Annotated in this window: 39 protein-coding genes (1 of these 39 running past the window's edge); 26 read left to right on the top strand and 13 right to left on the bottom strand. The window is 67.1% G+C overall.

The features are described from left to right. The 15 genes from VIM54_RS06820 to VIM54_RS06750 form a co-directional block, all read left to right on the top strand. The coding region (locus tag VIM54_RS06820) for a S1 RNA-binding domain-containing protein (protein ID WP_331900012.1) at positions 1-639 on the top strand (639 nt) is incomplete at its 5' end. Between the two features lie 87 nt (positions 640-726). Continuing rightward, positions 727-1341: a dephospho-CoA kinase gene (coaE, locus tag VIM54_RS06815; RefSeq protein WP_331900011.1), complete on the top strand. Its 615-nt coding sequence runs from the start codon at positions 727-729 to the stop codon at positions 1339-1341. A 270-nt stretch (positions 1342-1611) separates the two neighbouring features. Continuing rightward, on the top strand, positions 1612-3678 hold the full coding sequence (gene uvrB / locus VIM54_RS06810) for an excinuclease ABC subunit UvrB (RefSeq protein ID WP_331900010.1): 2067 nt from the start codon (positions 1612-1614) through the stop codon (positions 3676-3678). Between the two features lie 193 nt (positions 3679-3871). Then, a complete protein-coding gene (locus VIM54_RS06805; protein WP_331900009.1) occupies positions 3872-4117 on the top strand; it encodes a hypothetical protein in 246 nt (81 codons plus the stop codon). A 110-nt stretch (positions 4118-4227) separates the two neighbouring features. Beyond that, complete coding sequence (locus VIM54_RS06800) at positions 4228-5922, top strand: hypothetical protein (protein ID WP_331900008.1); 1695 nt, start codon at positions 4228-4230, stop codon at positions 5920-5922. 72 nt (positions 5923-5994) lie between these two features. Continuing rightward, on the top strand, positions 5995-8907 hold the full coding sequence (gene uvrA, locus VIM54_RS06795) for an excinuclease ABC subunit UvrA (RefSeq protein ID WP_331900007.1): 2913 nt from the start codon (positions 5995-5997) through the stop codon (positions 8905-8907). A gap of 6 nt (positions 8908-8913) precedes the next feature. Continuing rightward, positions 8914-10809 carry an excinuclease ABC subunit UvrC gene (uvrC, locus tag VIM54_RS06790; RefSeq protein WP_331900006.1) on the top strand — a complete coding sequence of 632 codons (1896 nt, stop codon included), beginning with the start codon at positions 8914-8916 and terminating at the stop codon, positions 10807-10809. A gap of 58 nt (positions 10810-10867) precedes the next feature. Then, a complete protein-coding gene (gene rapZ / locus VIM54_RS06785) occupies positions 10868-11743 on the top strand; it encodes an RNase adapter RapZ (RefSeq protein WP_331900005.1) in 876 nt (291 codons plus the stop codon). Between the two features lie 88 nt (positions 11744-11831). Continuing rightward, positions 11832-12812 carry a DNA-binding protein WhiA gene (whiA, locus tag VIM54_RS06780; protein WP_147782279.1) on the top strand — a complete coding sequence of 327 codons (981 nt, stop codon included), beginning with the start codon at positions 11832-11834 and terminating at the stop codon, positions 12810-12812. A 120-nt stretch (positions 12813-12932) separates the two neighbouring features. After that, positions 12933-13559 carry a superoxide dismutase gene (locus VIM54_RS06775; protein ID WP_331900004.1) on the top strand — a complete coding sequence of 209 codons (627 nt, stop codon included), beginning with the start codon at positions 12933-12935 and terminating at the stop codon, positions 13557-13559. 116 nt (positions 13560-13675) lie between these two features. Beyond that, on the top strand, positions 13676-14683 hold the full coding sequence (gene gap / locus VIM54_RS06770) for a type I glyceraldehyde-3-phosphate dehydrogenase (protein ID WP_331900003.1): 1008 nt from the start codon (positions 13676-13678) through the stop codon (positions 14681-14683). Between the two features lie 27 nt (positions 14684-14710). Next, a complete protein-coding gene (locus VIM54_RS06765) occupies positions 14711-15928 on the top strand; it encodes a phosphoglycerate kinase (protein ID WP_331900002.1) in 1218 nt (405 codons plus the stop codon). Continuing rightward, complete coding sequence (tpiA, locus tag VIM54_RS06760) at positions 15925-16716, top strand: triose-phosphate isomerase (protein ID WP_331900001.1); 792 nt, start codon at positions 15925-15927, stop codon at positions 16714-16716. Before VIM54_RS06765 ends, tpiA begins: the two co-directional genes overlap by 4 nt. Before the next feature lie 103 nt (positions 16717-16819). Then, positions 16820-17068, top strand: a complete 249-nt coding sequence (gene secG / locus VIM54_RS06755; RefSeq protein ID WP_147782274.1) for a preprotein translocase subunit SecG — start codon at positions 16820-16822, stop codon at positions 17066-17068. 8 nt (positions 17069-17076) lie between these two features. Next, positions 17077-17442, top strand: a complete 366-nt coding sequence (locus tag VIM54_RS06750; protein WP_331900000.1) for an RNA polymerase-binding protein RbpA — start codon at positions 17077-17079, stop codon at positions 17440-17442. Between the two features lie 311 nt (positions 17443-17753). On the opposite strand, the gene pgl is transcribed toward VIM54_RS06750, so the two are convergent. The 6 genes from pgl to tkt all read right to left on the bottom strand — a co-directional run bounded on the left by pgl (position 17754) and on the right by tkt (position 25948). After that, on the bottom strand, positions 17754-18524 hold the full coding sequence (gene pgl / locus VIM54_RS06745; protein WP_331899999.1) for a 6-phosphogluconolactonase: 771 nt from the start codon (positions 18522-18524) through the stop codon (positions 17754-17756). Continuing rightward, the gene (locus tag VIM54_RS06740; protein WP_331899998.1) at positions 18521-19516 is read right to left on the bottom strand and encodes a glucose-6-phosphate dehydrogenase assembly protein OpcA; all 996 of its coding nucleotides are present in this window, start codon (positions 19514-19516) and stop codon (positions 18521-18523) included. The genes pgl and VIM54_RS06740 overlap by 4 nt, the downstream gene beginning before the upstream one ends. After that, on the bottom strand, positions 19513-21054 hold the full coding sequence (zwf, locus tag VIM54_RS06735; protein ID WP_331899997.1) for a glucose-6-phosphate dehydrogenase: 1542 nt from the start codon (positions 21052-21054) through the stop codon (positions 19513-19515). Before zwf ends, VIM54_RS06740 begins: the two co-directional genes overlap by 4 nt. A gap of 16 nt (positions 21055-21070) precedes the next feature. Next, complete coding sequence (locus VIM54_RS06730) at positions 21071-22669, bottom strand: glucose-6-phosphate isomerase (RefSeq protein ID WP_331899996.1); 1599 nt, start codon at positions 22667-22669, stop codon at positions 21071-21073. Further along, positions 22666-23793: a transaldolase gene (gene tal, locus VIM54_RS06725; protein WP_331899995.1), complete on the bottom strand. Its 1128-nt coding sequence runs from the start codon at positions 23791-23793 to the stop codon at positions 22666-22668. Before tal ends, VIM54_RS06730 begins: the two co-directional genes overlap by 4 nt. 61 nt (positions 23794-23854) lie before the next feature. Beyond that, positions 23855-25948, bottom strand: a complete 2094-nt coding sequence (gene tkt / locus VIM54_RS06720) for a transketolase (RefSeq protein WP_331899994.1) — start codon at positions 25946-25948, stop codon at positions 23855-23857. 274 nt (positions 25949-26222) lie between these two features. Between tkt and VIM54_RS06715 the strand changes: the two genes are divergently transcribed. Next, positions 26223-27143 (top strand): heme o synthase, encoded by a 921-nt coding sequence (locus tag VIM54_RS06715; RefSeq protein ID WP_331899993.1) that lies wholly within the window; start codon positions 26223-26225, stop codon positions 27141-27143. Positions 27144-27298: 155 nt separating this feature from the next. On the opposite strand, the gene VIM54_RS06710 is transcribed toward VIM54_RS06715, so the two are convergent. Then, positions 27299-28300, bottom strand: a complete 1002-nt coding sequence (locus VIM54_RS06710) for a COX15/CtaA family protein (protein ID WP_331899992.1) — start codon at positions 28298-28300, stop codon at positions 27299-27301. A 309-nt stretch (positions 28301-28609) separates the two neighbouring features. On the opposite strand from VIM54_RS06710, the gene sufB reads away from it, so the two are divergent. Genes sufB through VIM54_RS06685 form a run of 5 tightly spaced genes read left to right on the top strand, consistent with a single transcriptional unit; the run spans position 28610 to position 32766 of the window. After that, the gene (sufB, locus tag VIM54_RS06705; protein ID WP_147782264.1) at positions 28610-30028 is read left to right on the top strand and encodes a Fe-S cluster assembly protein SufB; all 1419 of its coding nucleotides are present in this window, start codon (positions 28610-28612) and stop codon (positions 30026-30028) included. A gap of 35 nt (positions 30029-30063) precedes the next feature. Continuing rightward, the gene (gene sufD / locus VIM54_RS06700) at positions 30064-31275 is read left to right on the top strand and encodes a Fe-S cluster assembly protein SufD (protein WP_331899991.1); all 1212 of its coding nucleotides are present in this window, start codon (positions 30064-30066) and stop codon (positions 31273-31275) included. Next, positions 31275-31598, top strand: coding sequence for a non-heme iron oxygenase ferredoxin subunit (locus VIM54_RS06695; protein WP_331899990.1), 324 nt, complete (start codon positions 31275-31277; stop codon positions 31596-31598). The genes sufD and VIM54_RS06695 overlap by 1 nt, the downstream gene beginning before the upstream one ends. Before the next feature lie 39 nt (positions 31599-31637). Further along, on the top strand, positions 31638-32432 hold the full coding sequence (sufC, locus tag VIM54_RS06690) for a Fe-S cluster assembly ATPase SufC (protein ID WP_331899989.1): 795 nt from the start codon (positions 31638-31640) through the stop codon (positions 32430-32432). Positions 32433-32436: 4 nt separating this feature from the next. After that, positions 32437-32766 (top strand): metal-sulfur cluster assembly factor, encoded by a 330-nt coding sequence (locus tag VIM54_RS06685; protein WP_331899988.1) that lies wholly within the window; start codon positions 32437-32439, stop codon positions 32764-32766. Positions 32767-32829: 63 nt separating this feature from the next. Here the strand turns inward: VIM54_RS06685 and VIM54_RS06680 are convergent, their stop codons facing one another. Next, complete coding sequence (locus VIM54_RS06680; RefSeq protein WP_331899987.1) at positions 32830-33480, bottom strand: biotin transporter BioY; 651 nt, start codon at positions 33478-33480, stop codon at positions 32830-32832. A gap of 124 nt (positions 33481-33604) precedes the next feature. Here VIM54_RS06680 and VIM54_RS06675 point away from each other — a divergent pair, with 124 nt between their 5' ends. Continuing rightward, the gene (locus tag VIM54_RS06675; RefSeq protein ID WP_331899986.1) at positions 33605-35203 is read left to right on the top strand and encodes an ABC-F family ATP-binding cassette domain-containing protein; all 1599 of its coding nucleotides are present in this window, start codon (positions 33605-33607) and stop codon (positions 35201-35203) included. Between the two features lie 25 nt (positions 35204-35228). Here VIM54_RS06675 and VIM54_RS06670 read toward each other — a convergent pair whose 3' ends face one another. Genes VIM54_RS06670 through VIM54_RS06660 form a run of 3 tightly spaced genes read right to left on the bottom strand, consistent with a single transcriptional unit; the run spans position 35229 to position 36591 of the window. Continuing rightward, a complete protein-coding gene (locus VIM54_RS06670; RefSeq protein WP_331899985.1) occupies positions 35229-36074 on the bottom strand; it encodes an SURF1 family protein in 846 nt (281 codons plus the stop codon). Continuing rightward, positions 36071-36322, bottom strand: coding sequence for a hypothetical protein (locus VIM54_RS06665; RefSeq protein ID WP_331899984.1), 252 nt, complete (start codon positions 36320-36322; stop codon positions 36071-36073). Before VIM54_RS06665 ends, VIM54_RS06670 begins: the two co-directional genes overlap by 4 nt. Next, positions 36322-36591, bottom strand: a complete 270-nt coding sequence (locus tag VIM54_RS06660; protein ID WP_331899983.1) for a DUF3099 domain-containing protein — start codon at positions 36589-36591, stop codon at positions 36322-36324. The genes VIM54_RS06665 and VIM54_RS06660 overlap by 1 nt, the downstream gene beginning before the upstream one ends. A gap of 105 nt (positions 36592-36696) precedes the next feature. Between VIM54_RS06660 and fabG the strand changes: the two genes are divergently transcribed. After that, positions 36697-37407 carry a 3-oxoacyl-ACP reductase FabG gene (fabG, locus tag VIM54_RS06655; protein WP_331899982.1) on the top strand — a complete coding sequence of 237 codons (711 nt, stop codon included), beginning with the start codon at positions 36697-36699 and terminating at the stop codon, positions 37405-37407. A gap of 38 nt (positions 37408-37445) precedes the next feature. Here fabG and serB read toward each other — a convergent pair whose 3' ends face one another. After that, complete coding sequence (gene serB / locus VIM54_RS06650) at positions 37446-38084, bottom strand: phosphoserine phosphatase SerB (RefSeq protein ID WP_331899981.1); 639 nt, start codon at positions 38082-38084, stop codon at positions 37446-37448. 71 nt (positions 38085-38155) lie between these two features. Then, positions 38156-39394 carry a glucose-1-phosphate adenylyltransferase gene (locus VIM54_RS06645; protein ID WP_331899980.1) on the bottom strand — a complete coding sequence of 413 codons (1239 nt, stop codon included), beginning with the start codon at positions 39392-39394 and terminating at the stop codon, positions 38156-38158. Between the two features lie 46 nt (positions 39395-39440). On the opposite strand from VIM54_RS06645, the gene glgA reads away from it, so the two are divergent. The 3 genes from glgA to VIM54_RS06630 form a co-directional block, all read left to right on the top strand. Further along, the gene (gene glgA, locus VIM54_RS06640) at positions 39441-40625 is read left to right on the top strand and encodes a glycogen synthase (RefSeq protein WP_331899979.1); all 1185 of its coding nucleotides are present in this window, start codon (positions 39441-39443) and stop codon (positions 40623-40625) included. Positions 40626-40675: 50 nt separating this feature from the next. Further along, a complete protein-coding gene (locus VIM54_RS06635) occupies positions 40676-41458 on the top strand; it encodes an ABC transporter ATP-binding protein (protein WP_331899978.1) in 783 nt (260 codons plus the stop codon). A gap of 127 nt (positions 41459-41585) precedes the next feature. Further along, positions 41586-41713 carry the 5' portion of a type B 50S ribosomal protein L31 gene (locus tag VIM54_RS06630; protein ID WP_331899977.1) on the top strand. Its footprint extends 124 nt past the window's final position, so only the first 128 of its 252 coding nucleotides appear in the window; its start codon is at positions 41586-41588; its stop codon lies beyond the right edge, outside the window.

The raw sequence follows: 41713 nt of genomic DNA, 5'->3' as shown, positions 1-41713 counted from the left end.
CGCGAGCGTGTCTCCCTGTCGCTCAAGGCGACGCAGGAAGACCCGTGGCAGGTCTTCGCCCGCACCCACGCCATCGGCCAGGTTGCACCGGGCAAGGTCACGAAGCTCGTCCCCTTCGGCGCGTTCGTTCGCGTCGCGGAGGGCATCGAGGGCCTCGTTCACATCTCCGAGCTGTCCGGCAAGCACGTCGAGCTCGCCGAGCAGGTCGTGTCGGTCGGTGACGAGGTGTTCGTCAAGGTCATCGACATCGACCTCGAGCGCCGCCGCATCTCGCTTTCGCTGAAGCAGGCGAACGAGGGCGTCGACCCCGACGGCACCGAGTTCGACCCGGCGCTCTACGGGATGCTCACCGAGTACGACGAGCAGGGCAACTACAAGTACCCTGACGGCTTCGACCCGGAGACCAACGAGTGGAAAGAGGGCTTCGAGTCCCAGCGCGAGAAGTGGGAGCAGGACTACGCTGCGGCCCAGGCTCGCTGGGAGGCCCACAAGAAGCAGGTTTCGACCGCCGACGAGAACATCTCCGACGCGCCGGCCTCTGCTGGTTCCTCGTTCTCGAGCGACTCCGAGTCTGCGGGAACCCTCGCCGACGACGAGGCTCTCGCCGCGCTTCGCGAGAAGCTCTCCTCGAACTCCTAATTCGAGCAACGGAACGGCCGGGCCCTCACGGGTCCGGCCGTTCCGGCGTTAAGCGGCCGTTCTGCCCTCGCGCACTAGCATTGCTCCGTGTATCTCATCGGCCTCACAGGCGGCATCGCATCCGGAAAGACCGTGGTCGCCCGGCGGCTGGCCGAACACGGGGCGGTGCACATCGACGCGGATGTGCTCGCCCGTCAGGTGGTTGAGCCCGGCACGCCCGGCCTCGCCGCGATAGCCGAGAGGTTCGGTCCATCGGTGATCGCGCCGGACAGGTCGCTCGACCGTGCGGCGCTCGGCGCCATCATCTTCGCCGACCCGGAGGCGAGGGTCGCGCTCAACGGCATCACGCATCCGGCCATCAAGGAACTCTCCCAGCGCCTGTTCGCGGAGGCCGGGAGCCGCGATCCGAACGCCATCGTGGTGTACGACGTGCCGCTGCTCGTCGAGGCGTCGCGCGACAAGGACTACCACTCATTCGACCTCATCGTTGTGGTGAACGCGAGCACGGAGACCCGCATCCGCCGGCTCATCGAGCTGCGCGGGTTCAGCCGCGAGGAGGCGGCCCATCGGCTCAACTCGCAGTCGACGGACACCGAGCGTCTCGCGATCGCGGATGTCGTGATCGACAGCAACGGAACGCTCGAGGAGACGCTGCGGCAGGCCGACGCCCTCTGGGAGTCGCTGCCGCGTCCCGCGCGCTGATCCCGGGCGTTCGGCCAACGGCCGGGGTCAGCCGCAACACCGTCGGCACCGCCACGGGGGCGAACCCGCCCGCGATCGCCACGAGCCGCGCCGGCCATGAGATTGCCGGCCAGCCGTCGATGAGGCGCGCGATGCGTCGAGCGCACGAGTCGCGATCGGGAGACCGCCGCCATCCCGACGACGAACCGCGTCGACCTTGCCCACCGCGTCCCCGTTCTGCCCACGGCGCAATCCGGTCTCGTTGTCAGTGGTGCTGCCTAAGCTGGAAGCATGCAACCGACACGTTCTGTGCGCCCATTCGAGGTGATCAGCGACTACACGCCGAGCGGCGACCAGCCCGCGGCGATCGCCGAACTCACGGGCCGAATCAACGCCGGCGAGACGGATGTCGTGCTGCTCGGCGCCACGGGAACCGGCAAGTCGGCGACCACGGCCTGGCTCATCGAGGCCGTGCAACGGCCGACCCTCGTGCTCGCACACAACAAGACCCTCGCCGCCCAGCTCGCCAACGAGTTCCGCGAACTGATGCCCAACAACGCCGTCGAGTACTTCGTCTCGTACTACGACTACTACCAGCCGGAGGCCTACGTTCCGCAGACCGACACCTTCATCGAGAAGGACTCGTCGATCAACGCGGAGGTCGAGCGGCTGCGTCACTCCACCACCAACTCGCTGCTGAGCCGGCGCGACGTGATCGTCGTGTCCACCGTGTCCTGCATCTACGGCCTCGGCAGCTCCGAGGAGTACCTCGAGGCGATGATGGCGCTGCAGGTGGGTATGAAGATCAATCGCGAGGCGCTCATCCGCAAGTTCGTGTCGATGCAGTACCAGCGCAACGACGTCGACTTCTCCCGCGGCAACTTCCGGGTGCGCGGAGACACGATCGAGATCATCCCGATGTACGAGGAACTCGCCATCCGCATCGAGATGTTCGGCGAAGAGATCGAGGGCCTGTACAGCCTGCATCCGCTCACCGGCGACGTGGTGAAGAAGATGGACTCGGTGTCCGTGTTCCCCGGCTCGCACTACGTGGCCGGCCAGGAGAGCATGCACGCGGCGATCAAGACCATCAAGGTGGAGCTCGCGGAGCGCCTCGAGCAACTCGAGCGCGAGGGAAAGCTGCTGGAGGCCCAGCGCCTGCGGATGCGCACCACCTTCGACCTGGAGATGATGGAGCAGATCGGGTTCTGCAGTGGCATCGAGAACTACTCGCGGCACATCGACCAGCGCCAGCCCGGCGAGGCGCCGCACTGCCTCATCGACTACTTCCCTGACGACTTCCTCGTCGTGATCGACGAGTCGCACGTGACCGTGCCGCAGATCGGCGCGATGTACGAGGGCGACGCCTCCCGCAAGCGCACGCTCGTCGAGCACGGCTTCCGTCTGCCGAGCGCCCTCGACAACCGGCCGCTCAAGTGGAACGAGTTCCTCGAGCGCGTCGGCCAGAAGGTCTACCTGTCGGCGACTCCCGGCAAGTACGAGATGGGCATCACCGACAGCGTGGTTGAGCAGATCATCCGTCCGACCGGGCTCATCGACCCGGAGATCGTGGTGAAGCCCAGCAAGGGCCAGATCGACGACCTGCTCGAGGAGATCCGCAAGCGCGTGGCCGTGAACGAGCGCGTGCTCGTCACCACCCTCACCAAGAAGATGGCGGAGGAGCTCACCGAGTTCCTGGGCGAGGCCGGCGTTCGGGTGCGGTACCTGCATTCGGATGTGGACACCCTGCGCCGCGTGGAGCTACTGACCGAGCTGCGGCAGGGCGTGTACGACGTGCTCGTCGGCATCAACCTGCTACGGGAGGGCCTCGACCTGCCCGAGGTGTCGCTCGTGGCGATTCTGGATGCAGACAAGGAGGGCTTCCTGCGCTCCTCGACGTCGCTTATCCAGACCATCGGGCGGGCGGCGCGAAACGTGTCCGGTGCGGTGCACATGTATGCGGACGTGATGACCGATTCGATGAAGCTCGCCATCAGCGAGACGACCCGCCGCCGGGCGCTGCAGGTGGCGTACAACGTCGAGCGCGGGGTGGACCCGCAGCCGCTGCGCAAGAAGATCGCGGACATCACCGACTCCCTCAACCGGGAGGGCGCGGACACCGCCGCCCTGCTGGCTGGGCGCGACGGCCGCAAGCGGTCGCCCACGCCCAACCTCAAGCGGGCCGGTCTCGCCGCCAGCGGCGCGAACGACCTCGAGACGATCATCCGCGACCTCAACGAGCAGATGCTGTCCGCCGCCGGCGAGCTCAAGTTCGAGCTGGCCGGGCGGTTGCGCGACGAGGTCGCCGATCTGAAGAAGGAACTGCGCCAGATGGAAGCGGCCGGGCACCTGTCGTAGCGGCGGGTTGGGTGACACAGGACATAGTGGAATCCCGTCGGGGACATCGGTACGTCTTTAGCCGAAGAAACTCCTCGCTCGGGCAAGAGTGCACCGGTCCGGTCCGGTGCGCAAGCCTCCAACATCGTGTTGACGAGTCGCGCCATAGCGGTGCACCGATTGCGTCCATCTGCCGGTAGAGCGAAGATGAGCCATGGCCAAGAGTTTTCGTTCCCGCGCGCGGAGACGAGTCTGGACTCAGGGGATCAAGGTTGTCATCCTGGGCGGGGCTGGCGTGCTTCTGGTGATTCACGGCGCGATCAAGGTGGGCGGCAGCGATTTCGGTGGCGGGCTCGTGTTTCTCCTCATCGGGCTCTTCATCATCGCCCTCGAAGTGGGTCTCATGGCTTACGCGATCTGGCTGAACCGTCGCGCCTCGCGCCTTGACATCCAGGATTAGCCGCGGCCAGCGAACGCGTGTCGACTCGCGCAACGGTGTATCACCGCCGCCCCACCCCGCTCCTCACTCAGGAGCACGGGAAATCCGAATCCCGTCGGGAGCGGAGCACCATGTCGCGTCGAGCACTGTTCTGGATCCGCCGCTCCCTGCCCAGCGAGTTGGCCGGCACGGCCACGGCTTTTCTCGCCGCGTGGGGCGCGTTCACCGCCACCGGTTCCCTGCTGGTGGCCGCGATCGCCGGCACCATCGGCGAGAACATCGGGTTCTACGGCGTGGCCACGGCCCGCAACTTCCTCGAGCAGTGGCGCGAGACGTCGAGGGGGAGGCGCGCACGCCGGTCTCGCGTGCGCACCGCCGGGCTCACCGCGGTGGAGTTCGGCCCGGCCGAGCTGCTTGACACCCTGATCATCCGCCCCGGCCTGCTCTACCTCGCGCCGCTGGTGATCGGCGTCCCCGCGGTCGGCTGGATCGTGGGGAAGGTGCTCGCCGACGTGCTATTCCACCTGCTCGCGGCCCTCGGATTCCTCGTCGGCCGCCGGATTCTGAGACGGCGCACAACCGACGACACCGTCCTCGAGGCCGAGGCGCGGGCGGCGCGCATCCGCCAGCTGGGCCGCACCCTCGATCGGGCGGACCTCGATGCGCTGATCACGCAGCACGGCACCCCGCTCATCCTGCTGGAGCCGCAGCGGATCGCCGAGCAGTACTCCCGCCTTAGCGCGGCCCTGCCCTTCGTGCGCCTGCACTACGCGGTCAAGGCCCTGCCGCACCCGGCGGTGCTCGACACGATTGCGGCGCTGGGCGGATGTTTCGATGTGGCGAGCGACGCGGAGATCGACCTCCTGGCCGCCCGCGGTATCCGCACGAACCGGATGATCCACACCCATCCTGTGAAGAGCCCGGCAGAGAGCACGCGCGCCTACGTGCTCGGCATCCGCACCTTCGTGATCGACAGCGCGGGGGAGCTCGCCAAGTTCCGCAGCGTGCCGGGTGACGTGTCCCTGCTGGTGCGGCTCGGCTACCGCAACCCCGCGGCGAAGAGCGACGTCTCCAGCAAGTTCGGGGTGACCCACGCGGAGGCGGACGCGCTCATGGCGCAAGCCGCGGCGCAGGGCAGCCACATCGCCGGATTCAGTTTCCATGTCGGCAGCCAGCTCGACAGCGTCGAGGCGTTCCGCACCGCCGTCGGCGAGACTCTCGACCTGATGGGCCGGCTCGAGGCCCGCTGGGGCGTGCGGTTCGGCATCCTCGACATCGGCGGCGGCTTCCCGGCCTCCTGCCGCCGGGATGTGGCGACCATCGAGCAGATCGGCGCGGCGATCGGGCCAATGCTCGAGCCGTTCATCCCGCGCCTGACGGTGCTCGCCGAGCCTGGGCGCATCCTGGTGGCGGATGCCGTGACCGTGGTCACCCGCGTCGTCGGCACGCGGGTGCGCGAGGCTGAGCGCTGGTGCTTCGTGGACGACGGCGTGTACGGAAGCTTCTCCAACGTGGGCGCCGAGGCCGTGTATCCGGCGCTGGTGGCTCGGTCCGAGCTCGCCGGCGAGACGCCGGCGCTGCTCCTGACGACGGTGGCCGGTCCCACCTGCGACAGCGCGGATGTCATGGCCCGTTCATACCCACTGCCCGCGCTACGCGAGGGGGACACCCTGCTGAGCCCCACGATGGGGGCGTACACCGCCGTCACCGTCACCGCCACCGAGTTCAACGGCCGGCGCCGGGCGCCAATCGTGGTCATCGACCGTGCCGCGCAGGAGCCCGTTCTGCCGGCGCCGGAGCGCGTGCTGGCGACGGTCGCGCCCTGACCGGGCCGGAGGGACTCTGCCGAGAGCGAACCCGGCGCAAGCAATGTCGGTGGTCTCCGTAGAATATGTAGAGTGTCTATTTCTCGTGTCGAATCCGCAGCCAGGCTCTCCGTACACGGCGCTCGAGTTCACAATCTCAAGGGTGTAGACCTCGAGATTCCGCGGGATTCGCTCGTCGTTTTCACCGGGCTGTCCGGCTCGGGCAAGTCGTCTCTCGCGTTCGACACGATCTTCGCCGAGGGCCAGCGTCGCTACGTCGAATCGCTCTCCGCATACGCCCGCCAGTTTCTCGGCCAGGTCGACCGGCCAGACGTGGACTTCATCGACGGACTGAGCCCCGCCGTGTCGATCGACCAGAAGTCCACGAACCGCAACCCGCGGTCCACGGTGGGCACGATCACGGAGATCTACGACTACATGCGGCTGCTCTGGGCCCGCATCGGCATCCCGCACTGCGCGGTGTGCGGTGAGAAGATCGAACGCCAGACCGTGCAGCAGATCGCCGACCAGCTCATGACCCTCGAGACCGGCACGCGGTACCAGATCGTGAGCCCGGTCATCTCGCAGAAGAAGGGCGAGTTCGTCGACCTGTTCAAGGAGCTCGCGGCCAGCGGATACTCGCGCGCGATCGTGGACGGCGAGCAGATCCAGCTGAGCGAACCGCCGATCCTCAAGAAGCAGATCAAGCACGACATCTCCGTGGTGGTGGACCGCCTCGTGGCGGCGGACGACATCCTCACCCGCCTCACCGACTCGCTGGAGACGGCCCTTCGCCTCACCGACGGTCTCGTCAGCGTCAACTACGTAGACGAGACGGGGCCGGCGGCCTGGCGCAACTTCTCCGAGAAGCTCTCCTGCCCCAACGGTCATCCAGTGCAACTCACCGAGATCGAGCCGCGCACCTTCTCGTTTAACGCCCCGTTCGGCGCCTGCCCGGAGTGCTCCGGCCTCGGCACCAAGATGTCCGTCGACTCCGAGCTGTTGCTCGGCGACCCGGCCCTGAGCCTCGCCGACGGCGTGATCCTGCCGTGGACCCAGTCCGGCAAGGGACTCTTCAACTACTTCCAGCGGCTGCTCGAGGGACTCGCCGCCGACCTCGACTTCTCGCTCAAGACCCCGTGGCGCGACCTCGGTGCAGACGTGCAGCAGGCAATCCTCAAGGGCAACGACTTCCAGGTGACGGTCAAGTGGAAGAACCGCTTCGGCCGCGAGATGAAGTACTCCACCGGCTTCGAGGGCGTGATGCCCTACATCGAGCGCAAGTTCATCGAGGCGGAGACCGACTCGGCCCGGCAGCGCTACTCGGCGTACCTCCGCGAGATCAACTGCCCGGTCTGCGATGGCAAGAGGCTCAAGCCCGAGGTGCTCGCGGTCACCGTGCACGACCACAACATCGCGGATGTCGCGGAGCTCAGCCTCATCGACGCGTTCGAGTTCATGGACCTGCTCGAGCTCTCGGAGCGCGAGGCGAAGATCGCCGCGCAGGTGCTGCGCGAGATCCGGCTGAGGCTCGAGTTCCTCATCGAGGTCGGCCTCAACTACCTCAACCTCGCGCGCTCGGCCGGCTCGCTGTCCGGCGGGGAGGCGCAGCGCATCCGCCTGGCCACCCAGATCGGCTCGGGGCTCACCGGGGTGCTCTACGTGCTCGACGAACCGAGCATCGGCCTGCACCAGCGCGACAACCGCAGGCTCATCGAGACCCTCGTCAAGCTCAAGAACCTGGGCAACACGCTCATCGTCGTCGAGCACGACGAGGACACCATCCGCACCGCCGACTGGATCGTGGACATCGGCCCGGGCGCGGGGGAGCACGGCGGCGAGGTCGTGCACTCCGGGTCGTATGAGAAGCTGCTCGAGAACCGCCGGTCGATCACCGGGGACTACCTCTCCGGCCGCCGCTCCATCGAGACGCCGAAGAAGCGGCGCAAGATCGACAAGAAGCGCATGCTCACGGTGGAGGGCGCCCGCGCCAACAACCTGCGCAACGTCACTGTCGACTTCCCGCTCGGCACGTTCACCGCCGTCACCGGGGTGAGCGGATCTGGCAAGTCGAGCCTCATCAACGACATCCTCTACAAGGTGCTCGCCAACGAGCTCAACGGGGCGAGGCAGATCCCCGGCAAGCACACCAGGGTCACCGGCCTCGACAATCTCGACAAGGTCGTGCACGTTGACCAGGCGCCGATCGGGCGCACCCCGCGCTCCAACCCGGCCACCTACACGGGTGTCTTCGACAAGATCCGCAACCTGTTCGCCGAGACCGTGGATGCGAAGGCGCGCGGCTACCTGCCCGGCCGCTTCAGCTTCAACGTGAAGGGCGGTCGCTGCGACAACTGCTCGGGCGACGGCACGATCAAGATCGAGATGAACTTCCTGCCCGACGTGTACGTGGTCTGTGAGGTCTGCAACGGCGCGCGCTACAACCGAGAGACTCTCGCCGTGCACTACAAGGGCAAGAGCATTTCCGAGGTGCTCGACATGCCGATCAGCGAGGCCGCCGAGTTCTTCGAGGCGATCTCGTCGATCAGCCGCTTCCTCAACACCCTCGTGGATGTCGGGCTCGGCTATGTTCGCCTGGGCCAGAGCGCGACCACCCTCTCGGGCGGCGAGGCGCAGCGGGTGAAGCTCGCGACCGAGCTGCAGAAGCGTTCAATGGGCCGCAGCATCTACGTGCTCGACGAGCCGACCACCGGGTTGCACTTCGAGGACGTGCGCAAGCTGCTGCTCGTGCTCAATGGGCTCGTCGACAAGGGCAACACCGTGATCGTGATCGAGCACAACCTCGACGTGATCAAGTCGGCCGACTGGCTCATCGACCTCGGGCCGGAGGGCGGTGCCGGGGGCGGCGAGGTGCTCGCCGTCGGCACGCCGGAGTATCTCGCCACGGTGGAGGAGAGCCACACCGGCACCTTCCTCGCCGAGGTGCTGGGGGTCGAGCGACCGGGAGTGCGGGCGCTGGCCGACGCGGTGCCGGCGGCCGGATAGCCGGCGATGGTCGACACCGTCAGCTATCGCCCGAAGGCGGGTGAGATCCCGACCCAGCCGGGCGTGTACCGGTTCAAGGACGATAAGGGCCGCGTGCTCTATGTCGGCAAGGCCAAGAACCTCCGCGCCAGGCTGAGCAACTACTTTGCTCCGCTCGCGAGCCTGCACGAGCGCACCAGGCGCATGGTGCTGAGCGCGTCGGCGGTGGAATGGACGGTAGTCGGCACCGAGTTTGAGGCCCTCCAGCTGGAGTTCACCTGGATCAAGGAGTTCAACCCGCCGTTCAACGTGCAGTTCCGCGACGACAAGTCGTACCCGTACCTGGCGATCAGCCTCGGCGAGACGGTTCCTCGTGTGCTCGTCACCCGCAACCGCTCGATCAAGGGCGCCCGGTATTTCGGCCCGTACACCAAGGTGTGGGCCATCCGCGAGACCGTCGACCTCATGCTCAAGGCGTTCCCGATGCGCAGCTGCTCTGACTCGACATACAAGCGGGCGGAGCAGACCGGCCGGCCGTGCCTCCTGGGCGACATCGGCAAGTGCGCCGCCCCCTGCGTGGGTCGCATCACCAAGGAGGAGCACAAGTCGATCGCACTCGACTTCGCCTCGTTCATGGCCGGAAACGACTCGAAGTACATCGGGGATGTCGCGCGCAAGATGAAGGCGGCGGCCGCGGAGCAGGACTACGAGTCGGCAGCGCGGTACCGTGACCAGCTCGCGGCGCTCGAGACCGCGCTCTCGAAGAGCACGATCGTGCTCGGCGACGACGTGGACGCCGACGTCTTCGGCATCGCGCACGACGAACTCGCGGCGGCCGTTCAGCAGTTCCGCGTGCGCGGAGGCCGCATCCGGGGCGTGCGCAGCTGGGTGGTGGACAAGGAACTCGACCTCGACCTCGCCGAGCTCGTGGAGACCGTCGTGCAGAACGCCTACGACGACGAGGTGCCGCCGCCCCGACTCGTGGTCGTGCCCGAGCTGCCCGAGGATGCGCCGGAGCTCGAGCTGTGGCTGGGCTCGGTGCGCGCCGACCGCGGCTCGACCGGCAAGGTCGTGTTGCGCGTCGCCCAACGGGGCGATCTCGCGGCCCTCGCCCAGACCGTCGGCACCAACGCGAAGAACGCCCTCATCCTCTACAAGACCCGGCGAAGCGGTGACTTCGTGGCCCGGTCGCAGGCCCTCGCGGACATCCAGGAGGCCCTCGGCATGCCGGATGCGCCCCTGCGCATGGAGTGCTACGACGTGTCGCACCTGAGCGGCACCAACATCGTCGCGTCGATGGTCGTGTTCGAAGACGGCCTGCCGCGCAAGGACCAGTACCGCCGGTTCAGCATCCCCAACTCCACCGACGACACCGAGTCGATCTACCAGACGCTCAGCCGGCGCCTCGCCTACCTGGGCGACGATGCCGCGATCGAGCCGGCGCCCGACCCCACGACCGAGCCGGTGACCGGCACCGACCTGAAGAAGTTCAGCTACCGCCCCAACCTGCTCATCGTGGATGGGGGACAGCCGCAGGTGGCCGCGGCGGCGCGCGCCCTCGCTGACGCCGGGGTGACCGGCATCACCCTGTGCGGCATCGCCAAGCGCCTCGAGGAGATCTGGCTCCCGGACTCCGACTACCCGGTGATCCTGCCAAGGAACAGCGACGCCCTGTTCCTGATCCAGCGGATCCGGGACGAGGCGCACCGCTTCGCCATCACCTACCAGCGGCAGCGGCGCAGCAAGGACGTCAACTCCCAGCTCGTGGAGATCCCGGGACTCGGGCCCGCCCGGGCGCGAGAGCTGCTCAGGCACTTCGGTTCGGTCACGCAGCTGCGTGCGGCCGATGTGTCGAGCATTGCCGAGGTCAAGGGCATCGGGCCGACCCTCGCCCAGTCCATCTTCGAGTCGTTGCGTGCCTAAAGCCCGGTTAAGCTTGATACCAGGCAACCTCCACACCAACTGAAGGCGTGACGCAGCAATGACCGAGGACACCTCGAGCCACGAAGTACTGATCATCACCGGCATGTCGGGCGCGGGCCGGTCCACGGTCGGAAACGCGCTCGAGGACCTGGGCTGGTACGTGGTCGACAACCTGCCGCCGCAGATGCTGAGGCCGCTCGTGGAGCTCGCCGGCCGGGCGGGCAGCACCCTGCCCAAGATCGCCGCGGTCGTCGACGTGCGGGGCGGCAAGCTCTTCTCCGACCTCGAGCAGGCGGTGGTGACCCTGCGCGAGAGCGCGAGCGTGCGGGTACTGTTCCTCGAGGCCACGGACGCGGCCCTCGTGCGGCGCTTCGAGCAGGTGCGCCGGCCGCATCCGTTGCAGGTTAATGGCACGCTGCTCGACGGCATCGGTGCCGAGCGGCAGCGGATGCTGTCGATGCGCGAGTCGAGCGACATGATCATCGACACGTCGGACCTCAACATCCACCAGCTCGCGACGACGATCTCCGAGACCTTCGCGACCGCGCAGACCCCCGGGCTGCACCTCACAATGCTCAGTTTCGGATTCAAGTACGGACTGCCGGCCGATGCTGACCTGGTGGCGGACATGCGGTTCCTGCCCAACCCGTTCTGGGTGCCTGAGCTGCGCGGGCTGACCGGCCTCGACACCGAGGTGAGCAACTATGTTCTCTCCCAGGAGGGCGCGGACGAATTCGTTGACAGCTACGCGCACGCCCTCGAGCCCGTCTTCGCCGGGTATCAACGCGAGAACAAGAGACACGCTACGATCGCCATTGGATGTACGGGCGGAAAGCACCGATCGGTTGCGGTCGTCGAGAAGCTGGCCGGCATCCTTCGTCGCCAGCCGGGCGTCGCGGTAAGCATCAAACACCGCGATCTCGGTCGGGAGTAGTGTCTCGAGTCAGAACCACGCTCGTGCTCTGACTCGTTCTCCGTTGGCACACCACACTGCACGATTCACAGGAAAGTAAGGACACGGATTGGCTCTCACCGCCGACGTCAAGGACGAACTCGCTCGCATCGACGTGAGCAAGACGACAGTGCGAGCGGCGGAGCTTGCGACCATCCTCCGCTTCTCCGGCGGGCTTCACCTCATCTCCGGCCGCATCGCGGTCGAGTCCGAGCTCGACACCGCGCAACTCGCCCGCCGGGTGCGCAAAGACCTCGCGGAGCTCTACGGCGTGAAGAGCGAGATCTCCGTGATCTCCGCCTCCGGCCTGCGCCGCACCAGCCACTACCTCGTGCGGGTGCTCGACGGCGGCGAGACCCTCGCCCGCCAGACCGGACTCCTGGATGCGCGGCGCCGGCCCATCCGCGGCCTGCCCAACAAGCTCACCACCGGCAGCCGCGAGGAGCTCGCCGCCGTCTGGCGCGGCGCCTTCCTCGCCCACGGTTCGCTCACCGATCCCGGCCGTTCGGCCGCGCTCGAGATCACCTGCCCCGGCAACGAGTCGGCAATGGCCCTCGTCGGGGCGGCCGGGCGGCTGAAGATCTCAGCGAAGGCCCGCGAGGTGCGCGGCGTGCACCGCGTCGTGATCCGCGACGGCGAGGCGATCAGCGCGATGCTCGTGCACATGGGAGCCCACTCCACCGTTCTCAACTGGGAAGAGCTGCGCCAGCGCCGCGAGGTGCGCGCCACCGCCAACCGGCTCGTCAACTTCGACGACGCGAACCTGCGCCGCTCGGCACAGGCGGCCGTTGCGGCCTGCGCCCGGGTGGAGCGCGCTCTCGAGATCCTCGACGGCCACGTTCCGGAGCACCTGCGCTACGCGGGGGAGTTGCGCCTGCGTTTCCGCGACTCGAGTCTCGACGAACTCGGCCACCACGCCGACCCGCCGATGACCAAGGATGCGGTGGCCGGGCGCATCCGTCGCCTGCTCGCGATGGCGGACAAGCGGGCCGTGGATCTCGGAATACCGGGCACCGACGCGAATCTGCCGCCGGACTACGAGGATGCCTGAGCCGATCGCGCGACGCTGGGAAGCATCTGGGAACCAGCCGAGTTGACGCTAGTAGACTGAAAATGTCACCCGGTTGCCGCGCCATCTGGTGCCCCGGGTTGGAGACAAGGAGATCGGAAAATGGCTGATTACACGCTGCCCGAACTGGGTTACGACTATGGCGCCCTCGCGCCGAGCATCAGTGGAGCCATCATGGAGCTTCACCACTCAAAGCATCACCAGGCCTACGTCACCGGGGCCAACACCGCCCTCGCCCAGCTCGCCGAGGCACGCGACAAGGACGACCTCACCTACGTGAACAAGCTCCAGAAGGACCTCGCGTTCAACCTCGGCGGTCACGTCAACCACTCCATCTTCTGGACGAACCTCTCCCCGGACGGCGGCGACAAGCCCACCGGCGAACTCGCATCCGCCCTCGACGACAACTTCGGTTCGTTCGACAAGTTCACGGCCCACTTCACCGCCGCCGCGCTCGGCGTGCAGGGCTCCGGATGGGCCGCCCTCGTCTGGGACTCGATCGGGCAGAAGCTCATCGTGCAGCAGTTCTTCGACCAGCAGTCGAACTTCGCCGCCGGCACCGTGCCGGTGCTGCTCCTCGACGTCTGGGAGCACGCGTACTACCTCGACTACAAGAACGTGCGCGCCGACTACGTCAAGGCCTTCTGGAACATCGCCAACTGGGCGAACGTGCAGCAGCGCTTCGAAGTTGCCCGCGAAAAGACGAACGGCCTGCTGGTACTGTCATAGCGCCAGCGTAAAAGCATCGGTTGTGGCCGGGGCGACGCCCCGGCCACACCCCTGCACCAGCTTCACCACCCCCCGAAAAAGTCGCGCCGATGGGCGCCTCAGCAACAGGAGTTCTCTTGACCGTGAAGATCGGTATCAATGGCTTCGGCCGCATTGGTCGCAACTACCTCCGCGCGGCTATCGCGCAGGGCGCCGACCTCGAGGTCGTCGCCGTCAACGACCTCACCGACCCCAAGTCGCTCGCGCACCTGCTCAAGTACGACTCCGTTGCCGGCCGTCTGGCCGAAGACGTCTCCGTCGACGGCGACTACATCGTCGTGGGTGGCAAGCGCATCAAGGTGCTCGCCGAGCGCGACCCCGCCAACCTCGGCTGGGGCGACTTGGGCGTTGACATCGTGATCGAGTCGACCGGACGCTTCACCCACGCCACGGATGCCATCAAGCACATCGAGGCCGGCGCCAAGAAGGTCATCATCTCCGCCCCGGCGACGGAAGACGACGGAACCTTCGTCATGGGCGTCAACGAGCACCTCTACGACCCGGCCACGCAGCACATCCTCTCCAACGCGTCCTGCACCACGAACTGCCTCGCGCCGCTGGCCAAGGTGTTCCTGGAGGCGTTCGGCATCGAGCGCGGCCTCATGACCACGGTTCACGCCTACACGGCCGACCAGAACCTGCAGGACGGACCGCACAGCGACCTGCGTCGCGCGCGCGCCGCTGCGATCAACATCATTCCCACCTCGACGGGCGCCGCCAAGGCTCTCGGCCTCGTGGTTCCGGAGCTCGTCGGCAAGCTCGACGGTTACGCGCTCCGCGTGCCAGTGCCCACCGGTTCGATCACCGATCTCACGGTCGAGGCCGGCCGTCCGGTCACCGTCGCCGAGGTCAACGCGGCCTACAAGGCAGCGGCGGAGAGCGGCGCGCTCAAGGGCTTCCTCAGCTACACCGAGGACCCGATCGTCTCGAGCGACATCCAGGGCGACCCGCACTCCTGCATCTTCGACGCCGGACTCACCAAGGTGATCGGCAGCCAGGTGAAGATCGCCGGGTGGTACGACAACGAGTGGGGCTACTCCAACCGCCTCGTCGACTTCACCGAGTACGTGGCCGAGCGCCTCTAAACGGCGCCGCAACCGGGTTCAGAAACAATGCCGCTTCGCACAATCGAGAGTCTCGGTTCGCTCGCGGGCAAGAAGGTCATCGTTCGCTGCGATCTGAACGTCCCCCTCGGGGACGGTCAGATCACAGATGACGGTCGCATTCGCGCCTCGCTGCCCACCATCAATGCGCTGGTCAACGGCGGCGCTCGCGTCGTCGTGATCTCCCACCTCGGCCGCCCGGACGGCGCACCGGAAGCGAAGTACAGCCTCGCTCCCGTGGCGCAACGCCTGTGCGAGCTGCTGGGCAAGGAGGTCACCTTCGCGACCGACACCGTGGGGGATGCCGCCCGCGAGGCGGTCGACGGACTCGCCGACGGCGGAGTGGTTCTGCTCGAGAACCTGCGTTTCAACCCGGGGGAGACCGCGAAGAACGAGGCGGAGCGTACGGCGTTCGCCGCGCAGCTCGCCGCGTTCGGAGACGCGTTCGTCTCCGACGGCTTCGGCGTCGTGCACCGCAAGCAGGCGAGTGTCTACGAGCTGGCGAAGCTCCTGCCGAGTGCGGCCGGCGGCCTCATCGCGACCGAGCTCGACATGCTCGACCGGCTCACGGAGTCGCCGAAGAAGCCGTACACAGTGATTCTCGGCGGGTCGAAGGTGTCGGACAAGCTCGGCGTGATCGCGCACCTGCTTCCGCGGGTGGATTCCCTGCTCATCGGCGGCGGGATGCTCTTCACCTTCCTCGCGGCCCAGGGCCACAAGGTCGGTTCGAGCCTGCTCGAGGCCGACCAGCTCGACACGGTGCGCGGCTACCTCGACAAGGCGAAGGAGCTCGGTGTCGACATCGTGCTGCCCACCGATGTCGTCGTCGCCTCGAAGTTCTCGGCCGACGCCGAACACGAGGTGCGTCCGGCGGACTCGATCGAGGACAGCCCGTGGGGTGCATCCGGTCTCGGACTCGACATCGGGCCGGACACGGCCGCACGATTCGCCGAGGTGATCCGGGCATCCGAGACGGTGTTCTGGAACGGGCCGATGGGCGTCTTCGAGCTTGCGCCGTTCGCGGCCGGCACGAAGACGGTCGCCGCGGCCCTCACCGAGGTCGCCGGACTCTCGGTTGTCGGGGGCGGAGACTCCGCAGCCGCGGTTCGCGCCCTCGGATTCCGCGACGAGCAATTTGGGCACATTTCGACCGGCGGGGGTGCCAGCCTCGAATTCCTCGAGGGCAAGAGCCTGCCGGGCCTCGAGGTTTTGGGATGGCAAGCATGACCGGCACGACTCGTACCCCGCTGATTGCGGGCAACTGGAAGATGAACCTCGATCACCTGCAGGCGATCGCGTTCGTGCAGAAGCTCGCCTGGAGCCTCAAGGATGCCCGGCACGACTTCGACGCCGTCGAGGTTGCCGTGTTCCCGCCGTTCACGGATCTGCGGTCGGTGCAGACGCTCATCTCGGCAGACAAGCTTCCGCTGAAGTTCGGCGGCCAGGACCTGTCGGCCTACGATTCGGGCGCATACACCGGCGAGATCTCCGGCGCGTTCCTCGCCGCGCTCGACTGCCAGTACGTGATCGTCGGCCACTCGGAGCGGCGAACGCTGCACAACGAGGGCGACGACGAGGTGGCCGCCAAGGTCGCAGCCGCGATCAAGCACGGCCTCGTGCCTGTGCTGTGCGTCGGCGAGACGGCGGAGGATCTCGAGAAGCACGGCCCGAGCGCGGTGCCCGTCGCCCAGCTCAAGGCGGCGCTGGCCGGAATCAAGGACGGCGCGGACATCGTGGTCGCCTACGAGCCGGTCTGGGCGATCGGCTCCGGCCAGGCGGCGACCCCCGAGCAGGCCGAACAGGTGGCCGCGCAGCTTCGGGCGGTTCTCGTGGAGCTCATCGGGCAGGAGTCCGCCGCGGCGACGCGGATCCTCTACGGCGGTTCGGTGAAGGCGGCGAACATCGCCGGGTTCATGCGTCAGGCCAACGTGGACGGCGCACTGGTCGGCGGCGCGAGCCTCGACCTCACGGAGTTCTCGAGCATCGCGCAATTCCAGAAGCACGTCGGCACCTAGTCGCTCGGCGTCCCATTCGGGGCCCACCCCTTTGCGCCAAGGCAAGTTATACTAAACAGCGGCCAGATGCACCCGACACTGGCGCGCCCCAGAAAGGCTCTTCGTGGATATTCTTCAGGTCATCCTGCAGGTAGTGCTCGGTATCACCAGTCTCCTGCTGACTCTGCTCATCCTCCTTCACCGGGGGCGTGGCGGCGGTCTCTCCGACATGTTCGGCGGGGGTGTGACGAGCAATCTCGGAGCGTCAGGTGTTGCGGAGCGTAACCTCAACCGCATCACCGTGATTCTTGGGCTGGTGTGGGTCTCATCCATCATCGTGCTCGGGCTCATCACGAAATTCGAAGGGGCTTAGGACTCGACATGGCTTCAGGTGGTAGCGCTATCCGTGGTTCCCGCGTCGGTGCGGGACCCATGGGAGAACAGGATCGCGGTTTTCACGCCGAGCGTCTCCAGGTGTTCTACTGGTGCGTCAACGGCCACGAGCAGCGCCCGTACTTTCTTGCCTCGATCGAGCCGGAAGAGATTCCGGTCACCCTCGACTGCCCCAACTGCGGGCTGCCGTCCGGGCGCGACAAGGACAATCCCCCCTCGGTGACGAAGCTCGAGCCGTACAAGACGCACCTCGCATACGTGAAGGAGCGACGCACGGAAGAAGAGGCGGCCAACCTCCTCGACGAGGCGCTCAAGCAGCTTCGTACGCGTCGCTCGCGGCTCACGCCGCAGTAGCGCGTCTCTTCCCGCTCGCGGCGGGGGTAACGACTTCCGCCCGTTCCGGTTCGGTCCCGGTCCGAAAACGCAGGAGATCTGTTCCGAACGCGCCCGCAAGGAGCTGATTGGGGGCGGTCGGCTTCGAATCTCCTGCGTTTTCGGCGAGAGAGGGGCACTGCTGCGGCCCAGTGGCCGCGCGAACGTCCTCTGCGCTGGCCTCGGCAATGTCCGCGCCGCCAGCCACCACGCCCGGATCCATGGCTGCACGCCCCGGCATCGGCGGCAGGTCACTCATCGACCGCGCACACGACGGGCGTCGAAAGGGCGCGCTAGTACTCGACGGCGATGAGGTCCGTCGGCACCTCGGCGGCGGCATCCCGGTCCACGAAGAACACGGTCCTCAGGCGCCCCTCGACGCCCGCTGCCGGCACCTCGAGTGTGCTCGCGCCCGCGAGGGCGAGCCCCAGAGCCGATGCCTTGTCCGACCCGGCCAGGGCCAGCCAGACCCGATCGGAGCTGTTGATCACCGGCAGGGTGAAGCTCAAGCGCTCCGGCGGCGGCTTCGGCGAATTGCGCACCGCGACGACGGTCGCGTCGGTGACCGCAACGGCGGAGCGTTCCGGGAAGAGCGAGGCCACGTGGCCATCTGGCCCGACTCCCAGGAACGTCACATCGAACCGGGGGAGCTCGGAGCCCTCCGGCGCCGCAGCGGCCAGTTCAGCCGCGTAGAGCGCAGCGGCCGCGTCGAGGCCTATGCCGTCATCCGATGCTGGGAGCCAGTGGATGTTCTCTGGCCGCAGGTTCACGTGGTCGAGCAGCGCGGCGCGCGACTGGGTGTCGTTGCGTTCGGCGTCTCCGCGGGGGAGCCAGCGTTCGTCGCCCCACCAGATGACGACACGGGACCAGTCGATGCTGTCCCTGGCCGGCGATGCGTTGATCGCCGACAGCACGGCGGCGCCGACGGTGCCGCCAGTGAGCACGATGTGCACCTCGTCCTGCTGGTCGAGCAGGTCCACGATCTTGGTGATGAACCGGGCGGCGAGGGAGCCCGCGAGCGCGTCCCTATCCTGATGAATGAGAACCCTGCGGGCGTTAGTCAATTCGAGGTGTCCCTTGCTGTCGTCGGTATCGACATCGCTGGTGCCTTGCGAGATGGTTCGTGCAGTTGGCCGAGACCGCTCTGGATGACCTCGCCGAACAGGTCGTCGGGGTCGAGCCTACGCAATTCCTCGGCCAGGCAGTCACGCAGGCTTCGGCGCGGCAGGGAGATGTCGTGCGGGGGCTGCTTGGGCTGCAGCAGTCGCGCGATTCCGCCGCCCGTGCGCTCGAGTTCGATCACGCCGGACTCGCGGTGAAGTCGCACGCCCTGGATTCCGCTCGAACCGTGCGCCGGGGTCACGAGTTCGTGCTTGGCCGGCACGTCGAGCTGCAGCTGGAGCCAGGCCGCGAGAAGCGACGTGGACGGCGAGTCGGCTGAGCCGTGTACCTCGACGCCGGTGATCGGCTCGTACGGCGGCTGGTCGAGCACGGCGGCGAGCTGGGCGCGCCACAGGGTAAGCCTCGTCCAGGCGAAGTCGGTGTCCCCGGGCGTGTAGCAGGTGGACAGGTGAGCCAGGAAGCCTCGAGGATCCGCCTGGGCTGCGGCATCCGTGATCCTGCGCTGGGCGATGCGTCCGATCGGGGACTGGGAGACGACGTCTGGTGCGTCGCCAGGCCACCAGGCGACGACGGGCGCGTCCGGAAGAAGCAGACCGGTGACGAGGCCCTCCTCGTCCCTGGCCGTGTCCCCGTAGGCCCTGAGCACGATGACCTCGCTCGCGCCGGCGTCGCCGCCCACGCGAATCTGCGCATCGAGACGGGAGGTGTCGTCCGTGTCCGGCTTGTCAGAGCCGGACGAGATCACGATGACGCGCATCGGATGCTCGCGAGAGGCATCATTCGCCGCCTCGATCGCCTCTTCCTCGTGACCGAGACGGGTGGAGATCACCAGGGTGAGAACCCGCCCGAGGGCCACGGCGCCACCCTCCTCGCGGATCTTGACGAGGGTCTTCGAGATCTTGCTGGTGGTGGTGTCTGGCAGATCGACAATCATGGGCGTCTCCACACTCTGCCGTCGCGGGCAAGTAGTTCATCGGCTGAGCTCGGACCCCAGGTGCCCGGCTTGTACTGCTCGGGCTGGCCCTGGCCGGCCCAGTACTCTTCGATCGGGTCGAGGATCTTCCAGCTCAGCTCCACCTCTTCGTGCCGGGGAAAGAGCGGCGGGTCGCCGAGGAGCACGTCGAGGATGAGGCGCTCGTACGCCTCGGGGCTCGCCTCGGTGAAGGCGTGCCCGTATCCGAAGTCCATGGTCACGTCGCGCACCTGCATGCCGGCGCCGGGAACCTTCGAGCCGAAGCGGATGGTGACACCCTCGTCGGGCTGCACGCGGATCACCAGGGCGTTCTGGCCGAGAGCCGAGGTCTGGCTGTCGGCGAAGAGGTACTGCGGTGCGCGCTTGAACACGACCGCGATCTCGGTGACCCGTCGCCCCAGCCGCTTGCCGGCCCGGAGATAGAACGGCACGCCGGCCCACCGACGCGTGCCGATGTCGAGGCGGATTGCCGCGAACGTCTCGGTGAGCGACTCGGGGTTCATGCCGTCCTCGTCGAGGAAGCCGACGACCTTCTCGCCGCCCTGCCATCCGCTCGCGTACTGGCCCCGTGCGGTGGAGTGCGAGAGGTCCTTCGGCAGCTTGATCGCCGAGAGCACCTTCTCCTTCTCGGCGCGGAGGTCTTTCGCGTCGAACGACACCGGCTCCTCCATCGCCGTGAGGGCGAGAAGCTGAAGGAGGTGGTTCTGGATCACGTCGCGTGCCGCACCGATGCCGTCGTAGTACCCGGCTCGCCCGCCGACGCCGATGTCCTCGGCCATCGTGATCTGCACGTGGTCGACGTAGTTCGCGTTCCAGATTGGCTCGTAGAGGTTGTTCGCGAACCGGAGGGCCAGGATGTTCTGAACCGTCTCCTTGCCGAGATAGTGATCGATGCGGAAGACGCTGTCGGGCGGGAAGACCGATTCGACGACGTTGTTCAGCTCGCGTGCCGTCTTCAGGTCGCTGCCGAACGGCTTCTCGATGACCACCCGGCGCCAGGCGCCATCCACCTCGTCCGCCAGCCCGGAGCGGCGCAGCTGCTCGGTGACCTGCGGGAACGACTTCGGCGGAATCGACAGGTAGAACGCATGGTTGCCCATGGTGCCGCGCGAGCGGTCGAGTTCGGCGAGGGTCGACTTGAGTTCGGCGAACGCATTGTCGTCATCGAATTCACCCTGCACGAAGCGGATACCCTCGGCGAGCTGCTTCCAGACATCCTCATCGAACGGCGTGCGCGCGTACTGCGCGACCGCGTCGTGCACGACCTGCGCGAAGTCCTGGTCGACCCAGTCGCGACGGGCGAACCCGACGAGGCCGAAGCCGGGCGGCAGGAGGCCGCGGTTGGCGAGGTCGTAGACCGCGGGCATGAGCTTCTTGCGCGCGAGGTCGCCGGTCACACCGAAGATGATGAGGGCGCTCGGCCCGGCGATTCGGTTGAGTCGTCGGTCGGAGGGCAACCGCAGCGGGTTGAACTCCGGGGTTATTTCCACCGGGGACATTCGGCTCCTTGGCTTTCTAGCGGGCCGCGCTGAAGAGCGTGGCCTGGTTGTGAGCCGGGTCGGTCAGGTTGAGGGTGATGACGGGTCGACCGTGTTCGGCGAGCACGCTCGCGTCACCGGCAGCCTGGGCCTTGATGAGGTATCCGAACGAGAAGGGACTCTCCGGGATGTCCAGGTCGGCAGGCGCATCCGCCGTGATCTGAAGGAACACACCGACGGCCGGTCCACCCTTGTGGAACTGGCCGGTGGAGTGGAGGAAGCGCGGACCCCAGCCGAAGGTTACCGGGCGCCCGCTCTTCGCCGCGAGCAGGTCGCGGAGCTTGGCGAGCTCGTAGTTCGCGTGACGGTCGACATAGGCCTGCACGGCGATGTAGCCGTCCGGGCCGACCTGGGCGAGGAGGGCGTCGACCGCTCCTTCGATGGTGGAAACGCCGGCGAGCACGGACTCCGGCCCGCTCACCTCGATGCCGTCAGCCACGAACACCGGCGGAACCGGCTCCGGGCGGGCGTCGAGAAGGGCGCGCGTGGCGATCTTCGCCGATTCGACGTCCGGCTGGTCGAACGGGTCGATCCCGAGCAGGCGACCGGCCACGACCGTGGCGTATTCCCAGACGAGCATCTGCGCGCCGAGGGTGCCGCTGATCTCGATCTCGCCCTCGATCACGTCTTCGGTGGCCTGGGCGCTCTCCACGAGGCGCACGATCTGCACGTCGTCGAGGTTCTCGGTGAGCTCGGGGGACTTCAGGTCGAGCACGACGGGCAGGATGCCCTTGCCGAGCTTGCCGGTCGACTCGGCGATCAGCTGTTCGACCCAGTCGCCGAATCCGACGATGTATGTACCGTCCGAGACTATGCCGAGCTTGTTCTTGAGCGGGCGGGTTCCGGCGATCGCCGCGCCAAGGATCAGGCCCGGGTTGTCCGTGCGGTCGACCATGAGCTGGCCGGTCACTGCGGAGGCCTCGTCGAGGAGGGCGCGGATGTCGACCCCGGCGAGGCCGGACGGAACGAGTCCGAAGGCGGTGAGCGCCGAATAGCGGCCGCCCACGTTGGGGTCGGCGTTGAAGACGCGGTAGCCGGCGGCTCGAGCGTCCACGTCGAGCGGGGACCCCGGGTCGGTCACGACCACGATTCGCTCGAGCGGGTCGACGCCGATGTTGTGGAACGCCTGCTCGTACGCCTTGCGCTGGCTCGCCGTTTCGAGGGTCGAGCCCGACTTGGAGGAGATGACGACGACGGTGGTGTCCAGGCGGTCGTTCAGGGCAGCGAGCACCTGGCCGGGATCGGTCGAGTCGAGAACGGTGAGCTCGACGCCGGCCGTGCGGGTGATGACCTCCGGAGCGAGCGAGGAGCCGCCCATGCCGCCGAGGACGACGTGGTTGACTCCCTCGGCGTGCAGGCGGTCGCGCAGGGCGATGATGTCGTCGATGAGGGGTTCGGAAATAACAACGGCCTCGGTCCAGCCGAGACGCTTCGCGGCCTCCTCTTCGGCATCCGGTCCCCACAGCGACGGGTCCTGGCCGGCGATCCGTGACGCGACGAGGTCGCTCACGAGCTGCGGCACGATGCGGTCGACCGCCTCGGCTGCCGCTCCGCTCACCGTGATGTCGAAGCTCATTCCGTGGCTCCGGTCTTCGCGGACTCGAGTGCGGCGGCGACGGTGTCGAGAAGCTCGTTCCAGGACACGATGAACTTCTCCACGCCCTCCTTCTCGAGCAGCTCGGTCACCTCGACGTAGGAGACGCCCTGGGCGTCGAGCGCGTCGAGAACGGCGTTCGCATCGTCATAGTGGTTGGTGACCTGGTCGCCGGCGATCACGCCGTGGTCGAAGGTGGCCTCGAGCGTCTTCTCCGGCATGGTGTTGACGACATCGTTCACCGTGAGCTCTGTCACGTAGAGGGTGTCGGGGAGCGTGGGGTCCTTGACACCCGTCGACGCCCACAGCGGCCTCTGACGGTTGGCGCCGGCCTCGAGAAGCACGGCCGCGCGCTCGCTCTCGAAGGCCTGCTCGAACACCTGGTAGGCGAGGCGCGCGTTGGCGATGCCGGCCTTGCTCTTGAGCGCGAGCGCCTCGGGGGTGCCGATCGCTTCGAGGCGCTTGTCGATCTCGGTGTCGACGCGGGAGACGAAGAACGAGGCGACCGAGCGGATGGTCGAGAGGTCGATGCCGGCGGCCTTCGCCTTCTCGAGTCCGGTCAGGTAGGCGTTGATGACCTCGCGGTGACGCTCGAGGCTGAAGATGAGCGTCACGTTCACGCTGATGCCGGCGCCGATCGTCTCGGCGATGGCCTCGAGTCCCGCGATGGTCGCCGGGATCTTGATCATGGCGTTCGGGCGGTTCACCTTTGCCCACAGTTCCTTGGCCTCTGCGATCGTGCCAGCGGCGTCGTGCGCCAGTCCGGGTTCGACCTCGATGGAGACGCGGCCGTCCTTGCCGCCGCTGGCGTCATAGACGGGACGGAAGATGTCGCTCGCGTTCGCGACGTCGTCCGTGGTGATTTCGAAGACCGCCTCGGTGACCGTCTTTCCGGCGGCGGCGAGTTCGGCCACCTGGGCGTCGTACGCCTCGCCCTTGGCGAGGGCCGTCGCGAAGATGGTCGGGTTGGTGGTGACGCCGACCACATTGCGCTCGGCGATGAGGCGGGCGAGGCCGCCGGAGTTGATTCGTTCGCGGGACAGGTCGTCGAGCCAGATGCTGACGCCGGCTGCTGACAGTGCCGCGGTGGGGGTGTTCTCAGTCATTGCGATGTTTCTTTCTGTTGAAAACGCTATGGGTGACAAACGCTTGCGAAACGGCCGACGTTCAGACGGCGGACAGTGATTCCTTTGCGGCGGAGATCGCGTGCTCGGTGGTGATGCCGAACTCGCGGAACAGCGTCTTGTAGTCGGCGGATGCGCCGAAGTGCTCGATCGACACGCTGCGACCGGCGTCGCCGACGTAGGAACGCCAGGTGAGGTCGATTCCTGCCTCGATCGAGACGCGGGCCTTCACGGCCTTCGGCAGCACGGACTCCCGGTACTCTGCGCTCTGCTCCTCGAACCATTCGAGGCTCGGAGCGGACACGACGCGGGCGTTGATGCCGTCGGCCTTGAGCTGTTCGCGGGCGTCGACCGCGATCTGGAGCTCGGAACCGGTGGCGATGAAGATCACGTCCGGGGTGCCGTTCGGCGCCTCAGCGAGCACGTAGGCCCCCTTCGCAACGTGTCGCGCGGCAGCGAAGGTGTCGCCGCTCGCGACGTCGTCACCCCGCTCGAACACCGGGATGTTCTGGCGGGTGAGCGCGATTCCGGCCGGACCGTTGCGACGCTCCAGAATCGTCTTCCAGGCCCAGGCGACCTCGTTGGCGTCGCCGGGGCGCACGACATCCAGTCCGGGGATGGCGCGCAGTGTGGCGAGCTGCTCAACCGGCTGGTGGGTGGGTCCGTCTTCGCCGAGCGCGACCGAGTCGTGCGTCCAGACGAAGATGGACGGCGCCTTCATGAGGGCGGCGAGTCGAACGGCCGGACGCATGTAGTCGCTGAAGATGAGGAAGGTGCCGCCGAACGGGCGCGTGTTGCCGTGCAGCACGATCCCGTTGAGGATGGCGCCCATCGCGTGCTCGCGGATGCCGAAGTGCAGCACGCGGCCGTATGGATTGCCGGTCCACTCGTGGGTCGACCGCTCGGCCGGGATGAAGGAGGGGGCGCCCTCGATCGTGGTGTTGTTCGACTCGGCGAGGTCCGCCGATCCACCCCACAGCTCGGGGATCACCGGTCCGAGGGCGGCCAGCACCTTGCCGGACGCGGCGCGGGTCGAGAGCTCCTTACCGGCCTCGAACACCGGGAGCGCCTCTTCGACACCCTCTGGCAGGTCGCCGGAGAGGATACGGTCGAGCAGCACCTTGCGGTCGGGGTTGGCGGCGGCCCACACGTCGAGCTGCGTGTTCCACTCGGCGTGCGCGGCCTGGCCGCGCTCCACGGCCTTGCGGGTGTGCTCGATGACGGCCGGGTCCACCTCGAAGTTCTGCTCCGGGTCGAAACCAAGAACCTCCTTGACGGCCCGCACCTCGTCGGCACCGAGCGCCGATCCGTGGATCTTGCCCGAGTTCTGCTTCTTCGGGCTCGGCCATCCGATGATGGTCTTGAGGATGATCAGCGACGGCTTGCTCGTCTCGGCCTTCGCGGCCTCGATCGCGTCGTTGAGGGCGGCGACATCCTCGATGTACCGGCCGGTCTTCTTCCAGTCGACGACCTGGACGTGCCAGTGGTACGCCTCGTAGCGCGCCTTCACGTCCTCGGTGAACGCGATGTTGGTGTCGTCCTCGATCGAGATCTGGTTGCTGTCATAAAACGCAATGAGGTTGCCGAGCTCCTGGTGGCCGGCGAGCGACGAGGCCTCGCTCGTCACGCCCTCCTGCATGTCGCCGTCGCCGGCGATCGTGTAGATGAAGTGGTCGAATGGGCTGGTGCCGGCTGCGGCGTCCGGGTCGAAGAGGCCGCGCTCGTAGCGGGCGGCGTATGCGAACCCGACGGCGGAGGAGAGACCCTGGCCGAGCGGGCCGGTCGTGATCTCGACCCCGTCCGTGTGGCCGTACTCGGGGTGACCCGGAGTCTTCGAACCCCAGGTGCGCAGCGCCTTGAGGTCGTCGAGCTCGAGGCCGTAGCCGCCGAAGTAGAGCTGGATGTACTGGGTGAGCGAGGAGTGCCCAACCGAGAGGATGAACCGGTCGCGGCCAATCCACGTGCTGTCACTGGGGTCGCGGCGCATGACCTTCTGGAAGAGGAGGTACGCGGCGGGTGCGAGGCTCATCGCGGTTCCCGGATGGCCGTTCCCCACCTTCTCCACGGCATCCACGGCGAGCACGCGAGCCGTGTCCACTGCCTTGTTGTCGATGGGATCCCATTGGAAAACTGCCACGAGATTGATGACCCTTCTGTCGCCGCGGACAACTCGGCTGAGCCGTGCCGCTGTTGAGGTTACGCGCTCGCCTGACGTCATCGGCACTGCCGCGGGCACACCAGTTAGCAGCGAACGAGCGGCGGGGGACTGGTTGTGTGGCCTGCAGCTGGCAAGCACATCCAAGTATAAGAGAAACAGCGGCTGGCCCCGCGTATTCCCGTTCGGCCGGGCGATCACGCAGCCGACAACCGCCTAGAATCGGTGGCGAGCAATACCAGTCGTTAGAGGAGCAATGAACGTAGCGGTCGACACCCAGCTACCCGTGCAGCGCATCGGGTTCGCGCGCAAGTCGAAGGCCTACTTCGCTCTCACCAAGCCGCGGGTGATCGAGCTGCTGCTCGTGACGACCGCGCCGGTGATGATTCTCGCGCAGGGCGGCATCCCCAACCTGTGGCTGGTGCTCTGGACTCTGGTCGGCGGATCGCTGAGCGCCGGCTCGGCCGGCGCCTTCAACTGCTACATCGACCGCGACATCGACCGGGTGATGAAGCGCACGAGCACGCGTCCCCTCGTCACGGGGGAGCTCACGGATCGTGAGGCCCTGGTCTTCGCCTGGGTGCTCGGCGTGGCCTCCATCGTGTGGCTGGCCCTGCTGGTGAACCTTCTCGCCGCCGCGCTCTCCCTCGCGGCCATCCTCTTCTATGTGCTCGTGTACACGCTCGTGCTCAAACGGCGCACCCCGCAGAACATCGTGTGGGGCGGGGCGGCCGGCTGCATGCCGGTGCTCATCGGATGGGCGGCGGTCACCGGGTCCCTCAGCTGGACTCCCGTAATCCTCTTCGGCATCGTCTTCCTGTGGACGCCTCCGCACTACTGGCCGCTCTCCATGCGGTACCGCGCCGACTACGCGTCGGTCAACGTGCCGATGCTCGCCGTCGTCCGCGGGCGCACCGTGGTGGGGCTGCAGGTCGTGTTGTACGCCTGGGCGACCGTCGCGTGCTCTCTGCTGCTCATCCCGGTCGCGCCGATGGGAATCCTGTACTCGGTCGTGGCGGTGCTGGCCGGCGGATGGTTCGTCTTCGAGGCGCACCGGCTCTACTCGATGGCGATCCGTCACGACGAGGTCAAGCCGATGCGCGTGTTCCACAGTTCCATCAGCTACCTCACGCTGCTGTTCGTCGCGATCGGCATCGACCCGCTGCTGCACTTCTAGGCCGGCCCTCTCCCCGTCCTTCTCGTCGCGGTCCTTGCCGTCGCGGAGGGGCAAACGGGGTCGTGGCGGGAGGCGCGTCTCCCTCCGCGAGGCAGTATTCCGGTCGCGGCGGGCCGTAACTCCCGCCACGGCGGCAGACGGGCTCGCCGGGCGGGTCAGCGCTGCAGTTCGCGGTCCTGCGCTGCCGACGCCTCGGGGGCCGGTGACCCGTCGGCGGCGCGGAGGGTGAGCACCGCGGTGGTGATGCCGGCGACGAGAACGCAGGCGAGCACCATGTGGATGCCCACGAGCAGTTCTGGCAGGCCGAGGCGCGCCTGGCTCACGCCCACGATCACCTGCAGCGCCTCCACGGCGAGCAGGCCGATCGCCGCCGCCCGCAGCCGCCCGAGCCTCAAGACGATCGCGGACGCCAGGATCGCCATGGTGAGGGCGACGGTGAGGTAGGCGGGCCAGCTGTGCACGTGCTGGAGGATCTCGGGGTTGAGCCCGTTCCTCGGCGCGAGGTGCTTGTCGTCCGAGTTGTCCCCGGCGTGCGGGCCGGATCCCGTCGTGAGAACCCCGACCACGACGGTGATCGCCACGACGACGACAGTGAAGAACGTGAGACCGGTGAGCCAGCGCGGAACAGTGCGCGCCGGCGGCCGCTCGCCGAACCGGATGCGGTAGACGAACACCGTGGCGATGGCGACCAGGCTGATCGAGACGACGAAGTGCATTCCGACGACGTAGGGGTTCAGCCCGGTGAGCACCGAGATCCCGCCGATGATCGCCTGGGCGGGGATGCCGAGCCCAAGCGAGAGGGACAGCCAGAAGAGGTCGCGGCGTTCCCTCCGCATCCTGACCACCGACAGGAACGCGGCGATCGCCACGAGCACGAGCACGAAGGTGAGCATGCGGTTGGTGAACTCGATGATGCCGTGAATCCCGAGCTCCGGTGTGGTCACGAAGGAGTCGGCCGTGCACCGCGGCCAGGTCGGGCAGCCGAGACCGGAGGCGGTGAGTCGCACGGCGCCTCCGGTGCCCACCAGCACCACCTGGAAGAGAAGCGAGAGCCAACCCAGCACCCGCACGCGGCGATCGACCGATCCCGGCAGCCAGCGGCGCGCGGCGCGGGCGATCGGTGAGGCCTGCTGGGGGGGCGGCGATGCCTGATTCACGGGGTTACGGATCCTCTCGGGACGGTTGGTGCCTGGCGGGTCTCTGTGACCTCGCCGGGTATCCGCAACTTGCGGGACGCGTCCTGTAGAATTGAGTTGTTCGGGGCCGCGCCGACGAGCGTGCTCGGCAGTTCGGTAGACGAGGGCGATGGGGCCCATGCCCTCGGACCAGTTTAGGTATGTGCTGTATTAGATAAATGCAGTGTGAGCCCTTCACGCTCTCCTCACAGCTTGCATCAGCCGGATGCGGGACCGCGGGGAATGCGAAGCCCGCAAACCGGGTTGTGGAGGGTGGAGAGAGGTTACGACATGTCAGACATCCTGATCGATCGCCCGGAGCTCGAGAGCCTCGGCATCTACGAGTTCGGCTGGTCCGACTCCGATGTCGCTGGGGCGTCCGCCAAACGCGGAATCTCCCCGGAAGTGGTCGCGGACATTTCGGCGCTCAAGGGCGAGCCGGAGTGGATGCTCAAGAACCGTCTCAAGGCACTCGCGCTGTTCTACAAGAAGCCGATGCCCGCCTGGGGAGCAGACCTCTCCGGCATCGATTTCGACAACATCAAGTACTTCGTTCGCTCTACTGAGAAGCAGGCCCAGACCTGGGACGACCTTCCGGACGACATCAAGAACACCTACGAGAAGCTCGGCATCCCCGAGGCGGAGCGCCAGCGACTCGTCTCCGGCGTCGCCGCGCAGTATGAGTCCGAGGTCGTGTACCACACGATCAACAAGGACCTCGAGGAGCAGGGCGTGCTCTTCCTCGACACGGATACCGCGCTCAAGGAGTACCCGGAACTCTTCAAGGAGTACTTCGGCACCGTGATCCCGTCCGGCGACAACAAGTTCGCCGCGCTCAACACCTCGGTCTGGTCGGGCGGGTCGTTCGTCTACGTGCCGAAGGGCGTGCACGTGCAGATCCCGTTGCAGGCCTACTTCCGCATCAACACCGAGAACATGGGCCAGTTCGAGCGCACGCTCATCATCGCCGACGAGGGCTCATACGTTCACTACATCGAGGGCTGCACCGCACCGATCTACAAGTCGGATTCGCTGCACTCCGCGGTCGTCGAGATCATCGTGAAGAAGAACGCCCGAGTTCGGTACACGACCATCCAGAACTGGTCGAACAACGTCTACAACCTGGTGACGAAGCGTGCCATCGCCCATGAGGGCGCGACCATGGAGTGGATCGACGGCAACATCGGCTCCAAGGTCACCATGAAGTACCCCTCGATCTATCTTGTGGGCGAGCACGCCAAGGGTGAGACGCTCTCGGTCGCCTTCGCCGGCCCCGGCCAGCATCAGGATGCCGGAGCCAAGATGATCCACATGGCCCCGTACACGCAGTCGTCGATTGTCTCCAAGTCGATCGCCCGCGGCGGCGGGCGCACCGGCTACCGCGGCGAGGTGCGCATCGCCGAGGGTGCCCACCACTCGGCAAACACCGTGCGCTGCGACGCGCTGCTCGTCGACGCCATCTCTCGGTCGGACACCTACCCGACCACCGACGTTCGCGAGGACGACGTGCAGATGGGCCACGAGGCCACCGTCTCCCGCGTGAGCGCCGAACAGCTCTTCTACCTGCAGTCCCGTGGCCTGCCGGAAGACGAGGCGATGGCCATGATCGTGCGAGGATTCATCGAGCCCATCGCGCGGGAACTCCCGATGGAATACGCCCTGGAACTCAACAAGCTCATCGAAATGGGCATGGAAGGCAGCGTCGGATGACCCGCCTCGTCACCTCGGAAGGAACCATCGGCTAGATGTCTGCCGTAGCTACACCCACCATCTCCCCGGCAGAACCCGATCACTCGAGACTTGGCTCGAAGCAGCACAGCGATGGCGGCTGGGGTCTCGTTCCCGTTCAGGTGCGCTCAGCGCGCTTCAGCTCATTCGAGGTCGGCGACTTCGAGGCCGTCACCGGGCGCGAGCTCGAGTGGAAGCACACCCCGATTGCGAAGATCCAACCGCTGCTCGACGACGGACTCGACGGATCGGCCCTGCCGTACGCCACGGATGTCGTCTCCACCGGTGACGCCGGCGCCACTGTCGAGCTGATCGGCCGGGACGATGCCCGCATCGGCCGCGCCGGAAAGCCGGAGGAGCTAGCCTCCGCGAACGCGTGGAGCAGCTTCGAGGAGGCGCTCGCGGTCACCATCACGGGCGAAGAGCCGGTCGAGGTCACCGTCACACGTTCTGCGCTCGGCACATCGCCGCGTGCCGCGCACACGGTCATCGTCGCCGAGAAGCACAGCCGCGGCATGGTCGTGCTGCAGAACTCCGGCCAGGCGATGCTCAGCGAGAACGTGGAGATCGTTGTCGGCGACGGCGCGCAGCTCACGGTCGTGACCGTGCAGCAGTGGGACGACACCGCGGTTCATCTCGCGAGCCATTTCGCCCAGATCGGCCGTGACGCGCGGCTCCGGCACGTGGTCGTGTCGCTCGGCGGGGATGTCGTGCGCATCAACCCGTCGGCTCACCTCTCGAGCGAGGGCGCGGACGTCGAGCTCTTCGGCGTCTACTTCGCCGGCACCGGCCAGCACCTCGAACAGCAGGTCTTCGTCAACCACGACGCGCCGAACACCAAGTCCCGGGTGAGCTACAAGGGCGCCCTGCAGGGCAACGGAGCTCACACCGTGTGGGTGGGCGACGTGCTCATCCGCCCGTCGGCGGCCGGCACCGACAGCTACGAGCAGAACCGCAACCTCCTGCTCACCGACGGCACGCGGGCCGACTCCGTGCCGAACCTCGAGATCGAGACCGGCGACATCGCCGGCGCGGGCCACGCGAGCGCGTCCGGCCGTTTCGACGACGAGCAGCTCTTCTACCTGCAGGCCCGTGGCATCGAGGAGCACGAGGCGCGACGCCTGGTGGTGCGCGGCTTCCTCTCCGAAGTCGTGCAGAAGATCGGGTCAGCTGACCTGGAGGCACGCCTCCAGCAGGCGATCGAAGACGAATTGAAGGTGAGCGAGTAATGGCCGTTCGGATTTGCGCCGAAGACGAGATCGAACTCGGGTCGGCGGTGCGCGTCGTGATCGACGGCACGCCAATCGCGCTCGTGCGGGACTCCGCCGGGGCGATCCACGCCATCGGGGACACCTGCACGCACGGCGACATCTCGCTCGCCGAGGGGTTCGTCGAAGACGACACTCTCGAGTGCTGGGCGCACGGCTCCAAGTTCTCCCTGATCACCGGCAAGCCGATCACCCTCCCGGCCTACGAGCCGGTGCCGGTATTCGCCGTCTCCATCGTCGACGGCGACGTCTTCATCGACCCGACGCCCGTCGCCAGCGCCTGACACCCGGCACGAAGCACACCAGTTAGGAACCCCAGAGACATGTCAGTACTAGAGATCAAAGACCTCCACGTGAGTGTCGAGACCGAGCAGGGCACGAAGCAGATACTCAAAGGGGTCGACCTCATCGTGAACGAGGGCGAGATCCACGCGATCATGGGCCCGAACGGCTCCGGCAAGTCCACCCTTGCCTACACGATCGCCGGCCATCCGAAATATCACGTGGACAGCGGATCGATCACCCTCGACGGGGAAGACCTACTCGCGATGACGGTGGACGCCCGCGCCCGCGCCGGCCTCTTCCTCGCCATGCAGTACCCGGTGGAGATTCCCGGCGTCGCGGTGACCAACTTCCTGCGCACGGCCAAGACGGCCATCGACGGCGTTCAGCCCTCCATCCGCACCTGGACCAAGCAGGTCACCGAGTCGATGAAGAACCTGCGGATGGATTCTTCGTTCAAGGACCGCAACGTGAACGAGGGCTTCTCCGGCGGAGAGAAGAAGCGGCACGAGATCCTGCAGCTCGAGCTGCTGGCTCCAAAATTCGCGGTGCTCGACGAGACGGACTCCGGGCTCGACGTGGATGCGCTCAAGATCGTCGCGGAGGGCGTGAACCGGGCGAAGGCCAACACCGGCCTCGGCATCATGCTCATCACCCACTACACCCGCATCCTGCGCTACATCTCGCCGGACTTCGTACACGTGTTCGTCGACGGCCGCATCGCCGAACAGGGCGGCCCCGAGCTGGCCGACCGCCTCGAGAACGAGGGCTACGACCGGTTCCTGGGGAGGGACGCCCTGGCCACTGGCGGCCCGACCCCGACGAACCTAGGCTAGAGGCATGGCAGTCGCACTCGCACCCCAGCTCTTCGACCAGGTCGAAGAGGCGCTGAAGGACGTGATGGACCCCGAGCTTGGGGTCAACATCGTCGACCTCGGACTCATCTATGACCTCACCTGGGACGACGAGAACAGCGCGCTCATCATCAGCATGACGCTCACCTCGGCGGGCTGCCCCTTGACCGACGTGATCGAGGAGCAGACCGCGCAGGCGCTCGATGGCGTGGTCGAGCAGTTCCGCATCAACTGGGTGTGGATGCCTCCGTGGGGCCCGGAGAAGATCACCGATGACGGCCGCGACATGATGCGCGCCCTCGGCTTCTCGATGTAGACACCCGAACACGACAAACGCCCCGGCCGATGGCCGGGGCGTTTGTCGTTGGTGCGGAGATGCCTAGTCGTGGCTCTCGCTCGTGGCCTTGTCCACTCGGCCGATGAGCCGCCAGCTCGCCGGGAGAATCGCGGCCGCGAGAAGGGCCTTGACGGTGTCCCCGACCAGGAACGGCAGGATGCCGGTGGTGATCGTCGCCTGCAGCAGGTTCGTCGTGCCGAAGAACTTGCCGAGCGAGGCAGGCGGGAAGGTGCCGAGCACCGTGTAGAGCCAGGGGAGCCCGAAGGCGTAGATCACGACGGTGCCGGCGGCGAAGGACAGGAATGTTCCGACGACCTTGCGGTCCCATTCGCGCTGGGCGAGCCAGCCGGTGAGCGCGGCGGCGAAGACGAAACCGATCACGAAACCGCCGGACGGGGAGGCGAAGAGGCTCCCGTGCCCGCCAGCCGCGAACACCGGAAGGCCGGCCACGCCCAGCACCAGGTAGAGCACCATGGAGAGCGCACCGCGCACCGCGCCGAGGGTCGAACCGACCAGCAGCACCGCGAAGGTCTGGCCGGTGATCGGCACCGGCCAAAGCGGGATGATGAGCTGGGCGGCTATCGAGGTGAGCGCGGTGCCTGCCGCGATCAGAATCAGGTCGGTGACGAGGCTCCTCGAAAAGAGCCGGTCGGCGAGCGTCGGCCGGCCGTATGCCAGGGTCAGATTGGACACGGGAACTCCTCTGGGCGGTTGTGGGGGCTGCCGCGGCGTCGAACACGAGCCCCACGATTTATACTAGAGGCCTACCCCCTCCCTCCCGTTGTTGCAAAACAACACAAAGAATTGGACTCTGCCTGTGCTCAGCGTGCACGACCTCGAACTGCGTGTTGGCGCACGCATGCTCATGGAGGACGTCACCTTCCGTGTGGAACGCGGCGACAAGATCGGCCTGGTCGGTCGAAACGGCGCAGGCAAGACGACCCTCACCAAGGTCCTGGCAGGCGAGGAACTCGCCACCGGCGGCACCATCGAGCGCACCGGGGAGGTCGGCTACCTTCCCCAGGATCCGCGTTCGGGAAACCCGGAGGATCTCGCCCGCACCCGCATCTTAGACGCCCGCGGGCTCGGCCAGATCATGCTCGGCATGGAGAAGGCCGCCCAGGAGATGGGGGACCCGGATGCCAAGGTGAGCGCCTCGGCGATGAAGACCTACGGAAACCTGCAGGATCGCTTCACCGCACTCGGCGGCTACGCGGCAGAGGCCGAGGCGGCGTCGATCGCGAGCAACCTCAGTCTGCCGGATCGCATCCTCGACCAGCCGCTGTCCACGCTCTCCGGCGGCCAGCGCCGACGCATCGAGCTCGCCCGCATCCTGTTCTCCGGCGCCGAGACGATGCTCCTCGACGAGCCAACCAACCACCTCGACGCCGACTCGGTGGTCTGGTTGCGTGAGTTCCTCAAGAACTTCCAGGGCGGACTGATCGTGATCAGCCATGACGTGGAGCTCGTGGAGGAGACCGTGAACCGGGTCTTCTACCTGGATGCGAACCGCCAGGTGATCGATATCTACAACATGAGCTGGAAGAACTACCAGCGGCAGCGCGCGGCCGACGAGGAACGGCGCAAGAAGGAACGCGTCAACGTGGAGAAGAAGGCCGGCGTGCTGCAGATGCAGGCGGCCAAGTTCGGCGCCAAGGCGTCGAAGGCCGCTGCCGCCCACCAGATGGTGCGCCGCGCCGAGAAGATGCTCTCCGGCCTCGACGAGGTCCGCGCCGTGGACCGGGTCGCGAAGCTGCGCTTTCCGGAGCCCGCGCCGTGCGGTCGCACGCCGCTCATGGCGTCCAACCTGTCCAAGAGCTACGGCTCGCTCGAGATCTTCACCGCGGTTGACCTTGCGATCGACCGCGGCTCGAAGGTCGTCATCCTCGGCTTCAACGGTGCGGGCAAGACCACGCTGCTGCGCATTCTCGCGAGCGTCGACAAGCCGGATACCGGTCAGCTCGAGCCCGGCCACGGCCTGCGCATCGGCTACTACGCGCAGGAGCACGAGACCATCGACGTGAAGCGCTCGGTGCTGCAGAACATGGTCTCCTCGTCGCCCAACATCACGGAGACCGAGGCGAGGCGCGTGCTCGGATCGTTCCTGTTCTCGGGGGACGACGCTAACAAGCTCGCCGGGGTGCTCTCGGGCGGGGAGAAGACGCGGCTCGCGCTCGCGATGATCGTCGTCTCCGGCGCCAACGTGCTGCTGCTCGACGAGCCCACGAACAACCTCGACCCGGCGAGCCGCCTCGAGATCCTGGATGCCCTGGCCAACTACTCCGGCGCCGTGGTGCTGGTCAGCCACGACGAGGGTGCTGTGGAGGCGCTCAACCCGGAGCGCGTTCTCATCCTGCCGGACGGCACCGAGGACCTCTGGAACCGCGACTACGCCGACCTGGTCGCCCTCGCCTGACGGCCGGGGCGATCGCCGCGGGAGATCAGTGGCGTGAGCCCTCGAGGATCTCATCCTCGATCTCGTTGTCCGTGCGAGGCCGCTCCGCCTTGCGGCGGGCGCGCTCGTCGGCGCGCTCCCGTTCCTCTGGATCTTCCGCGTTGCGGATCCGGTATTCCTGCCGGATCGCGTAGCCGAGGCCGAGGAACGCCATAACGCCGAACAGCACCCACTGGATGGCGTAGGAGATGTGCAGGCCCTCGTCGAGCACGGGCTTGGGCATGGCCGCCGGTCGTGTCGCCGCCGCCGGCGTCTCGGAGACCATGAGGCCGTATGCGCCGGTGTAGGTGGGGCGGTCGACGAGTTTCGCCACGTCGGGCAGGTGGATGGTGGCGAGCTGTCCATTGGCGCCCGATCGACCGGCGAGCACGGGCTCGCTCGCCTGCAGGTGCACGACGACGGAGACCTCCCCGCTGCGCGGCACCGGGATGCTGTCCGGGGCATCCTGCATGTTGCCGACCGGCACGTAGCCGCGGTCGACGACGAACACGGTGCCGTCGTCGAGCAGCAGCGGGTTGAGCACCTCGAACCCCGGCTGCCCGTTGAGCGGCCGGTTGCGCACGAGCACCTGTTCGTCGAGCAGGTAGCGCCCAGTGAGCCTCACCCGCACCCACTGCTGGCTCGCCCGGAACGAGGTGAGCGTCGGCAGCACCGCGGTGACCGCGCGGGGCGCGCTCTCGTAGTTGCGGTCCACCAGGTCATTGGCCGCGGTGGTCTCCTTCAGGCGGTTGACCTGCCAATTAGAGAGGCCGACGCACACCACCGAGAACACGATCGCGAGCGCCAGGTAGCCGAACCAGCGTCGGCTGATGGCGAATCGCCAGCCGTTCACGACACGGAACTCTCGACATCCGGCACGCGCGCCACGGCCTCGCCGAGCGGCGTGACCAGCACGGGGAAGTCCCGAGCCGCGAGGTAGTCCCGCAGAAAGTCGCGATGGTGCTCGCACGCGAGCCACACCTTCACGCGCTCTGGACCGTGGATGCGCGGATTGCGCCAGTTGATATTCCAGGCGGCGGCCTCGCGGCACTCCGCCCTCGAGCAGGTCGGCTCGAGCTCAGCCTCGCCGAAACCGATCATCATCGATCGTCGACCGGCAGACGCTCGATCGAGCCCGGTCGCAGGACGACGGACGACGTCGCGCCCTTCGCGTTCGCGAGCACGACCGCGATGTATGGAAGAACAATGGCACCGATCGCCGGCAGAAGCAGCCACCAGCCGGGGGTGAAGAGGCACGCGATGATGCACACGGTGCGGATTCCCATCGCCACCGAGTACTGGACCATGCGGCTTCGCCGGTCGTCCTGGGGAGACCGGGGGAGCGAGGTTATCGACTGCTGCTTAGCCATGATGTAGGAGTCAAGCCTACGTCTAAGATTGTGGGAGTTTGCCGCGTGTCCCCGGATAGTTTTTTTGCGGCGCCGGGCGCCCCGCCCATTGGAAGAGAGTGACCCATGACCACTTCACGAACCGTGCTCGTAACGGGAGGCAATCGGGGAATCGGTTTTGCCATCGCCGAGCAGTTCATCGCCCTCGGCCACCGCGTGGCCGTGACCACGCGATCGGGTGCGGGCCCGGCGGGCAGCCTCACGGTGCGCGCGGATGTCACGGATGCGGCATCCGTCGACGCCGCGTTCACCGAGGTCGAGGCCGCGCTCGGACCGGTGGAGATCGTCGTGGCGAACGCCGGCATCACCAGGGACACCCTGCTGCTGCGCATGACGGAGGAGGACTTCACCTCGGTGGTGGACACCAACCTGTCGGGCGCGTTCCGGGTGGTGAAGCGCGCCTCCAAGGGCATGCTGAAGGCCCGGTTCGGGCGGATCATCCTCGTCTCGAGCGTCGTCGGCCTGCTCGGGTCGGCCGGCCAGGTGAACTATTCGGCGTCGAAGAGCGGACTCGTCGGCCTCGCCCGCTCGGTGACCAGGGAGCTGGGCTCCCGCGGCATCACTGCCAACGTGATCGCGCCGGGGTTCATCGAGACCGACATGACGGCCGAGCTGCCGGAGGCGCAGCAGGCCGAGTACAAGAAGTCGATCCCGGCCGGGCGTTTCGCCACGGCCGAGGAGGTGGCGAAGGTCGTGACCTGGCTCGCCGGCGACGACGCCGGTTACATCTCGGGCGCCGTCATCCCGGTGGACGGTGGCCTGGGCATGGGCCACTAGCCCGCCCTCGTCCGGAAGGGGCTGGGCAGGGCGTCGGGTCAGCCGCGCAGGCCGAGCAGTGGCAGCAGCTGGCTGAGGTCGCGCACGTCCATGAGCACGTCGGCGAGGTCCCGCACCGGGGCTTTCGCGTCGAAGCCCACCGAGAGGCCGGTGATCGCCATCATCGGCAGGTCGTTTGCACCATCACCCACCGCCACCGTGCGGGAGAGCGGGATGCCGAGGTCCGCTGCCCATTCGCGCAAGGTCGACGCCTTCGCCTCCGCGTCGATGATCGGCCCGACGAGCCCGCCGGTGAGCACGCCGTCCGCCACCTCGAGCCGATTGGCGCGCCAGTAGTCGAGGCCGAGTGTCTCGGCCACCGGGTCGATGAGCTCGTGGAACCCGCCGGACACGACGGCCACTCGTCCGCCTGCCGCGTGCACGCCCGAGATCATCTCCGGCACGCCGTGGGTGATGGTGATGAGCCTCGACACCTCGAGGATGACCGTCTCCGGCAGGCCAGCGAGGGTCCCGACGCGGGTGCGCAGGCTCTCCTCGAAGTCGAGCTCCCCGTTCATGGCCCGGGACGTGATCTCGGCCACCGCGTCCCCTGAACCCGCGGCATCCGCGAGAAGCTCGATCACCTCGTTCTCGATCAGGGTGGAATCGACGTCGAGCACGACAAGGAATCGGGGCATAGCGGTAGTGGCCATCCTGTGGGGGCGGGAGCTTCGATGAACGGCCGCCGCGGCGAGGCCAGTCGGCGGGATTAGGAGACCGTGACGCCCTTGCCGACGACGGTGATGCCGGAATCGGTGACGGTGAATCCGCGGGCCCGGTCGGCCTCTGCATCCACTCCAACGGTTGCGCCTGCTGTGACGACGACTTCCTTGTCCAGAATAGCCCGACGGATGATCGAGTCCGGCCCGATGCGCACCCGGTCGAAGATGATCGAGTCGACGACCTGCGCCCCGGACTCGATGATCGCCCATGGTCCGAGGACGCTGCGTTCGATGTGGGCACCGGAGAGCAGCGACCCGAGGGACACGATGGAGTCGATCGTGGTACCGAGGTTGCCGCGCGAGTCGCGCACGAACTTGGCCGGCGGCGAGTTGAGCTGCTGGCTGAAGATCGGCCAGTCGCTGTTGTAGAGGTTGAAGATCGGCAGGGCCGAGATCAGGTCCTGGTGGGCGTCGAAGAAGGACTCGATGGTTCCGACATCACGCCAGTAGTACCGGTCGCGATCGGTCGCCCCCGGCACCTCGTTGCGGTTGAGGTCGTAGACGGCCGCGTCACCCCGAGAGACGAAGTCCGGCACGATGTCGCCGCCCATATCGTGGTTGGACGTGGACAGTTCGCCGTCCCGCAGCACCGCGTCGATCAGGATGTCGGCGTCGAAGATGTAGTTGCCCATCGATGCGAGAACCTCGCCGGGGGAGTCGGCGAGGCCGACGGCGTTCTGCGGCTTCTCCAGGAACTGCGCGATGCGGGTCGGGTCGTCCTTGTCGAGCTCGATCACGCCGAACTGGTCGGCGAGGGCGATCGGCTGGCGGATGGCCGCCACCGTGACGCCGGCCCCGGACTCGATGTGGGCGGCGATCATCTGGCTGAAGTCCATGCGGTACACGTGGTCGGCGCCCACGACGACCACGATGTCCGGCTTCTCGTCGCGCAGGAGGTTGAGGCTCTGCAGGATGGCGTCTGCCGAGCCCGCGAACCAGCGCTTACCGAGCCGCTGCTGCGCAGGCACGGATGCGACGTACGAGTTGGTGAGGCCCGAGAGGCGCCAGGTCTGCGAGACGTGGCGGTCGAGGCTGTGGGACTTGTACTGGGTGAGAACCACGATCTGGCGCAGGCCCGAGTTGATGAGGTTGGAGAGTGCGAAGTCGATCAGACGGTAGTTGCCACCGAACGGGACGGCCGGCTTGGCCCGATCCGCGGTGAGCGGCATCAGCCGCTTGCCTTCGCCGCCAGCCAGCACAATTCCGAAGATCTTCTTTGATGACATGGGACAACAGTAGAGGCACCAGTGGGCGTGTACTAGCGTTCAACACGTGAGAGTCGATCTGATTACCCGTGAATATCCGCCAGAGGTCTACGGGGGTGCCGGGGTCCATGTGACCGAGCTCGTGCGCGCCCTCCGACTGGACCTCGACGTCATCGTGCGCTGCTTTGGCCTGCCGCGGGACGAACCGAATGTGCACGGCTACCTCGTGCCAGCCCAGCTCGCCTCGGCGAACCCGTCCATCGCGACCCTCGGGGTAGATCTGGAGATCGCGCAGGATGTCGGCGGTGCGGACATCGTGCACTCGCACACCTGGTACGCGAACGCTGCCGGCCGAATCGCGCAGCTGCTGCACGGAGTGCCGCACGTCGTCACGGCGCACAGCCTCGAGCCCCTGCGTCCGTGGAAGGCCGAGCAGCTCGGCGGCGGATACCGCGTGTCGAGTTGGATCGAGCGGGACGCCTTCCTCGCGGCCGACGCCATCATCGCGGTGAGCCACGGCATGAAGCGCGACATCCTGCGCTCCTATCCGACCCTCGACGAGCAGCGGGTCTCCGTCGTGCACAACGGCATCGACCTCGAGCGATGGCATCCGGTCGAGGACGACGAACTGCTCCGCACCCTGGGAATCGACCCCGATCGTCCATCGGTCGTATTCGTGGGCAGGATCACCCGCCAGAAGGGCCTGCCGTACCTGCTGCGCGCGGCCGCCCAACTGCCCAAGGACGTGCAGCTCGTGCTCTGCGCCGGTGCACCGGACACCCCGGAGATCCTCGCCGAGGTGCGCGCCGGCGTCGCCGAGCTGCAGAAGGAGCGCACCGGGGTGGTCTGGATCGAGGAGCTGCTGAGCCAGCACGATCTCTCGGCGGTGCTCAGCTCAGCGACGACCTTCGTCTGCCCGTCGGTGTACGAGCCGCTCGGCATCGTGAACCTCGAGGCCATGGCCTGCGGGGCGCCCGTCGTCGGCACAGCGACGGGGGGAATCCCCGAGGTCGTCGACGATGGCGTCACCGGCCGGCTCGTGCCCATCGACCAAGCCGACGACGGCACTGGCACGCCGCTCGATCCGCAGAAATTCGTGGACGATCTCGCGCGCATCCTCACCGAAGTCGTGTCGGATCCCGAGGCGGCGAAGCGGATGGGTGCCGCCGGTCGCGACTGGGCGGAGCGGGACTTCGGCTGGCAGCAGATCTCCCAGCGTACGCAGGATGTGTATCGGTCGGTGCTCTCCTGATCGGCGCGCGGCGGCCACTCGTCCCGCTCGCGCGCAGGTAGGGTTGGGGCATGGCCAGCGTTCTCCAGCTTTCCGACGTATCGATCGTTCGAGATGGCAACCCCATCCTCAAGTCCGTCGACTGGACGGTCAACGGTGACGAGCGTTGGGTCATACTCGGCCCGAACGGCGCGGGCAAGACCACGCTGCTGCAGGTCGCGGCGGCGATGATCCACCCGAGTTCCGGCAAGGCACGAATCCTCGACGACACCCTCGGCGCCGTCGACGTGTTCGAACTGCGTCCGCGCATCGGGTTCGCCTCCACGGCCATGGCCCGCCGCATCCCGCAGAACGAGACGGTTCTGGATGTCGTGCTCACCGCCGCCTACTCCGTCACCGGGCGCTGGAACGAGACCTACGAGGACATTGACACGCGTCGCGCCCAGAGGGTGCTCGCGGAGTGGCGCCTCGGCGACCTGGAGAGCCGCAAGTTCGGCGACCTGAGCGACGGCGAGCAGAAGCGCGTGCAGATCGCCCGTTCGGTGATGACCGACCCGGAGTTGCTGCTGCTCGACGAACCGGCCGCGAGCCTCGACCTCGGCGCGCGCGAGGAGTTGCTGCAGCTGCTCGGCGGCTACGCGAGCGCACCGCAGGCCCCGGCGATCATCATGGTCACCCACCACGTCGAAGAGATCCCCGTGGGGTTCAACCGGGCGCTGTTGCTCTCCCATGGTGCGATCACCGCCGCCGGTCCCATCGGCGAGGTGATCACGTCGCAGAACCTCAGCGACACCTTCGGTCTGCCCCTCGAGGTCGAAGAGATCAACGGCCGGTACACGGCCCGCGCCAGTTAAGGTCCGAAAGGCCACCCGGCGACCCGGTCGCGCCCGAAAGGCGCTTGTTCTGGTAAAGTAGCTAGCTGGCCCACGCGCCGGAATTTTTCCCCAAGATATTTTCCCCAATCACAACCAAGGAATCACGATGAAGTCTGACATCCACCCCACGTACGCCCCGGTCGTCTTTCGCGACCTCGCGTCTGGCGCCACGTTCCTGACCCGTTCGACGGTCTCGAGCAACAAGACGATCGACTGGGAAGACGGCAACAGCTA

It is taken from the genome of Lacisediminihabitans sp. (assembly GCF_036569425.1).
In the GTDB taxonomy this organism is placed as follows: domain Bacteria; phylum Actinomycetota; class Actinomycetes; order Actinomycetales; family Microbacteriaceae; genus Lacisediminihabitans.
Note: the sequence above shows the minus strand (reverse complement) of the source record. Positions and strands in the feature narration are given on the sequence as shown.

Coding starts and splice junctions, on each gene's coding strand:
- VIM54_RS06715 (WP_331899993.1), top strand. CDS start 26,223: ATGAACGTAGCGGTCGACACCCAGCTACCCGTGCAGCGCATCGGGTTC.
- VIM54_RS06805 (WP_331900009.1), top strand. CDS start 3,872: ATGGCCAAGAGTTTTCGTTCCCGCGCGCGGAGACGAGTCTGGACTCAG.
- VIM54_RS06685 (WP_331899988.1), top strand. CDS start 32,437: ATGGCAGTCGCACTCGCACCCCAGCTCTTCGACCAGGTCGAAGAGGCG.
- VIM54_RS06665 (WP_331899984.1), bottom strand. CDS start 36,322: ATGATCGGTTTCGGCGAGGCTGAGCTCGAGCCGACCTGCTCGAGGGCG.
- tal (WP_331899995.1), bottom strand. CDS start 23,793: ATGACTGAGAACACCCCCACCGCGGCACTGTCAGCAGCCGGCGTCAGC.
- VIM54_RS06800 (WP_331900008.1), top strand. CDS start 4,228: ATGTCGCGTCGAGCACTGTTCTGGATCCGCCGCTCCCTGCCCAGCGAG.
- zwf (WP_331899997.1), bottom strand. CDS start 21,054: ATGTCCCCGGTGGAAATAACCCCGGAGTTCAACCCGCTGCGGTTGCCC.
- VIM54_RS06730 (WP_331899996.1), bottom strand. CDS start 22,669: ATGAGCTTCGACATCACGGTGAGCGGAGCGGCAGCCGAGGCGGTCGAC.
- serB (WP_331899981.1), bottom strand. CDS start 38,084: ATGCCCCGATTCCTTGTCGTGCTCGACGTCGATTCCACCCTGATCGAG.
- VIM54_RS06765 (WP_331900002.1), top strand. CDS start 14,711: ATGCCGCTTCGCACAATCGAGAGTCTCGGTTCGCTCGCGGGCAAGAAG.
- VIM54_RS06660 (WP_331899983.1), bottom strand. CDS start 36,591: ATGGCTAAGCAGCAGTCGATAACCTCGCTCCCCCGGTCTCCCCAGGAC.
- VIM54_RS06775 (WP_331900004.1), top strand. CDS start 12,933: ATGGCTGATTACACGCTGCCCGAACTGGGTTACGACTATGGCGCCCTC.
- VIM54_RS06635 (WP_331899978.1), top strand. CDS start 40,676: ATGGCCAGCGTTCTCCAGCTTTCCGACGTATCGATCGTTCGAGATGGC.
- sufC (WP_331899989.1), top strand. CDS start 31,638: ATGTCAGTACTAGAGATCAAAGACCTCCACGTGAGTGTCGAGACCGAG.
- tpiA (WP_331900001.1), top strand. CDS start 15,925: ATGACCGGCACGACTCGTACCCCGCTGATTGCGGGCAACTGGAAGATG.
- fabG (WP_331899982.1), top strand. CDS start 36,697: ATGACCACTTCACGAACCGTGCTCGTAACGGGAGGCAATCGGGGAATC.
- VIM54_RS06645 (WP_331899980.1), bottom strand. CDS start 39,394: ATGTCATCAAAGAAGATCTTCGGAATTGTGCTGGCTGGCGGCGAAGGC.
- uvrB (WP_331900010.1), top strand. CDS start 1,612: ATGCAACCGACACGTTCTGTGCGCCCATTCGAGGTGATCAGCGACTAC.
- sufD (WP_331899991.1), top strand. CDS start 30,064: ATGTCTGCCGTAGCTACACCCACCATCTCCCCGGCAGAACCCGATCAC.
- sufB (WP_147782264.1), top strand. CDS start 28,610: ATGTCAGACATCCTGATCGATCGCCCGGAGCTCGAGAGCCTCGGCATC.
- VIM54_RS06750 (WP_331900000.1), top strand. CDS start 17,077: ATGGCTTCAGGTGGTAGCGCTATCCGTGGTTCCCGCGTCGGTGCGGGA.
- rapZ (WP_331900005.1), top strand. CDS start 10,868: ATGACCGAGGACACCTCGAGCCACGAAGTACTGATCATCACCGGCATG.
- VIM54_RS06695 (WP_331899990.1), top strand. CDS start 31,275: ATGGCCGTTCGGATTTGCGCCGAAGACGAGATCGAACTCGGGTCGGCG.
- VIM54_RS06740 (WP_331899998.1), bottom strand. CDS start 19,516: ATGATTGTCGATCTGCCAGACACCACCACCAGCAAGATCTCGAAGACC.
- uvrC (WP_331900006.1), top strand. CDS start 8,914: ATGGTCGACACCGTCAGCTATCGCCCGAAGGCGGGTGAGATCCCGACC.